This is a genomic window from Photobacterium aquae, from assembly GCF_001029445.1.
Taxonomy (GTDB): domain Bacteria; phylum Pseudomonadota; class Gammaproteobacteria; order Enterobacterales; family Vibrionaceae; genus Photobacterium; species Photobacterium aquae.
In genome coordinates, this window is record NZ_LDOT01000053.1 from 1 (window position 1) to 40,770 (window position 40,770).

The window sequence follows — 40,770 nt, forward strand, 5'->3', positions numbered from 1 at the left end:
ACCATACATTTTTGTATGCGTTGAATTTAAGTTCGCCCTGCGGTCGAATGAGTCCCGCTGGAGTGCCAGCCCAGCCGTTCCGCCAACGATTTAGCCCGATGCGAAAGCGTCGGGCTTTTTCACATCTAACGCTCCCGAAAGCCCTTCGGTCTTTTGGGCGCGGCTGGATGGCCAGCCCCGACTGGCCGTGCGCGTTGAGTCCCAGCCGTTCCGCCACTACAACGAAGCCTCGTCAGAAATGACGGGGCTTTTTTGTATGCGCTGAATTTAAGTTCGCCCTACGGTCGAATGAGTCCCAGCCGCTCCGCCATGGTTTTGTCGCAAAGTTATGTTGAAATACAAACGTACCGATTTCCAGATGTCATTAGGCTGCAAGTGCGTAGAATTCATCCCAAACAGATAAACCATCAGAGTTGTCCATTTTTAGTCATCGCCCACAGTTTTATACCGGCTATTGTGGTCTTTGCGCCTTCGTCAGATTTCTAGCCCAGTGCCTGGTTCATTTTTCCTTTCATTATGCGGTGGCTTTGCTCGACGATATTGTTCAGATACTTAACCTGAAGCACTTCAATCAGGTGGAGCATCCTCCCCGTCAACCAGAGCTGGACGTTGATATTATGCAGCGCTAACGCGTTGGCACCACTCTTATCGAGCACCATCTTTTCTGGTAATCCATGTTGTCCTGAGGCCTTTTGGAAAAAGGCTCTCGCTGCTTTTTCATCTCGCGTATGACGCAGTAGAAAATCAATATCGCCCAATCAGACTTATATACGACACTCCTCCTACTGCACCTTCATACCACAAGTTTGTGAATTGAGATAAAGGATAAGGGATCACGTAAATTACACGTCATCGGCAGTGCAATGACACAAGGAAGATTCAGCTATGTAGTAACGCTGTGTTTTCCCCGATTCTTGCTTGCTTTCTTTTGTTTCAGATCTGGAGATACTTATGAGCTACAACAATCTTGCTTTTGACGATGCGCTGATTTTGAACCCGGCTCCCCGTTGTGCATGTATGTTGGTACTGGATGCATCATCAAGCATGGGGGGACAGCCCATTTCCCAGCTTAACTGCGGAGTCCAACGTTTCATTGAAGAAGTCCAAAAGGACGAGGTGGCAAGCTGTTCGGTGGAATTGGGCATGATCACCTTTGGCCATCAGATCGAGTTTAAGCAGCCCATGGTCACGGTGGATGAAGTAACCGAAGTCGCTCCGGTAGAAGCCAATGGCATGACGCCGATGGGACAAGCGGTCGATCTGGCCATTAACGAGCTTGAATCACGAAAGCAGGAATATCAGAAAGCAGGGGTCAGCTATTATCAACCCTGGCTGATACTGATGACTGACGGTGAACCCAATGACGAATGGCAAGCCGCCGCCCGTCGACTGCGCGCACTGGCCGAAAACAAAAAGATGGTGGTGCTGTGTGTTGCCATTGGTGACGACGCCAACCTGGAAGTGCTGTCGCAATTCAGTGTGTTGCCACCTAAGAAGCTGGCAGGACTGAAATTTTCCGAGTTCTTCATCTGGTTATCGCAGAGTATGCAGCGGGTCAGCGCTTCTATCCCGGGGGACAGAGTATCACTACCGCCAACGGATTCGTGGGACAGCATCGACGTCTAGCATCAACCATGGGCAAGACTGCCCACGCATCTTTACGTTTGTTGCGCCGTTTCTTTTTGCAAGAGGTACTTTGAATGACAGGTTACTACCTACCCTTACTTCCGCCGGTGCTTAGCTCGAGGTTCAATCCGCCAGAGCTAAGTCCAGTTATCGATCTCAGCCAATGGAACGCTGCGGCTGAAGCCGTAGTAGGCTATCGCCATCGTATTGACCAGCAGCCATGCCAGGATGCTGCACTGGCCAAGTCCGCCACGCGTCCGCATCTGGTCGTCAGTGATGGCGCGGGCAGTGCACCGGTGTCTGAACTGGGATCGCAAGTCTTGGTATCGGGGCTGAGCCGGTTGATCACCACCGTTGAGCCTTTATTCAAAACCTGGTTGGACGAGCCGGTAAAAGATAAAGCCGTTACCGCTGAAGCAACAGAGTTACTGGCACAGTTGATAGCCCGCCACGCAAAAGGTGTACTGAAAGACATTGCGGCAGATCACAAGCGCTCAGAAAAGGATTACCGAGCCACTTTATTAGTGTGCGTGCTGGGACAGTACCGCAGTTTCTGGCTTCAAGTCGGTGATGGGTATCTGGTGATCCGAAACTCAGATACACAAGACAAAAAGACCAACCGCTGGAAGATAATCAGCCCCCCGGATAAAGGTGAATTTGCCAACCAGACGTGTTTTGTCGACGACAGGCTCTCACTTGGTCAGGTGCAAAGCGGCATGCTCGATTCAGCCGGCCTGACAGGCGTCGCTGCGATGAGTGACGGCGCAGCAGAAAGGCTGATCAACCTTAAAAACGGGGAAGTAGCCAATGGCCTGGATCATATCAGCCGATGGTTAGAGCAAGACGATCAGATAGAGAAGTCTTTATACAGTTTTCTCTGTGATCCCGGGATCTGGAACGCGACGACAGGTGACGACAAAAGCCTGGCGGTATTAGCAGCGTCATCGGCAGCACAAAGGGAAGAGGAGAGCAGATGATGAGCAACATGGTTTATGACATGCAAGGTACCGGTCAGCCATTGGCAGAAGAATTAGCTGCCGGAGGGGAAGGCAGCATATATCCACTTTTGAACCGGCCGGATGTCGTGGTGAAAAAGTACCACCAAAACCATATCGGTGATGCCGAGCGTATGGAGAAAGTTAACGCGTTAATTGCACTGTACCGTGAAAATCCATGCCTGCGCACCTTGCCTCTGGCCTGGCCGCAAATTGCAGTGTATGACTCACAGCAACGGTGGCAGGGATATGCCATGAAATGTGTTCAGGGTAAGAAAATGCGCTTGTTGTGTAACCCTAAGTTGACGAAAAAGCACTTCCCTCAGCTTACCCGTGTCCAGATTGTTAGTTACCTGCTCAACCTGCTGAATACAGCCGAGCAGCTTCACAAGCAAGGTATTTTCATGGGAGATATCAACCTTGATAACTTCATTGTCGATCCGGATAGTGAACAGGTTTACTTCATTGACTGTGACAGCTTTCAGATCAGCTACCAGGGCAGGCGATATCCGTGCCCGGTTGGGCAAGATAGCATGATCCCGCCCGAGCATCAGGGGTTAAAGTTGAAAGAGGTGGTGCGAGATGAAAACAGCGACTTGTTCTCCTTAACCGCAATTTGTTTTATGTTGCTCATGTCGGGCCGTCACCCTTATGAACATATTGGCGGTACCAGCATCACAAGCAATATTGGCACCGGTCATTTTCCGTATGGTCAGTCAATCCGCCCCGGCAGCCAGGGCGCAATACCACAAGGGCCGTGGTATGCCTGGTGGAGCCATTTAAGCTATAACCTCAAAGGAGCATTTATTACTACTTTTAAGGATGCGGCAGGGAGCCCGTCACAGCGGGTACGGATCAGCGAGCTGAAAAAGCTACTCAAACAGTATAAGTGGTCGATAGAGCAGGGCCGCCTGAGCAATGAAGTTTGGCCTGCTCAAGTCAAAGAGTCGGAATACCGCTCAGAGGATTAGATTGGTGGTGTTAGCAAAAAAGCGATGGCTTTCGTCATCGCTTTTTTTATCCCTTTAGTCAGGGCTCGTCCTTTCAGACTAAAGTAGTGTTGATGATCGGTAGGACTGGTACAGGTCTTAATCCCTTTAGTCAGGGCTCGTCCTTTCAGACTCGTACATCCCAGAAATCATGCAAGAGTTCTATGTCTTAATCCCTTTAGTCAGGGCTCGTCCTTTCAGACATGAATACACAGTCAGGTACCCGTGCCTTGCTTAGTCTTAATCCCTTTAGTCAGGGCTCGTCCTTTCAGACAAGAGGCAAGTATAACCGTCTGATTTTAAAGTTGCAAATTGCAAATAAACAGACGTTTTAAACAAAGATGATTTTAACGAATTAAGCATTTTTCATGCCATGTTAAAGTCACCTTGTTTTCCATCAAGCGGTTATAAATAATATATTTTCGATTAATAACATGGGTAACATCACCACTCACAAGTTTGTGAAACCAGATTATTCACCTCCTGCTGTTAAGTTAAATAGTGTATTACCAGCAAATCTAACAGGAGGAGAGATGACGCTTTTGGTATTGGACGAAAAGGGTTATGAACTGGCAGTATCAGATGGTCTCTTGCGCTGTCACCATCTAGCGAAAGGGCAGAAGGTGATTCCCTGGGCTTCAATCAGTCAGTTAATCATAGGTAAAGGTGTCAGCCTTACTTCTGATGTCATGCTAATTCTGGCAGAGAAAGGAATTCAGCTATTATTTAGCGGACAAAAGCTGAATCAACAGGCGAGTTTAGTGCCTTTGTCTGCCCCGGCCAGTGATATTAAACTGCGTCAGTACGCTGTTTTTTCAAACCCTGACATAAAAAATAAACTGGCGTGTCATTTAGTTGAAATTCGCGTAACCCGGCAAAGACGCGCCCTTAAAAAATTGCACTTACCTTGCCCAGATGACTGGCTAAGCTTTACCCAGCGAATTAAAAATGCAGAGTCACTGATGATAATTGAAGCACAACTGACAAATCTTTACTGGCAACAGTGGAGACATTTATTTGCCGACTTGGGTTTTGTCGGACGAGCCAGACGACCGCCTGTCGATCCGGTTAATGCCATACTCTCTTTGGCTGCAACGATGGAAGATAGTTTGTATTGTAAGGCATTGCTTGCTCAGGGATTGGATGTTGGTTTGGGAGTTCATCATGTTACCGGTTATCGCCGTCAGAGCTTGATTTATGATGTAAAAGAAATCACTCGGGCTGATGTGGAATATTGGGTTGCCATGCTATTTCTGCGCCGGATATTGTGTGTCGATCATTTTGTTACATTAGAAAAGCAGTGTCGTCTGAACCACCAAGGTCAACAAGTTTTCTATAAGCAATGGCATAGCTTTAAGTACGAACATCAAAAACGGGTCAATCGAATTGCCCGGCTGGTGAGAAAACGCATAGAGAAAGAGGCACGAAATGAACAAGCCACTTTGGTTAATTAGCTATGATATTGCTTGCCCAAAGCGACTGAAAAAGGTGTATAAGGTGTGCAGTACAGAAGGGTGGGCATTGCAAAAATCAGTATTTGTATTGAGTGTTTCTCGTGCAAAAAAAGAGGCACTGTGTACCCAAATCTCCGAAATGATCGATGAACAAGAAGATCGGCTGCTTTGTATTCCGTTTTCAATCCCTGAGGGTAGCTTTCATCTTGGGAACAAAGAGGACTGGTTGGTTATTCATAGTGATGAAAGGCTTGATGGGTTTGTTTTTTAACAAATAACAAACGCCAGTAAACTGAAAGCCCGCTACAAGAGTTGCGGGCTTTTCTTATCCCTTTAATCAGGGTGTTTAATCAGACAGAATAAAGGCGGCGTTCAACTACCTCGTGTCGAGTTTTAATCCCTTTAGTCAGGGCATACCTTGTCCGCTGGGGATTATTTTAGTCGGCTGCCCCTAAAAGTCACTACCTTTATGTCGTACAGGTGCGAAGCATGAACATAATATGAACGGTATTGCTAATGGATTAACGTACTTGTCCTATAACGTTAATTTCAGATGTTGAGTGGGATAACGGCTCAATTTTATAGCAATTTCTTCCGCTGTTTTTACATCTGTAAAGTCCCACGTCGGCACGTTCAATGAGTGAAAATAGGGTATCACCTGGTTCTGAGTAAGAGATCCCAATAGAGGCTGTAACATTAATATTTTCACCTAATGGGGAGATGGTGATATCTAATTCTGCCAAGCCGTTAAGCAATCGTTCTGCTATTAGGGAAATATATTCTGGTGAAGTATAAGGAATGCAGATCACGAACTCTTCGCCACCATAGCGCCCAAACAAATTTGTGGCTCTTAAATGATTCTGAATAAACTCTGAAAAGGCCTGTAAGACGTTATCGCCTGCAGAATGCCCCCATGTGTCATTGACCTGCTTAAATTTATCAATATCGATCAGCATGATAGCAAAAGGACTGTTATCTTTTTTACATCGCTCAAATACCCGTTGTGCCAGAGTTAGGAATTGGCCGCGATTATAGATGCTGGTCAGGGGATCCAGTGCGGCCTGGCGGTGCATGACCATCATTAGGTGCAACTTAGATAGCTGTATCATCATTATTGCCGTCGCAACCATGAGCAGAAACCAGTAACTGCTCTGGCTGTGCGGTATGAGAAAAATACCGCAGAACGGGGTTGCCGATGCAATCAGGGTGATCAGAACTAATGTGCCCGCCTCCTTAATTGTCAACGGAAAAATAGACAGGAGCGCAATATGCGCGACGGGTAATAGGTAATAGCCATAGGGTATACTGATATTCTGCCCAGGTAAGTTGAGCGCCCACATTACGCAGATAAAAAACAGGTTAATGGAGAGTATCAACAAATACAGAGTTTGCAGAGCACTTTTTAGTGTGGCCGAGCGGCGGCTTATATTGAAGATGATCAGTAATACCAGCCCAAACAGGACTCGGAAAACAACAACACGTTCACACACGTCAAGAGGCAATAAAATTAGGTCTGCTGGCAGCCATAAGATGACAATACTGCCCCATAGCGCGCTCAGTATATTTATCCGGGCGCTCAGGTAGAGGCTTCGAGCAATATGAAAAGAAGTCGCGTGATGAGCCGAGCTCCACGCCTGACGGAAATATTGCAGTGCATGCACTACGGCTTTTTTAGCCGATATTGTTTGCGTGATTATACCTGTTTACCTTTAATGGAGGTTGTTTTGCTTTAAAGGAAGGGGGAACCATATTTTTATGGCGAATTATTGCTGTTATTTTGCCTGGTGTTACTGTTAGAGGCTTTTTTGAAAAAATAGCCCTGTGAGGTTAAAGCAGCCGGGCTCTCTTGTTACTCAAGCTCCTGAATCTTTATGACCCGGTAGCGTTCAAGACTGATTCCGCATTGCTCCATCTCGCGACTGGTCAGTTCAACGCCGCGCAAGTGGCGTGGGATCTCCAGGCTCAGGTGCTGATATATCGCGCCTAGCTGACAGACACGGAAAGCCAAATTGATCGGTAAGGTGCCAATGACGGTGTCACCCGGTTTTACGCAATCAATATCAAGGTGATCTATCATTGTGCCGGTAATTCCCTGCTGTTGGAGCCATTCTTTGGCACCGGGATGGCGGGTGACCAGCCATGTTGTTTCAGCCATCACAGACTCCTGCTGTAAAAATACCATCTGAAGTTGATTATTTACCATAGCCGGACCAAACCTTGAAAGCCAGCAGCTTATATTCCCCGCCCCGGTTCGTTTTAAGAAAAAGGCAAAAACAGGCCGGAGCAGAGAGCCGGTATTATCGGCTACAGGGAGATAATAATAGGTTGCGGCACGGCATGCCTGAATGACAAGTTTGCGGAAAAAGCCCGGCGATTAAACCGGGTCAAACACGATGGAGCGAAAGCCTTTTCATCAGAAGAGGTGAATTTAACCTAAATACCAGTCAGAGGTGGTTGTGTAAAATATATGAAAAGCAACGTGCTTAATCAGTAAAACGGAATTTAGCCAAAGGTATGAATACCAAAAGCAATAAAAACAGCGGCAGAGATCAATTTTTGCAGAACAAGATGATTTATAACGAGTAATGTTATTTATAATGAAAGACTTAATTTTTCAGACAGATTGTTATGAGCCACGCATCCATCACCTTAGCGTCTCCTCTTCAGGGGGTTGAGTTTTCCGCAGTATCGTATCCTGACGAATACCACATTAGCATATTGCAGAGCCGGGGCGACATTCTCCCGGCCCTGGTGAAAATTGAACGCATTCTGGCAGAAGCAGGGGTAACGCGTATTGTGCTTGATTTATCAGCGCATTTACACGAGCAGCAGCCAAGGCTGGTCAAGCTGAATTACAGCCAATCAATCCCCCGTCTATACAGCAAGGAAATCACCTACCGCAAATCAGTTCGGTTTTCTATCACGGAAAAGTGTAACTACCACTGCTTCTTCTGCCACGAAGAAGGGATGGAGATGGAGGTGGGGCGAAGCTGCCGGGATCTGAGCGATATTTTTGAGGTGATCAGGCAGTTTGCAGAGCAGGGTTACGACGACTTCACATTTACCGGTGGCGAGCCATTGCTGCAATGGCGCTCATTAAGCGCCTGCCTGGACTACATGGAACAAATTGGTTACCAGCCAGAAATTACGATTGTCACGAATGGTGAGCGGATCACCCCAAAAGTCATTGAACGTTTAGTTGATTACCCTGGGAAGGTTCGTTTTAACTTATCGGTACATAGCCTGCGCGATGACGAATACCTGAGCATTGTTCACCGTAAGAAGAAACCGGACTTCGGATCCGACAACCTGCTTACAAAAATCAAACAAAAGATTGAGCTTATCCGTCAGGCCGGGATCCCGTTCAAACTGAATTTCGTGTTGCTAAAAGGAGTCAATACATCGTTAAAATCGCTGGAAGCAATATTAGAATATTCGGCTACCTGCGGGGCTTCAACCGTCAAATTCCTGGAGCTGTTGATCACGGAAGGATTAAAAGATTTCTATCCTTACTTTTACAGCCTACAGGCATTAGAAAAAGATCTGTCCGAGGTGCTGACCTTTAGCTGGCAGGATCATCGCCGCCGCGTATTTAAATATAAAAACACGGATCTGGATGTCGAGATCCAGCACTGTACCTGCGCGAGAGGATGCAACACCTGCAGCTTGAATCGCGATGCCAATTTTACCGCTGAGCTGAACTACTTCCCGTGCTTCCTGCACCCTGAACATAACTTTGCATTGGACGGCGGTAACCTGATCAGCTGCCTGGAGCAGGGGGAAAAGTTTGTCGATAACATGGCCAGCCATTATCAGGATTACAGTCCGATATTGATCAAAGAAGCCTATACAACACGCAGCGAACGTGCCTACTACTACCAAATTTTGCCGCAGGAGCAGGCCGCTATAGTCGCATTGAGCAAGGCCAGACTTCACCGGATCCGGGAGTTTAAGGAATTCTACTACTCAGACGGAAGTTCGGAATTTGAATGTTTTGATAAAGTGCAGAAACTGTCGTTGAACAGCTACGATAACAGCTACTTTGAAATTCAGCAGACTATTAGTGTGGCTGAGCAGGGCATGCATGAGACGCAGTTCCTGACTGATGGGATTAATATCACCGATGCACAGAGATATAACCATGCTTTGGAGCAAGAGAACAAGCTCAACCACCTGACTCTGGACTGGAAGATCGAATATTACCGGACTGATAAGGGGGAGCTGTCCATCAGCCAAAACGCACAAACCGGAATAGTGCTATTGCGGGCCGAGAAACCCTTTGAATTGCTGAATGTTAAGGTGAAACCGGTAACCGTACCAGTGCCTTTACTGATCCAGCAGGTGATAGACAAAGCCGGCGTGTTATAACCCAAAATGGTCGCCGCTAGAGATGAAACAGAACATCACAAGCGGCTTCTTTGTTTGTCGCAAATCAATCGCCATGGGTTACCAAACCAGGTGTGACACGGCTGGACGATTACGGCTGATCGCAATAATGTGTCAGGCCATTTTGTCTGCCTCTGCAGGCTTGAGACACAGCAAACGAAGCTCGTTGCGCCACTCTGAGAGTTCTTGCTGAAAAAGCTGCTCTTCACCTAGCTCTGCCTGATACGTTTCCTTCTTGGCAACGGCGCATTTTATCCGGGGGGAAAATGCATCATCAATAAACTGGTGCAGTTGCTGAGTCAGCGAGCGGCTGATTTGAGCACTCAGCTGAGTGAGCTGCCGGGCAATTACCGTTGCGGCCTGACGTGCCTGTTCATTTTCGCGCCCCTGGCTGGCGTATCCTTGATACAGGTTCCACACTGCAGATAACGCTTGAAGGGCTGGGCCGCCATATTTTGCTGCCTGGCCGATCTGCTTTGCTGATAATTGCCTGAAAAGTGGCAAATCGGCTTTTTTCAGTGTGCTTAGCAATGCCGAAATGTGTTTTTTATCGGCTCTTTTCAAGCAGTTGCCCATTTGCAGCTGCATCTGGTTTATTAACTCATTACTGGTGTTTTGCTTTGGCTCCGTAATGGAAGCAAACGTCGAGTCACCATAAAGCAAAACCTGCTCTACAAGGTCAAGTTGTTGCTGTAACCACTGAGCTGCCTGCTCAGAGATATCCGCCTGAATTTGGCTTAACAGTGCCAAAGATTCGGATTGCTCCAGAGCCGAATGCATATCTACGCGGCGAGCAGCCACAAGACTCCCTACTTTCGCAGCCCCACTGCGCTTGAGCAGCGCCTTCCGCTGTGACAGGTAATCAATATGCGCCGACATGGTAAATAAAGCGTCATTACCTGTTTGTTGTTGTGACAAAAGCGGTTCAAACAGTTGTTGCTCCATACGGGTGTATAAGCTGCCCAGCCAGTGATGTTGCTTGTGAACCTCGAGCCAATGGGCCAGTTCGGCCGCTAAAGAGAGATAACCACTGTATTTGAGCAACTCTGGCTGTTGCTGTTGCTGGGCGAGAATAGCGGTGCGGATATTGAGCGGGAGCACTGGCAATAACTCTATTTGTGAATCGCTTACCCCCATTTGAGGAAGTTCGGTAAACAGATGATCCATTAGTTGCCGATGAAACAGGCTGATGTCTTCCGGCTTAGAAGATTCGCAATTAAGCACTACAAACACCGATTTATTGTTGGCAATCAACCGGCTTAGTTGCCGGTATATATCGGCATCATCCACATCTGAGTTTCGTATCACAAACAGCACGAGATCCGTTTTTGCCAACTGCTGCTGGCTGATGTGTTCATGCGCCATGGGCGCATTAATACCCGGCGTATCTAACAATGGCATACCTTGCCAGTGGTAGGTATGCACCCGGGCCGTGGTCGGGATCTCGCCCTCTGTGGCGACAGTATCTCCCACAAGCAAGTTAATCAGGCTGCTTTTACCGGCATTGTAGTTGCCATAGAGCATCACAGTTGGCATTTGCCGGACAAGCTGATCTTGCCATTCGCTGATCAGGGGCAGGTACTGAGCGTGCACCTTGCTTTTAGCAAGCAAAGTTTGAATGTGGCCGAGCGCATCACAGGCAGGCTGATATGGATTCATAACGATCTCCGCAGAAAATCAGACTTAACGATGCACTTACTGTAACGCCGCTGTGCGAGAAAAGCGGGACTCACAAACTTGTGAAAAAAGAGGAAAAAAAGCCCGTCGCAGAGCGGCAGGCCAGCAGAATCCCTTTGGTCAGGGCTCGTCCTTTCAGACCATACATCTACAATCCAGTAAAACAATCACCCGAGGTCTTAATCCCTTTAGTCAGGGCTCGTCCTTTCAGACCTGCTGCTCGTGAAGAAATGAAAGAGAATCCTTGGTCTTAATCCCTTTAGTCAGGGCTCGTCCTTTCAGACTCTCCGATAAATAACCTAGGGTTGCGGGGATATCGTCTTAATCCCTTTAGTCAGGGCTCGTCCTTTCAGACTTGAAGTTGCCCAAGAATCTATCCGTAAGCGCTGGGTCTTAATCCCTTTAGTCAGGGCTCGTCCTTTCAGACGCATCTGTATTGCCATACACCCAGAACAACACTGCGTCTTAATCCCTTTAGTCAGGGCTCGTCCTTTCAGACCTAAGCACAAGTATAACTCTATGATTTTAATGTTGCAAATTGCAACCAAACAAGCGTTTTAAACAAGGCCAAAAATCACAAAGTAAGCATTTTTCATGCCATGTGAAATTAGTGTTCTTATGTATCAATATGTTAAAAATGGCTAAAAAGCAAAGGCCGCCATCTTCCTGTGGCGGACCTATGACTAATTCATCCTGAGTGAGGCACGGTGTCACTTAGCCTCGCGATATGCGCCAAGGCATCGGCCAGGTAGTCCTTCACCGGCTTAATATACTGTTGGATCACCCAATTGATGCTGCACTCTATTGCCTCGGTCACGGCCTGCTGGATCACCGTATCACCTTTGGCCAGCACCTCGCTGATATCAACGCCTATGGTGTAGTAGTGCTCTTCGTACTCATCATCAACCAGATGGTCGGTGATCAACTTACCGGCAATCCCACCTGCGAAAAGACCGGCCGGGCCGCCAAGCAGCCCCAGGGCGCTGCCTAATGCGGTGCCGGCTATTTCCCAGGCCGTTTTGGATACCCCGTTGGTTTTCGTTTGATAGCTGGCGGTAAGCTTTTGGAACTGCCCCAGGTGTTCACCGGAAACAGAACAATCCACGTCAGGATAATTCTGGCTGAATTTGTCCAGAACTGGCTTTAGTTCTTCGCTCACCTGCTGCTGGATCAACAGGCTGAGTTCGCGGCTCAGCGCCTGGGTATCACCACTGTCTTGATGTTTTAACACCAGCTCCGGCCATAGCTCGGCGACCTTGTTTGCAACTGATATTACCAGCCGGTCTTTTTCTGAGTGTAGCGCCTGCTCTTGTTGACTCAGTTCGGCAGCCAGTCTTTCACACTCGGGATACAGCTGTTGCTCCAGTGGCGTCAGCACCTTTTTTTGCCAGAAATGGTTCAGTTGTGCTTGCATTTTCCGGCATTTATACGCCTTGGCGTCGGCAAGCAAGCTCGCCAGGGTGCAATCGAGCTCAGTCAGTCCCGAGTCGTACCGGGTTTCGTTCCGAGCTGGGTATTGCTTATCGCATAATACAGAGATCGATACCGGACGGCGCAGCGATAGCGGATTCCTGGCCAATAATGCCTGGTGCTCAGCCAAATGTTGCGTTGCGCGCTGATATACGTCGGTTTGTTGCAGCTGCCGGTTCTCAGGCGATTTGGCGACGGTTTGTTGGACCAAGCCGCCACAGCTTGCATCTATGCTTTCGAGTACGGTGTCACTTTTGCTGATCACCGGTAGGACGGGTTTACCTAGGCGGATCTCTTCGCTGAGCTCATCGAGTTCATGGACAAGGCCGGGGTTGCTTGCCGGTGTCAGCCAAACCACAGCATCTGCTGTGTCGGTGAAACGGCGCGTCAAACCGGCATTTTCCGGTGTGACCGAGTGCAGCCCCGGCGTATCCAGGATCACAAAATGCGGCCCCAGTTCAATTCCTTGGATGGCATGGGTGGTTTCAGTCGCCCCCTCTTTTAACGGCCCGTCAATGTAGTTTACCTTACCACCTTCAAGCTGGAAGTAGCTGGCCGGCACTGCCAGAGTTTCAGAAAGGCGGTCAGCCAGATGGTTGATAAAGCTCGATTTGCCGGCATTGACTTTGCCGAAGACCAGCAAAACGAAACGATCGGCCATCTGTTGTGACAGCTCTCGCATAGGCTGGGCAGCCCGCCATTCATCACCCCAGCTCCGGAACATCGCCTGAACATGACTGACCAGCTTCTCGGCTTCGAGGGCCATTTCATTGTCTTTGCCAGCATGCTCAAGGGTAAACAGGGGGGTTAATGCCCGGCAGGCTTCATCTATACGTTGATGCAGCCCGACTTCGTCGGCAGCCGCTGTGGTAAAACCCTCGGCAAAGGCGTGAATTTGTGTCGCTAAGGCCTTCATAGATAGCTCCTTGGTTTGGAAAAACAGGGGACGGTTCGCCGCCGGGATAAATGCCGGGGTTATCCTGCCAGCTCCAGTCTGTGACAGGCTTGGCGGCGCAGCTCATCAAGCTCTTGTTTGATTTGCGCATGACAGCAGATCTGCTCAGCCCGAATTTTTTGTTTGCGGGCAGAGAGGCGGATTTTATAACGGCTCAGTATCTGCTCTATCTGCTGAACAACGACCCGCAAACGTTGCGTTCTGCGAATGGAGGCAGAAGCCAACTGATTGTTAATCTGCGCTTTGAGTTCCGGAATGCCGCTTAGTGTGATCAGCAAATCTTGTCCGCTTTCTTGGCCTGCCTGATAGCGCCGGCTTGAAACCAGCAACGGCGGCAAAGACGGAACTTGCTGCTCAATACAGGTCAATATCGCCGGCTGCTGGTCCTGCGCCAGTTCATCTATTCGGGTTAGGACCAGCAATACCTCTGGGCCGGCATCAGTCGCGGCCAGCTGTTGCAGGGCATTGAGCTGATCCTGCCCCAGCTCACCGTTGGTGATATTGTGCAGCATTAAGACCAAATCGGCCTGCATTGTTGCTGCCTGCCGGGCTAGGGTATCGTCTCTGGCAGAAATATCGGCAGAGAGCCCCGGCGTGTCAATCCAGCGCACGCCGTCGGCGATGACGTGCTGATTTGCGCTCGTTTCGCGTTTGTCGGCCACCTTGAAAGCATCCTTATCGCTAAGCGCATTAAGCAGGCTGCTCTTGCCCACATTGTATTGACCAAAGGCAACGACGCCGGGTTGCAGCTCCGGTTGTGCCAGAGCCTGGTATTGTTGGAGCAAAGGCTCAAGCTCGGGAAAAACATGACAAGCACTGCAGGTAAGCTGTTCTATCGACACATGTTCAATTGGCATAGCGCCTCCTTAATGGAGAAAAATATGAAATATCAAACGGTAACGTCATAAACAAGAAGGGTGACGGCCCCGGCCAGTTAATTACCACGGCTGACATCAAGCGCTTGCTGCAGCGCGCTAATCAGCGCTAACCGCTCTTCTAGCTCTGCCGCTTCCTGTAGCCGTTGCTGGTGGTGTGAAGTTTGCTCTAGCTGAGCGAGCGCTTCGGCCAAAATCGGGTCTGAGCTCTCATGAAGCCGATCGGCCGACAGGCCGTGTAAGCCATGACGACGTTGCCAGGCGTTGAATTCCGCCTCGTTAGCTTGCTGTGCCTGCTGATAGGCTGCTTGCCGACGCTTTTTTTCAACATCGTGTTCACTGTGCGATGATCCCGAATTTGAGCTGTCGGAACTATTATCAGAGCATAAGTAGGCAACTGTACCGATGACAGTGCCTCCAATAATCCATGCAAGGGGGAAAACCATAATCACCTCCAGAATTTGTCAATCGAACGAGTTATCGAAGAAGATGGGGAGAGTATAAGAGGACGGTTGGCGGAGTGCAGGTTTCGCAAGTTTGCGTAAAAAAGATTGCCGCTTATCACTGAAAAAACAGGATAAGCGGCTGAATAGGGGATTAGCTGATGCTGTTTTGCCAGGCTTTTAGCTGATCAACTAGACCAGATAAGTCGCTGCCTATCAGCGTGGTCAGATTATCGAACCCGCTTATCCGCTCCTGGGTATGTGCACCGATATCAAATACGCTGACGAGCATCCCATTAGCATGGCTGCCGCCGAGATTTCGCATCAGGCTTTCCAGCTTGAGTGTCGTTGCCTGACCTGTGCCGCTCTGGCTCCAGCCACTGGTTTTGCACTCTATGAGCATCATCTGGTTATTGTGAACCAGTATCACGTCCAGTTCGTTGCTGACACTGCTCTCCTGGTTATTGGCATCCAGCCAGTGGCCTTTTACATTCATTGCCACATGCTCAATGCCAGCGTCCAATGCAGCCAGGTAAGCATATTCTTCAAGCCAGCCGCCGCCAATGTATCTGGCTGCCTCTCTTGATGTAAAAGCCACGGCCTGTTCGGTATATGTTATTAGACCGTGCTCGGCAAATTCATCTAAGGCGTCTTGTAAAACGCCATGTGGTTGACTGTACAGCGGGACCTCTGGGTTATATGGCTTGGCCTGATTCCCAAAATGGCTCTGTGATGCGATGGCATTAATGGTTTTAAGCACCCCCGGGTTTTGTCGGCAAAGCTCAAGCATCTTCTTTGTTACAGCGCTGCGCGCCATCACATCATCGTGATCCCGACTTTCCGGCGAGATGTACTCAACTGGGCGCATTTTGTTCAAATATAGGTAGTCTTCGATATCAAGCGCGCTTTGGTAAGGAAGGCTGCCTCCTTTTTCGTTTAAAATGCTGATCTTTTTGCTGGAGGTGTCGGTGTAAATGGCCATTGAAAGCTCATCGAATTTATCAAAAGCCTGGGTGAATGCGATGGACATAGGCTTAGTGCCCCCGGAGGCGTTTAACGCAAGCATCACAGTAGGATATTGCTCTCTTATCTGTTGATAGAGCGAATCGGCATGGTGTCTAAGCTGGGCATAGTCGGTGCTGGTTTCACATTGAAATAGCTCAACCTGACGGATACCTTTACGCCGGTAAAAATCTTTCAACAATTGTGCATGTTCAGATAGCTTGTTATCCCCCACCACCAGGATGACTTTTTCGATGTTGGCAACATCCTCGCCGAGCGTAGAGATCACGTTGGGCAGCAGTTGGTGAGAGATAAGGTTGATATGAATGGTCATGACAGATTCCTAGTAAAAGATCAAAAAATTATAAAGATCAATAGTTTTGGGTAACATTTAATGGGGAAGCACTGTGATCAGAGCCCGGTATTGCACCAGCCGTGGCTGTTACTTACCCCATTGTTCAAGCAAAAAGCGTTACGTTATCAACTGATATTTACCTAGGCCAAAGGTGGTTTTTCCGCCCACATGCAGTTGCTGGCCAACAGCAAGCCAGGGAATAGCGGTTGCGATATCGCCAAAATAGCTGACCTGGCCTTGTAATCCGCCAAAAGGGAGGTTATCCCGTTCTTTGTGGGAGTAGCGTTGCCAGTCTTCAAAATAGAGGTGAGAGCTTATTTCATAATCGCCCAAGCACGGCTGTTCGACATAAAGTTGGCTGAACAACTCTTCGCTATCTACCACCCAAAAGGTGCTGAGTTGGCGCCAGCGGCGAATTATATGGTTGAGCCATTCATCTAAATTCGGCGCCTTGTTTTTAACGATTTTCCCGGCTGATTTCACCCTGATCGGAGTTTGATAATGAATAGCAATTTCTGTTTGAGGGCCCGCGGGAGCATTTTCCGTCAGCCACTCACTCAGGCAGGTAGGGTGAATTCCGGCTTTGAGCTGGGTTGGCAATACAGAGCAGACACAGGTCAAGGAGAACGGGGTTCTTTTAGGGCCTAGTCCCAGTTTTTGGCCGTATTGAAGTGCCTTGAGTACAGATTCAGCAAGTTGTGTCGCTTCGCCAAAAAGTACAATGTCAAAATGGTAGAGCTCATTTTTATGCCAATGCGTTTTTAAATCATCACTCGGACAGACCAGGTAAGGTTTAGGCTGCTGGTTGCCATGACTGCCATAAAGCACAAAAAAAGCATGTTCATCGACAGCCTTGATGGCATGACCAAACCAGCCATGCAGCATGGAGCCCTTAAATGAAGGCAACTCCGTACCCTGCTGAAACTGCACATAAACACGCAGTTTCAGCAGTGAGAAGCGTTTTGCCAGAAAGTGGAACGCCGGACCCATTACAGGCCCCCTTTCAGGTTATATTTGGTAACCAGATCAGCAAGTTTGGCTTTGCGGCTTTGAAGTTTCTTTTTGTTGGTAATGGCCAGGTAAGCACATAGGCTTTTATCTGTCACCGTCTCTAGAAGCAACCGGGCGGCAGGCGTACTGATATCCTGGCGAAGGGAAAGATCGATAATTTCTTCAACCCTAGTATTAATATTGCGTTTTTCCTCAAGATCATTGGCTTTTTCCAAGGCAAGTTTAAGCTCTGTGACCATTTTTTCATCTTCTGGAAGAGCGGCGAGCTTTTCTGCCTCGAGCGCGACGGCTTTTTCCTTTTCCTTTTCTTCCTTTAGCCAGTCAATGTGACGCTGCAGCTTTTGCTGTTTGGTTTTTTCCTCCTGATACCAGGTATCCGCTTTGTCCTCGCCGGAAAAAAGCACTGACAGTCTGCCGGCAGCAAAGCTCAGTGAACCATCGGAAGCGAATCTCAGCGACTCTTTGCGATTAAGCGGAGTATCATTGATGTTAACCGCAGGCAAAGCCTCTTTGCGATTCTTGATACCCTTATAGTCGCCGAATTCTAGGTAACTCAGATCTCGGCCTTGATTGGCTTTTATATTGGCAAGGGCCAGCAGATGGCGGATCTGCGGGCTGCCTTCCCAGTTTGCAACATTACCTTCGGGGTAGTTTGCGTTCATATGCGCAATAAAACATTCTATCAGCTGTTGCGGATCCGGTTGCTCGGCAGCAGTGTTGTTTAGCGAAAGTGTCGTTTTTTCGATAGCAAGCTGAACTGCCCCCGCTCCGAGAGATTTACCGTGTCCCAGACCATGATAATGATCCGCGGCTTGTTCATCCCGGCCTAGCCGGATCGCCCACAATAACGCCCCCAGCTCTTCCTGCTTGAGATTGTGGAAGATAATGCGGCCGGTAAATTCGCTATTAGGGTTGAGGAGTTCCAGTTGAGTCTGGACATTAGTATTGCCTGAGCTGCTTTTGTTGGCTTTGAATTCACTATTGGCCACATAACGTTTCCAACCCGAGAGCCTGGCGCTGCTGTTGTCGTAATCTTGGTATTGCCCCTGTATTGGCTGTTCAAGATAAGCGGCCTGAAATGTCGCTTTAGGGCTGTTTAGCGTGACATTATCAGAAACCGTCATGCCCGTTGATTTCTCCAGCTTGCCGTCACTGAAAAAGACTCGGCTTTTCAGGCTTAGACCTTTTTCACGCAAGGTACCGAACATCAGCTCTGCCATATCAAAGTAGTGCGGGCTTGTTCGAGCTTTGGTTTGCATCTTGTCAGCTAAACCCGCAACTGAGTGGTTATACAGCACCCGCGGCATTTTTGATAAGCCCAGTGAGTGTAATTTCTGGCCTTTTTTGTCAAATAGCGCAAAGATAGGAATACCAAAATCAGGGTGCTGGTTCTCAAGCAAGTACTTGACTTGATCCTCATCGTGGCTGACAAACATTTTATTTGCCAGGGCGTTCAACTGCTCCATATCAATCGCTGCGACATGCTGCTGTCCGTAGAAGCAGTAGCTGAACTCATAATCCTGCGGATGGCCCCGACCGATAATTCGCTTATTGCAAAAAACTAGGTTTCCGCTGCTATTACCTTTATCAAGATCGACCGCCCAGTTTACCGTACCCTGCTTACCCGTTTTACTGATCACTTTCATATTAACCGGCTTAGTTAGCGGCCAGGCATCGTATTTTGCCGTTGCAGCGTCGTTATTATCAATTTTGATAGCAAAAGCAGTTCTTATATCCGAGTGCTTTATTTTCGCCCACTCACAGGTAGTAAGCGTCCAGCCCTGTTTTGTGCTGTCGTATTTTAACCATGCCGCACGTACACTGTTTGGCTTTATGATACTTTCCAAATAGTGGCTTTTGCTGGACACATCCCTGAATGAGAAATGATTCTCATCAATGGCAACAAACTTACCAAAAGCTGCAATTTCTAGTACATTGCGGATCATCCCTTTAAGGCTTGAGCCGGGAATTACTGGGTTGCCATGCGGGTCGCGCGTCCATTTTACCAGAGTTGGCTGCCCATCTTTATTATCTTGCTCACCACCAACCAGTAGGGGAGTAGCGTTGGTAAGTCTGTATTCAATCACACCGCTGTAACCGTCTTTAAACGGCACATCATGGCTGACCATGTGCGCCCAATCCGGCATATATACCCACTTAGACAGTGGAACAAAATGGTAAGGCGCATGGACCTGATATGAGATTGCCATTACCGGGCCTCCTTAGTGTGGTCAAAACCAATAAACTGCTGCACAAGTGGTACCCAACGGCCCCGATGCTCGCTAGATTGCTCTTGTTGCCACCAAAAACGGTAACATGCTGTATTACAGTCAGTCTGCTCTTTCAATTCGTTGCGAAGGTAGATCTGTTGTTCTGAATAGGCCTGAGTCACCTGCGTTGCTTCACTCGGTGCAAACTCAGTGACTAGGTATTGGTCATGACCGATGAGTTTGATTTTTAAACTACGATCACCCCGGCACCACTCCCCTTCAATAAAATCACGACGCTCAGGAGCTGAGAGGCAAAGCTCGATGCCATCTCGCAACATCAGCCAGCCCTGCTCAGCGGCAAAATCAGCAATTTCGCTGATGGTTTGCTCCGCAGAGAGTGTTTGCGACTTAACGCTAAGGCTGGCTGTAATCAACTTGGGTAGTACAGCACCTAATAAATCGGCTTCATCGCAGCTATGTGCCTGTAATTTAAAATAGTTATCTAAACTCATAATGCTTTTTCCTTGGCCTTCTCGTTTGTAGCTTCTGTGATGGCATTCCAGTTGACGAGCCATTCCTGAGTTTGGTTTTGCATCACTAGGCTTGTGCCTCGTCCGCTGCCCGCACCAAACGGCAGTAATCCGGATTGCAGATCGCTGAGTGTATCTTCCAATGCACCTTTTAACTCAGGAGACAAACTTGTACCGGGGACAAGCCATAACTTGAGGGTAAAGCAAGGTTGATAGAGGAGCTCTTCACTATAGAGTGCGCCTTGTCGCACCCCGCCGGTAAAGCGGTCGATACTGTTATGGGTGCGAATAATTGTGTGCTCGAAATCAATTTGGCAATCATCGACAAACAGCTTTCCTGCTACACTTTGGTTATGATCGTCTTGATCGGCATGGCCAAGGAGTTGTTTCAGCTCAATCGGACGTTTTTCCCATGTTTCATGGTCGCAGTCGGCCATATCTTCTGCCCAGATACCAAGACGTTTACGCAGATGATAGGCAATACGGTGGGCCAGGATCCCTTTAATACTGCTGCCGCACAGCACTGGGCTATTCGGCGCAATAGCCGCAGTATTGTTGTGCCACTCGATACGCGGTTCGCTATAAGTAATGATATTAACGTTCGCTTCTTTTTTACTCGGATCGAGCAGGCTCGATCCGGTGCCGCAACGCCAGTTATCCAACGCTTGCAAGGGCAGTTCGGCAAAGGGAGTCGTTTGCGGTTGAGCGGTTAGATCCAGTTGGGTTGGGATGTCCGTGCGTTTAACAAACTCAGAAAGTCGTTCACCTGCGGTAGGGTTGCCCGCTAAATCTAATACTTGCTGTGAGCTGGCAACCACTCTAATTTTCCCCAAACCATTGCGGGTTGTCGCACCGAGAGCAAAGTGGCGCTTTTGCCAGCAGGCCAGAATATCTTGCCACTCTTTTTCTTGCTGGGCATCTTGGCCGTTGCTATTCCAGCGAATATCAACGGTAAAGCGTACACCGGCTGGCAGTAACAGCTGATCAAATTTTGCCTCGTCGGCGGCCACGCCACGGTCATTTATGCGTACATGTTCACGATGATGAGGGCGATCCTGACGGAGTAGGGCTAGTATCGGATCATTTTGGATCTCTTGCGAAGAAATCAGCCCGACAACAGGTTTATTCTGGCTGTTATGTACTATGCCATCAGCAAGGGTGAGGGTTGAACAGCGCTCGGTAGTGCCGAACCAAAACTCTGCAGCTTGCTCTCCGAGCTTGTTATCTTCTTTTGTAAGATGACGCCAAACTCCGGCAATACTGGTAGCAGGAATATAAGGTATACCATTGGCATCACGGGCCAACTGGCTGTCAAAACCGGTTTCTCGGCCACCGGTGTTAATGGCCATTGGGGTTTGGGTTTCAATGACTAAGCGGGTTAAATAAATACGGCTCATGTTATTGATCCCCTTGGTCTAATTTGTATTCTTTAGCCAGCTTGTTGAGGCCGCTGAAGGTGGATAAGTCGTAGCGACACAATTGCTCAAGCAACAGGCGCATGGTGGTAACAGACTGATTTTCTAATTCAGATTTCACCATGTCGGCAAACGCAATTAATTGCTTGCCGTTATGCCACTGAATTCCCCAGCCCAGCTCATCGTTATTGGTTTTACAAATGGCGCTTTCGCCCGTAAAAACTGCGTCATGCCAGGATGCATCATTAGCCGCATGACGCACTACATCGGCGATTCTTCGCCACTGGGTAGAAGACGGACCGGCTTCATTGCGATTAAGAATGTTGTTATATCGGCGTACGTTCTTGTAGCCCTGGTAAATCGCTTTCAATCGCTGATTCACTGCTTGCTGAGCATCATTAGCGGTTTTTACGTCGTCTACGCGCTCGCTTACCCATTGAATCAGGACAGAATTCGCTGCCGGTGCGGTATGAGTTGAGCGTGGCCGTGCAATACAAATTGGGCTGAACAGTTGTTCGCCGCTCAACTGTGGTTGACTTGCCCAGCTTGGATTGACACTGACCCAGCCTAAACCTTGTTGGCGGTTCAGGCCGATGCCTTGTCGGCTGATGGCTTGTAAAATTTCAGCTGTTGGTTTCTTATCTAGATCAAATACCAACACGCTGCCTTTGCTGATCAGCACTTGTTCACTGTCAAGACCGCGGCGTTTTTGATTAAACCGGCTAACGCGTACCGAGCGAATAAAGCTGTGTTCGCGGTTTAGTCTTCCTTCAAGACCCGGGTGCACAGAAGCGGCAGCGGGTTTTAAGGTCGGCATTCCCATTTTATCGAGCAGCTCACAATCACTGAGGCACCATAGCACCAGATACTTATCTGTAGCGACGGGTTCCGATGGTTCTTCCACGCAGACAAGGTTGAGCTGAACCCGGCCAAATTCGGTATTCCGCGAGCGGCCTACACGCAGCGTCTGGTTCAGAGAGGTACTGAAAAGTTCTGTCAGGGCCGCATTTTCACAATCTATCCAGCCGGCAAAAACCTGTCCGGCTTCAAGGTAGGTATAGGAAAATAGCTGGCCATCTTTGGCCTTGCCTGTGTGAGCATCAATCGCCGTTTTGGTTGATAGCCCATGTTTAATAGTTGCCGTGGTAGCGTCAGCGGTGACATAACCATCGCGGCATTGTTTGTACTGGGTATCTTGCTGGCGTTTAAAGTCGCCGGCGGCATGATTTGAAATCTCATTGGCATTGTACTTTCCGTATTCAATGACAGATTTGCCTTTGGAAAAATGCCAACTGGCCGGTGTTGGCAAGCTAATTTGATTATTGATGACAGGGTAGCAAGGGCTGAACCGGCACTCCCCGCTATGGAATGCTGACCAGCTTTGTGCTTGATTTAAGCCTGCATAGTGGTTCGCGGCCAGCGCACCTAATATGGCACTACCGGGGATATAATCTAAGCACTCGTGATTATTGGTTGTGGCATTGTTCTGGCTCACAATCACAGGATCGAGCGTTTTGAGTGTGTAATATAGTCGCATGATTACTCCCTGTTCATTGGCTGTGATGTTACGAGCACCTTGCCAAGGCCGCGATGACGCTTGGCGCCCAACTCAGTCACTAGAGTGACGGCCTGAGAAAGCCATGTGCCGAATTGCTCGCAAACCTGGTTTTCAGGGCGGGCGTACTCTGGGTGATAGGTATTAAGGGTAAGGATGGCGGTTAATGTCATAGGGACGGCCACTTCCATGCTTCTCAAGCTCGTCTCCTGGGCTACTCCAGTTTCTTCATTTATTGCCGTAGAATGCAGTACTTGATACAGGTGGCTTTTGGCCTCTGGCTGTTGGGTGAAAAATGCAACTTCCGGCGCCGTAAGGTGTGCGCTCGAAAGCTGAATTAAGCCCTGAGCTTGTTCACCTGAACGTTTTTCATCGCCAAACAATAATTGCATCAGCTCGCAGGAAGGTGTACCGAACCATTGATTGTCGTTGGCTGTCGTGAAGGCCTGCCGCAGTAACCCTTTGATGCTTTTACCCGGAATATAAGGCAAACCATGATTGTCTTTTAGTACCAGGGCATCGGCATAGGCACCTGCTTCACTGCCATTGCCAATATGCCAGTAACTAAGTAATTCAAAGGTTAGGTGATACTCAGGGTTCATTGGTTTCCCTCCGGAACAGTAACGTTTTTCTGACAAGGTACGGCAAGGAAATGGTCGTAAATCAACATATCCGAGATCACAGTTTGATAGTTGCCATTTTCTTTGCGCCAGTACCAATTGCACACTTGGTCACTGTCTGCAGCAAAAGTGTTAAATAGAGCCATCAACTGCTCAATGGCCTTGTGATCTTGGCAACGTTCAATCGCTCGGGCATAAATACGATCCGCTTCAACTTTGTTTCCAAGGGCAAGGTGAGTCACCATTTGACGCCATTTGGTCATGGAGACAGGGGCAGCTTTTCCGCGACACAGTTTTACCAGTTTATCCAGAGCATTGAAGTCTGAGGCGCCGTCATGTTCTGCATCGACAAAGAAAGCGCTTTGGCACAGTTCTAAAGAGAAAGAGTCATGACTGTCTTTAACATCAAATTGCTGAGACTGCTGCTTTAAGGCTGTTAAACTGGCGGAAATCGCATTAGAAAGCCGGAAAAATGCCAAAGCGGCCGGGCCGACTTCTTTATCGGATTTATTAAGGCTCTTGGTCAGAGCCTTTGCCTCCTGGCATAAGTCTTCGACCAGATGATGGCTATAAGTAAAAGGATGACCGGCTTTGTGATAAAGAATGCCGCCACTAGCAGTCAAGTATTTTTTGATACCTGAGTTTCGCAAATGCTGAGAATAGAGTCCTGCTAAGGCGAGTTGAGATTCTTTTTTAAATTCACGGCAGAAGCGTTTGCTGTATTCTACGGCGAGATCAGCACGGCAAAGTAAGGTGAGATCATCCCCTCCCAGCACTAATGGGCGCATGGGTAAGTAGTCTTTTTCATCATTATCGCCTTCTGCCGTGTGGCGATAGCAGGCTTGATCATAAATCCATTGTGTTGCCGTTTGTGCTGCTTTTTCTGTGGCTTGCGCTAAAGCATCAGAAAATTGCCTGAACCCATTTCGATATTCATCATTCGATTTACCCTTAAGTACATCACGCAACCCTATTAATAAGATGCCTAAACCGTTACCGTCGATGTGGATTAAGGCTATATCTTTAATCTCAGCTCTGTTTTTTGCTTGAACATCAGGGGATGAGTACTGAAAATCTTTTTCAAGATTTATCGGATAAAATACCTTGCCTTTTAACTTTTCTGGCGTAAACCGATCTTGCAGTGCGGCGCGATCTCGCATATTAAGTGATTGATATGATTGGCGATGTAGTTCGGTGTCCAGGTCGAGTGAATTGTGTCCGAGCTCGTCTTTCATCGAAGCGCGGTTGGCTAGGTCTGAAATCGGAACACTCACCGCACCTGTATGGGAATACCTTTGGGTGATAGCTGTTGCCAGAGGGAACTTGAACTCAGGGGTATTACGGTCGGCTGCCAGTTCTTTATGTGCTTTATCCAGGGCTTCCGGTAATGTGGAGGCTTCGGTTAATGCATCGGTAAACTCCAATGATGGAAAAAGCTGCTGTACCGTTAATGTCCAGAGTGAACGCAGTGCCAGCAATGGCTCTGGTTGCTGGCAATATGCATAAAAAGCACCGCCTTTGCAGCGAAGAAAGCGGATCAGATGAGGCTTATCTTCAGTTCCGGCATCGAGTAAATCAGATTGGAGGTTGGCATTTGTTAGAACATGAAACAACACACTGTTTTTTGAACTGTCAATCAGGGAATCTAATCGTTCACTGGCTGCTATGACGTCTCTAAGTTTGCCCGTTCTGAACAGGTAACTCTGAATGGATTTGGCTTCGAATAAATAGCTGTGGATCACTGGTTGCCTCCTTAATATGCATCTGAGACTTACTTAAGCGGTGCTAAATGTAACAGTTTGTGAAATACTGTCATAGGTGTTTGTTTTTACTAGTAGATCTTAGTCAATAATTGCGGTAAGAAGGCGATTTACAAGTTTGTGAATAAACCATTTCTTGCTTGTTGTTGTAACGTATTAGGCATCTAAGAAAAGACAGAATCCGAAGGTCAGCAGAGGATAGATATTTTGCTTCAGACGCCTTTGTCGCCGCCACGCGGTTCAGTTTTTTCCAACCGCCTTTTGTTTGAATTTTTTGAGGTAATCTATGACCGACTCGAAGAAGACCGTACTTCTTGCCGTTACCGGCCTGTCACCCCAGATCGTGACTGAAACGCTTTTTGGGATCCATCAAGCCAAGTTAGATTGGCCAGATGAGATCCAGATTATTACGACCAAAAAGGGAAAGGAACAGGCAGAGCTCGGGTTGATCACAACGCAAGAAGGCAAAAAGTCGCGTATTGAACAGTTATGTGAAGACTATGGGCGGCCGGTACCTACAATTACATCAGCTCATATTCAGGTCGTGCCTGGCGCCAACGGCAGCGAAGTCGACGACGCCCGCTCTTTTGAAGATCAAGAAGCGTTAGCTGATTTTATCGTTCAGCATGTTGCTAGCCTATGCAACGATAAGAATAAACGTATCCATGCCTCCCTTGCTGGCGGGCGTAAGACCATGACTTTTTTCCTCGGTTATGCCATGACCTTATTTGCACGGCCGGGAGACAGGCTAAGCCATGTGCTGGTTGAAGAAGCTTTCGAAGGCTTAAGAGGTTTCTATTATCCTACCCCTTACACCCAGGTTATTGAGGGTCGCGGTGATAATGAACACTTGGATGCAAAAAAAGCAAAGGTGACATTGGCTGAAATTCCGTTTATTCGTCAACGCGATCAGCTGAACAAAAATGTGCTAAAGAGCCTGGAAGAAGAAAGCTATCGTGAAATGGTTAAGTTCCAGAACGCCATTAATGAGCGGGATAAAATAGAGTTGAAATTTAATTTTTTCCGCCGCTCGGTAAGCATTTATGGCAAGGAGATCGACTTTTTCGATAATACAATGGAGTTGGCCTTTTTTGCGATGATAGCCAGACAAGTTTCTGAAAACGGCTACAGTGATATCAAAAAACCCCTGAAAGAGTCAGAAGAGAACGATGATAATGAGGTTTATGATAAGAAGCTAACCGACCTGTTTTTGCAAGAGCTGGAGAGGTTGTCAGGTAATAAAGTGCATGATTACCAGCTGCTACTGGGTGAAAACGACAGTAAGGACTACGTTTATAATTACAAAGCGCGAACCGAACTGCTGATGGATGCGGATCTGGTAAAGGGATCGAAAACGTTTGATGAACTGAAGGCTGGTATGACCAATGCCTTTTTTGCCGACAGGCTGACCAAGCTTAAGAGTAAGCTTAACAGCCATTTCCCCTCTGATTTTACCTTCTGCATTTTGCCGGCCCAGGTATATGACAAAGACGAGCCGACTCAATTAAGGGAGTTTGGCAAAAAAGGCCGTCAGGGTGGCGCTTATGGCCTATGGATTAAGCCTGAAAATATCCGGTTATAACCATCAGGCATTAGCACAATGATATATACCGATACGGATAGGTTGATTGTACGTATCGGTTTTGCTTTATTACCTTGGTTACTTACTGAAGGGTTTGTTGCAAAGTGATGTTGAAGTACAAACGTACCGATTTCCAGCCAGTGTCTGGTTTATTTTTCATTTCACTCTGCGGTGGCTTTGCTCGACGATATTGTTCAGATACTTAACCTGAAGCACTTAAATCAGGTGAAGCATCCTCCCCGTCAACCAGAACTGGACGTTAATATAAGTCTCGTCTATCCGCCATGAAGCAGCGACAGGCTTCTTATATGACGAGCCTGATGTTCAAACAAGGGATCGTATTTGATGACCCATCGATTTTCGTCCACTGGCCAATAACGTCGAAATTTGAGAAAAGGTAGAAGATTTACCTGTTGGGTGACACGAGTTAATGGTTGTGTGTTTTTCGACCGAAAAACAAGCGGGTCACTTGTGGTTGCGTCACAGTTTTAGCGTTTGAACATAATGACTAAAATCAAAAAGATACCGAGATTAAGAGGTATTTATAGCTGCGCAACCGTTCTCGTATCGCAAGATTATTCTTTTTCTCATCTTCACGATTGATGAATTGTATTGCAATTCCTTCCTTCCGGCGTTAAAACGTACCCTGAGAGCAGGAGCTGGCTTAGATGTCGGCTTTGCTTCGAGATCAGCTTCCTATCCGGTGGGAATATTGCTTTGCGTATTAACCGTGCTTTTTATCTGCTGTCATCATTGCTATGGCTTGGCCTCTCTGTAGGCAAGGCCAGCTATGCCCATGCCGATTTGCCGGTTTCCCCTGCGGCCTCATTCCCTTCTGCCGAACAGGCATGGAACCGTTTTGATAGCCATACTCTCAAAGTAAGGAAGCAGAAGCACGCAGCTCTGCCCGTTAGGCAGAACTCCCGTCTTGTTTTTCCCCGGACTGCAACTGGCAGCAGTGAACGCGAGGTCTGGGAGCCAGATCCGCTGCGGCATGTCTATTGGTATGATGTTGTCAACTTGCTTGCAGGGATTGTGGCAACCGTCTGTTACTGCTACCGCGAATGGTGCTACCGGCGTTTTCGGAGTTATCGTCTAGGCGGGTGGCAGGAATCAAACATCATCTATCGTTTTATCCACACACGTAATATGCACCTCGCATTGTAAGTCGTCGTTTGTTTTGATGTGAGGATATGTAAATGTTTGATTCAGTTATGTCGGTCTTGATGGCGCTTTGGCACCAAGACTTCAATGCCCTGATGGTTCCGGGCAGCGCCGCCATGGTGTATTTCGTGGTTGCCGCACTTATTTTTCTTGAGAGTGGATTTATTCCAGCCGCTCCGTTCCCGTGTGACAGTGTTGTTATCTTGTCTGGCACCTTGGCAGCTGTCGGTGTGTTGGACCCAGTGTTTATTCTTGTGCTTATTGCCTTCTGTTCGGCAATGGGAAGCTGGGCCGCTTACCAGCAAGGCCGTTGGCTGAACAAGCTGCCTAAGGTGCAGAAATGGGTAGATGCCGTTCCTCAGCGCCGCTTGCAGCAGGTTGACGTATTGCTCGGCAAGCATGGCCTTGTTGCCTTGTTCTGCGCTCGCTTCATCCCAGTAGTGCGTTCGCTGCTGCCGTTGATGATGGGCATGCGAGTGAGCAAGGTTGGTAAGTTCCATTACTTCTCATGGTTGAGCGCCATGTTGTGGACTGGCCTGCTGTGTGGTTTTGGTATGGTTTTGCCACTGCTGCCAGAGAACTTGAGCCGCTTGGTAACGATGGCGCTAATGGCCGCACCGGTTATTACCCTGTCGGTTGCGGTGTTGAGCTTCCTGACTATGCGCCTGCGTCAGTGGTGGATTAAAAATCATCAGGCTAAAACACAAGTCGCAGAAAAAATCTAAAAGACGAAAATGAAAACGGGCACCCAATGGGTGCCCGTTTTTTTATGCCCAAATATCGGCGGCGGGGGTTATTGCGCTTCGATAGCTTTTTGGATGGATGGGCCAATTTGGCGTTTGCGCGATGTTACGCCGTCTAGCGTTAGCCATTCACCGGTGTTCTTGCCCTTGAATGCGGCCTGAACCACTTTCTGGTCGGCACTGTCGATCCACAGCATGTTGGCGCGCTTATGCTTGGTATCGATGACTGAGAAGAATAGGTGATCAAGGCCAGCTTCTTTCTTGTAAGCCTTCATCGCAGCAACGAACTCGTCACGACGGTCTAGCAGTTGCTGGGCAGTGAGGGTTTCGGCAACACCGATACCGACTTTTTTGCCACCGTATGCAAAGTTCTTGTAATCCAGAGTCAGGATATCGGCCGCGCTTACATGGCTAAGATCTGATTTTGCTTCCAGCATTTTTTCGCCGAATGCCTTGATATCTTTGATCCTGGCTGTTTTTGCCAATTTCTCAGCATATTGCTTGTCATATTCAGTGGTGGTTGGCGAGGTGAATACCACAGTGTCAGAGAGGATGCCGCCCAGTGTTGTACAGGCGATTTCTGCCGGTAGGGAAACGCCTAGCGTTTCAGCGCGGTTGGCTAGAATAGTTGCTGCCGAGCCCCAAGGGCGGATATCCAGGGTAGCCACTTGTGGCATGTTCACTGGGTTGCCGCCAATGGCGTGGTGGTCGATGATCGCAACGATTTTATCTTCGGCAATGCTGCTGTGAAGCTGGGTCTTCTGGTTGAAGTCAACCAAGCCTACTTTGTCGGCTTTTACCGCGCTGAGCATGGTTGGTGTTTTGACTTTGCAGTAATCGAGGACGAACTGGCTCTCTGGGTTTACCGCCTCAGGGATCGCTGCCGTACCGCCGAAAATGTGGGCGGCGGCAATGGCAGAGGTGACGGTATCAGTATCCGGGCTAAGGTGGCCGCTCCATACTAGATTGTCGGTGTTATTGGCTGCAGGGTTGGTAAGTTCGAATGCCATGCTGGATGTGCTGCATGCCGCTAACAGTATTGCAAGGTAATGTTTTTTCATCATTAAATCCGTTTACAGGTTTGAGTCGTGCGCATGATGGCTATCCGTTGAGAATGTCACTAGGGGGGAAGCGGGATTTTGCGAGGCACAACATATTTTGCTGTGTAATTTGCTGATTTATCGGTGAATAACTTGCTATTTCAGGCTGTATGGGGCTCCCCCATTGTTTGGGGGAGGCAATAGTAGTCGATTAGCCATTGGCGCTGTTGGCGATCTCTTCGCTGACCCAGTTCAACAACTGTTTGATTGCACGCGACAGGACTTGGTTCTGGCGCACGATATAGCCCAAGCTGGTGGTTGGGAAGTCGGGCAGCGGTGTAATGGTACTTTGTAGGTTGAGTTTCGGGTGGAGCGAGAACGCCGGTACGATAGCGATGCCGAAACCTGCCTCGGCCCAGTCGATTTGGGCATCGACACTGCCGACTTCCATAATTCGGTAGCGGGGCAGTCGCAGGCTCGGCAGGGCAGAGTCGATCAAATCCCGGGTACGGGTATCGTGACCAAGCAAGATCAGGGTTGGCTCGTCGCCCGAGGGGGTGGCGATATTTTCCTGTGCGGATTTTTGCCAGTCGCTCAGGCCGTTGCCCAGTGCGCACCACCGGATCTGGCGCAGCTCGGTGAAGTGCAATGGTTGGCTCTCTTTTTGGGCAATGACAAAACCGAGATCGGCCTTTGCACTGCGAACTAGCTCGGCTGCTTGTGAGGACGTGGTATTAAAGAGCGAGAGGTCGATACCTGGGAATTCTTTCTTAAAAGACTGAAAAGGCTTGATCAGCAGCAGGCGGGAAATGATATCGCTGGCCGCGATGGACAAGGTGCCTTGGCACAGGTCATTGATTGCATTGAGATCGGCTTGGCAGACCTGAAGTTCCTGCAAGGTGAGCTGCGCGCTATGTAGTAAGCGCTCACCTGCTTGGGTAAGCCGGAACGGGTTGCGTTCAATAAGCTTGACCCGGGTTGCCTGTTCCAGCTGCTTGATATGCAAACTGACATTGGGTTGGGTCATATGCAGCTCTGTCGCCGTTTTGCCGAAATGCTCCAGCCTCGCAAGAGTGGTAAAGGTATTGAGCCAGTTGAGATCAAGCATGGTGCCTCGCAGTATCAGAACACGCTGCCTGCAGCAGCAAAAATGTTCCCCTCATTCTACGCCGTTTGTCACAAAATCCCATATGGAATCCTTATCGGGCTTATAACGATTATTAATTTTTCTTATTGGCCGGCGAGGCATAGCATAGTTCCCATCGCTTTTAAGGAGAGTTAATTATGTCGTCAACTGTTGTAGTAGGTGCAAACTGGGGTGATGAAGGCAAAGGCCGCATCGTCGATTTTCTGGCTGAACAAGCTGCAGCCAGCATCCGTTTCCAGGGCGGTAACAATGCCGGCCACACCGTGGTGAATGATCTGGGTACGTTCAAATTGCACCAGCTGCCAAGCGGCGTATTTAACCCTGGTTGTCTTGCGGTGCTAGGCCCTGGCATGGTGATCAGCCCTGAGCCACTGTCAAAAGAGCTAGAAGAAGTTGAAGCTGCTGGCGTTAAGGTAAACCTATGTATTTCTGACCGCGCAACACTGTGCCTTCCACTCCACGCGCTAGAAGATACGCTGGAAGAAGTACGTTTGGGTGACAGCGCTTACGGTTCAACACGCCAGGGCATAGCACCCGCTTACGGCGACCGCGTAATGAAAAAAGGTATCTTGGTCGGCTGGCTGAAGCAGCCTGAAGTACTGCTTGAGCGTATCCAGTTCTGGATGGATTGGAAACTACCACAGCTTAAAGCCCTGTACCCAACGTTTGAATTCAGCCAGACAGCAGAAGAGATGACTGCATGGTTGCTTGAGATTTCTGCGCCTTGGCGTGACGCGATCTGCAACGTTAGCCTGCCGTTGAAGGCAATTCAGGCCGAAGACAAAAACCTACTGTTCGAAGCACAGCTTGGTGCTGGTCGTGATTTGGTATACGGCGAATACCCGTGGACAACGTCGTCTAACGTTGTGTCTATGTACGCTGGTATCGGTAGTGGCCTTCCTGCTCTTCGCCCAGAGCGCGTGATTGCCGTTGCCAAGGCATTTAGCTCATCGGTAGGTACGGGTACGCTGATCACCGCGATGGAAGAGCAAGATGCCTTCCGTGAACTTGCGGGTGAGTTCGGCGCAACCACTGGCCGCCCACGTGACATGGGTTACTTTGATGCCGTTGCAACCAAGAACGGTGTTGAGCTTCAGGCTGCAACCGAAGTGGCCCTGACCAAGCTTGACTGCCTGAGCGGTCTGGAAGGTCTGAAGATCTGTGTTGCCTACGATGGCGAGCACAGCGAAAACCCAATCTGGCCTCAAACAGCGGCACTAGGCCCTGTTTACGAGAATATGGAAGGCTGGAGCGAAGATATTACCGGTTGCCGTAAGTTCGAAGAGTTGCCGAAAGCGGCTCAGGATTACGTACTGCGCATCGAATCTCTGATGGGCGTACCGGTGAAGATGGTTTCTGTCGGCCCAGGCCGTGAGCAGATGATCATGCGTTAATAACGTAGCCGGATGCAGGTTCAGTCGCATCCGCTAGGCACAGCCAGTACCGGCTTTGGTACTGGCTTTTTTTATGCCTGAATGATAGCCGTATTCCATTTGGCGGATCTAAGATTGTACGAATGGGGGATTTTACGTGGTACTAATTGAAGAATAGTTTGTATGATGATTGAAGTTTTCATCTGATGTCATCATCCCTATGAACAAATACCAACACTTTGCGCTAAAAAATTACCGTTTTCTTTATGTTTTCCGTGTATTTATCGCCTTCAGCCTAATCCAGTTGATCATCCGTCTATTCGACATCCCCTATGGCACATGGGCGCTGATCACGGCGGTCACCGTAATGGGGACGATTCCTTTTATCGGCGGGGTTCTCTCCAAGGCCAAGCAGCGAATATGGGGGACAGTGATTGGCGCGCTGATGGGTTTGTCGCTGTATTTGATCCCTGCTCAGTATAACTGGCTCCACCATTTGATGTTTTTGGCCGTAACCTTGGCGGCGATGTACTGCACCCAGAAGAAATACGCCTATGCATCGTTGGTGGTGGCAATAACAATAGTGGTTGTTGCAGGTGGCGGCCCGGAAGATTTTGATGCTGCGATGTGGCGTACCGTTAACGTACTGTGGGCCGGTATCGTGTCTATTCTTTGCAGTATTTATGTTTTCCCTTCCCGCGCGACGGATCATTTCTTTGATTTGGTGAGTCAGTTCTTGGAAAAAAGCGGCGAGTACTACCATCAGCATAATCAGGAACTCTCGATGAGTACCTTCAATCCGCTCCATACTCAGGAGCTGGCAAAGCTGCTCGACAAGCAGCAGGATTTGCTGCCACATGCTCTCAAGGAGGCTGGCCCCAACAAGCAAGTGATCGCCAACGTCCTGCTGATCGAAAAACGCATCTATACCATGATCGACACCTTGGTCAGTACCCCGTGGGATACCCAGAAAGGTCAGCAGAAGATCAGCGATATGCCATGCCTGACTCAGGCCAAGGAGCAGCTTGCCCGGCGTTTTGAACGGTTGAGCCGCCAGATTGAGCGCAAGACCATCACCCCGATCCACAAAGATGAAATCATTATTTTGCACTTATTGCCGCAGCGTGGCCCGCATGATCAGGATGATACCAGTGACATCAGTTACTTCGGTTACCTGTGGCTAAACCGCGAGTTGGCACGGCAGTTTTCCAAACTCAGCCAGAGCCTGTGCAAGGTGTTCCAATATCAGGCCAGTTAGCCGTGATGGACAGCCATTGATAGCAACAATCAGCCAGCGTGCATCTCAGACGCTGGCTTTTTTGTTGTTACGGTTTTGTCGAGGCTGACGTGCAAGTTGGGCTGGTTGGTCTAAGTTAAAAGCATTAATCAAAAAGGAGTGGTTTATAATGCGGCGATTACATGTTCTGTCATTTGTCATGTTATCCAGTTTTTCATACACCAGTTTTGCTCAAGGGTGTAATTCATCGCTGCTTCCTTCATGGAAGGACGGGAAGAGCAAGACCGCGATAGTGGATTTTGTAAAACAGGCCACCAATAAAGAGTCAGATAAATTTGTGGCGGTTGAAGATCGGATCGCGGTTTTCGACAATGATGGCACCTTGTGGTCGGAAAAGCCCTATTACTTCCAATTGGTGTTTGCGTTCGACCAGATAAAGGCAATGGCCACCGATCATCCCGAATGGAAAACCCAAGAACCGTTCAAGTTTGTGCTGGAGGATGATCTCAAGAGTGTTTTCGCGGGCGGGGAAAAATCGCTGCTGGAGATCGTAAAGGCGACCCATTCCGGCATGACGGTTGAAGAGTACCAGAAAGCCGTAGGGCAATGGCTACAGGCCGCCAAGGACAAACGCTTCAACAAGGCATATACGGCGTTAACCTACAAGCCGATGAAAGAGATGCTGGCCTACCTGCAAGATAACGATTTTAAAACCTATATCGTATCGGGGGGCGGGGTGGATTTTATGCGGGTGTGGGCTCCGCAGGCCTATAACATCCCGCAAGAGCAAATTATTGGTAGCGCCCTGAAGTACAAATACAGTTACAACGACGGCAAGCCGACGGTGGTGAAGTTGGGGGAAATCCTGACAATCGATGACAAGGCGGGCAAAGTCGAGAATATTCAACATATCATCGGTAAGAAACCCATTCTGGCAGTGGGTAATTCAGATGGCGACCAAGCGATGATGCAATGGGCGACAAGTCAGCCCCATTCTATGGCGATGATTGTTCACCATACCGACGAGGCGCGGGAATGGAAATATGATCGGAAGTCAGACGTTGGCCATTTGGATTCAGCCCTTGATGAAGCCAACAAGCGCGACAATTGGCACCTGATAGATATGAAAAACGAATGGTGTGAGATTTATTAGCCGAGATTTGTGCCAGCGGCATCCGCTGACCGTCAAAGAACCATCAACAACCGGAATAGGCAGAACCTATTCCGGTTTTTTTGATCGACAGGATCAAATCTGATCCACCACCGCCCATATTGCGGCGAGTACATCCTGGCCGAATGCCACGCTGCGCTCGGGTGACCAGCCGTAGAATTCATCTGGATGGGTGATATGATCCTTAAACGGCATTTCGATGGTGTATGACAGGCACTTGAACTGTTCGGCCACCCAATTGGAGCCGATAGTCAGGTTGGCACTGCCGGGGGCATCTTTGTCGTAGCCGTGTTGGTCCTGAAATTCGGGGGTAATGGTCAGGAGTGCCTGCTTGAACGCCTGTTCCAGTGCGGCGTGATGTTCGTTATATGAAGGGATGCCTTCGCTGCCCGCCACGAAATTGTAGGGGATCGCCTCGTCGCCGTGGATATCGAGGAACATATCCACCCCGCAGGCCAGCATCTGCTCGCGCACCAAGAATACTTCCGGGCTTTTTTCCATCGACGGCGCCTGCCATTCACGGTTGAGGTTGACCCCGATGGCATTGGTACGCAGATGGCCGCGGATGCTGCCGTCCGGGTTCATGTTCGGCACAACTCGGAATACTGCCTTGTCGAGCAGGGCTTTGGCAACGGTGTCGGTATCGTCAAGCAGGCGCTGAAGCAGCCCTTCGATAAACCATTCAGCCATCGTCTCGCCCGGATGCTGGCGGCCGATAATCCAAATATTCTTTTTGTCTTCATCAGGCTCGCCGATGGTGAGCAGGCTTACGTCGTTGCCGTCAAGGGTCTGGCCCAAGGTGTCGAGAGTGCAGCTAAAGTGCATTTGGGCTTGATGGAGGAGATCCTGATGGCGTTCGTAGCTATAAGGGGCAAAGTAGGCAAAATACATCGAGCCGTATTCAGGGATCACATTGAAACTCAGGGTGTCGCCGTCAAATTGGGACGGGATTCTAAACCACTCCTCGCGGTCATATGAGGCAACCACATCATAGTCCTGCCAGCCCTCTGGATAGGCGGATTTGGCCAGATTCAAAATCTTGAATTGGTGCTGGCGCTGAGGCTCGCTCTCAAGGCGAAAATGAAACCACTGGGCAATATCCGATTGGTTGTCTGCCGGAATGGCGAGCTGGATATTGTCCGGGGTATCAGATTTCACAACCGTGATGTTGCCGCTTTCGAAATTGCTGAATATTTTCATCGTGATCCGCAAGGTAGCCCAATAGATTGGATATAACTATAGCTGCTTTGTGCGATAACAAGATGACAGCACGCTATCTTGGGCATCGCGATTGTGATCTGCCGGGGAAACTCAGCTATTTGTTGTTTATATTTCAAGCATTGGCATGGGAAAATGTAACTCCCGAGTATTTAAATTGCAGCGGGTTGGTAAAACCTAGCGATTATTGATCGTAATTTATCCACTTGAGTTTGTGGGGTCTTTACGCATTGCCTTTGGGCGAGTAATATTCACCGCACTTACGGAGGGATGGCTGAGTGGTTGAAAGCACCGGTCTTGAAAACCGGCATACGTTTATAGCGTATCTAGGGTTCAAATCCCTATCCCTCCGCCACTTTCAAAAAAGCCGACTTAATTGTCGGCTTTTTTACATCTGAGTTTTGTGACAATGGGGTAGGGTGCAGAACCTTACTGGGTTCAACCTATGCCATTTCATTTGGGCGAAGCGAAAGCACATTGCCTGTGCCGAAGGCACGAAGAGGCAATAGCCCGAAGGGCGCGAGCTTGCGAGCAGTAAATCCCTAGTCGTGTGCGACCCCAGCCCTGCCACTTTCAAAAAAGCCGACTTAACAGTCGGCTTTTTTACGTCTGAAATTTGTGACAATGAGGTAGAGTGCAGAGCCCAGATTGGGTTCAACTTATGTCATTTCATTTGAACGAAGCGAAGCACATTGTCTTCAGTACCCCCCTCCCACACAGAGTGGGCAGAGAACAGTTTGTAACTCGTTTTTGCCCCATTGTGTTTTAGTGCTAAAGCTCATTTACAGCCTGTTAATACTTATTAAGTAGCCAAGGAGAAGTTACTGCAAGCTAAGACATTGATATAACGATAACTTAGAAACTCCCGATAACTTGTTGACTGGTACTTAGCGATACATTTTCTAATCTCTGCTACCTTAGCGAGATAACAAAAGATCAGCCAATGGCTAACCTTTTGTTGTAGTGTATAGAACGGGTTTTATGGTAAATAATATTTGATTTACGATCCCAAATAAGAGCAAATCGTTCTAGTCACATAGAGACTATCCCAATATTCCAATATAACAATCTCCAAGCTCAAATTTAACTGGATGCTCTTGATTGCGATACCTTTCTCTGATTAATTTCGCTTTTGTTTGGAATACTTTATCACTTCGAATCGGATTTGCTTTTCTTCTTTTTAAGCATTCATCTAACGGCGTATTAAAATAGTAAAATTCCTTTTGAATGCTAGAGAAATTTGGGCATTCTCTTCGAAATAATTCAAAAACATCTGACCTGATTTTTCTCGTTTCCATCGTGGAATCAATGATGATTGTTTTATCACCTATATTGTTGATCTTACTAATCACACCCAAAAGCCATAAATGATTTTTATACGCGCCATAATATCGAATAAATTCTCTTTGATTACCCTGTGTATCCTTCCATTCTTTTTCTATTTTTTTTACAAATATTTCTTTGTTGTGGATACCTGATTTTCTATGTTCTTTTTCAAAATCCGTCTTGAACTTTGGAAGCCAAGAGTCTAATCCTGAAAAGATTAAGGAAAAGTCCTTAGCGATTTCAGAGATCCCTCTGTCAACTTCTAAAACTTCAAATTCAGAATCAACTTCAATTTGATCCTGTATACCTTGAAGAACAACTTTTTTATCCAGCAGGCATTGAATAAACGTTGACTTACCACTGTATGGAATTCCTGCCACGAAAATTATTTTCATTAAGAAGTAAACCCTAAATATTTTTTATAAACACTATGTTCAGCACTCAACAATTAACTATCTGCCATCACAAATTCTATTGATGGTAGTCATTAAGTGCCTATTACGTTAAATCTGTCTCGAACGAGCGTGAGCATGTAATGCCCATATACGAGGAAGGCCGCCTGAGACGATCTTTCTGTAGTTTATTACGAACCGTTAAATTAAATAATCGCTACACAGAAACTCGGTTCCAACAAAAATCACGAGCAATAATGACAGCATTATTGCCGTACACAATATGTATATCTTCTTTTTTTAGGTTATTAGTAAGCTTTTCAAGAAAAGAACTATGGAGGCGTTCTCGATTAGCTACACCATAAAGCTGATCCCAAGTAAGCGTAATAGCCTCGTTTCCATTTTTCCTAAGTAACTCAACAATTTCAGACACTACAGACATACTAAAAAAACCTTGCGAAAACCTTAGAGAACCCTAAGAGTAGGCTTAAATACACATCAATGTCAATGAAGTGATACACCAAACACATTAAGTGACCAAAACGTAATATTTCTATTTGGCTCTTACATTCCTTGTTTTTGTTTTTTAGTACGCTAAATGCCTAATATGTTAAATACGCCAGGTCAGGTTCCTTTTTGGCGCTTTTAGCTCCTCAGAAGGTCATAGCGACCTTTTTGGTCACTTGAACAAAGCAATATACTGCCGATAGCGATTGAAAGTTTGTGACGCTTTTTGAGCGATTTATGAGTCATTAAATGGGGACTTAACTCTTGTTTAAAACTGTGAACAAACCATGATTTATTGTAGTTTCAGTGAATTTGAAAGTGTAGTGGAAAGATGAATTTGGTCAGCAAACTAGAGGATTACCATACTTGAGCTAATTCATGTTCTTCTAAATTAGCAAAGCCACTGACAAGGTTATGTCCAAACCTGAGTTTGCTCATTGAAAAAGATAGCCTGTAGACCTTAAACAGGCTTCCCTTGAGCAAAGAGACAGTTCTTGCTGGTTACCATCTTTCGTTGCATACGTTCCAGCCTCGCACATTTAAAAAGCCGACTTAGCTGTTGGTTTTTTATATCCAAATTATGTCTAATTGGGTATATACGTTTACCTTATGACTGTGCGAACAGCGAGTTAAGTTTCTATCTCAGAAGTACATGTTTGTGATGGCTTGTTGTGGGGCTGAGGACTGCGCGTTGGTTGTATACTAACAATTTGTGTGTAAGCGATGAGTATCTTGCCAGACTTCCAGATTCTTGGCTCTGTAGGAGTAAACAATGAACATAAATACCGTGAGGCTCGGACTTGCTGCTGCGGCGGCAATGAATATAGGTGGGGTGTTAGTCTTTTCGCGGGCCTTGAGCAATAGTGTGATCAACGAGTTTGACCCTGTTGTGATGTCTAATTTTGGCTTGTTGATGATTATGGTATGGGGGCTTGCCTATCTGGGGGCGGCGACGATAAAAGCCAATATCACATGGCTGGCGGGGGCATTTACCTTAGAGAAGCTGGTGTATGTTGTCGTTTGGGTAAAATGGATAGCGTCCAATAGCCTTTCTGCTGTCTATGATGCCGATTTGTTTGCGGGCATTTTCTATACCATCTACGGGCTCAATGATTTTGTGTTCATGCTGTTTTTCTTTTTTGTGTTCAAATCACAATGGGCAAAGAAAGATTGATCGTTTTAATGAAAATTGCCAGCTAATGCGCTTATACGAAATTAGCTGGCATAAAATATTATTGACTTTCTGTCTTCATAGATAAGCTATATTTCAAGCTCAATAGTGAAACTAACACCAAGCCATAGTAGCCCCAGTAGATACAGTAACCATTAACGTGGTAATAAACATCAAGCGCAGTGATGGCGATGATGGCGGAGAAGGCGAGTGATGAGATAATGGCAAATGCTTTTGTTCTCACTAATGCCGAGAGGATAAACAGCACGACAGAGATAACAAAAAAGGGTGTTATCTCCTCTAATGATTCGGCTGGGTATGTGTAGTAGTTGTAGTAATGTTGCGATGGGGAAAATATGCCCTCATACCACATAACCTTCCAAAAACTGCATGTGGAGTCGAAGCTCTGGGGGATCTCGTAGGCAATGGGCATGTACCACAGAAACAATGCGAGCAATCCGAGAACGACACCCTTTATCATAGATATTTTTTTCAATCGTTCTTTTTCTTTGAATTTTATAATGGCTTCATTTTCAGTGCTGGCGTTTACTTTGTAACAATAATCATATCCATTTTTAAGTAAATCATCAGATTGTTTTTCAGCATTGATATCTGCGGAGTCAATACATACAATCACATCATTATTTTTGAAAATTTTATATATTATCATTCGTGTTTTTAATGTCATAAAAAGATAATGGATAGTATGGCTAAAATATCTATATATCAATAAGTAAATGAAGTCGGAGACTAAATAATGCTAGCAATGTCATTATAATTTGCTGTCTATTGTTATTTTACTGACTTGATTAATCCATAATCAAAATAGGCGCATAAAATGGCTTCTATTCTTCGTTCGATTATTTCTTCTTGGTATGAGTAATATATGGCTTTGCTTTGTGGTGTCGAATTTTGTTTTTGTGTTTACAATAAATCACCATTATATAAACACCTTTAAAAACAACTGCTTGTAATATATCTATGAGTGTTTGGTAACGATTATTATTACCATTGATTGTGTTATTAATATCCCATTAATAATAAATGCCAAAATGGAATGTAAGATTCCACCTAGTGTCATTTTATAAATTGATTGTGGTCAACACAGTGGGTTGTAACACATATAGAGTTGTCAGTAGTGGTTGTCTGTTGAGCCTTGTTATTTGGCTTGGCGAGCTTGCTTAATTGATAGCTTTTGTAAGTGATACATAACAATAAGTTATGGCTTGCTTATTTTATCCGTGTTCTTTCCTGTCTAAAGCTATTAATTAAGCGCCACTATCTAATTCAAACCGGAAATTAGGAAAAACCATGAGCCAAAATGGTAAGTTAAATATTACGCGGCGCGATGCATTAAAGGGCGGCTCTGCA

33 protein-coding genes, 1 tRNA gene, 1 pseudogene and 1 CRISPR repeat array are annotated in these 40,770 nt (G+C 47.6%); of the genes and pseudogenes, 14 read left to right on the forward strand and 21 right to left on the reverse strand.

What is annotated here, in order from left to right; all coding sequences use genetic code 11:
• Positions 1 to 364: 364 nt before the first annotated feature.
• Positions 365 to 749: pseudogene (locus ABT56_RS22015) on the reverse strand (DDE-type integrase/transposase/recombinase); the annotation flags it as partial.
• 202 nt (positions 750 to 951) lie between these two features.
• Between ABT56_RS22015 and ABT56_RS22020 the strand changes: the two are divergent.
• The 5 genes from ABT56_RS22020 to cas2 all read left to right on the forward strand — a co-directional run bounded on the left by ABT56_RS22020 (position 952) and on the right by cas2 (position 5,335).
• On the forward strand, positions 952 to 1,626 hold the full coding sequence (locus ABT56_RS22020) for a vWA domain-containing protein (RefSeq protein WP_047881075.1): 675 nt from the start codon (positions 952 to 954) through the stop codon (positions 1,624 to 1,626).
• A 74-nt stretch (positions 1,627 to 1,700) separates the two neighbouring features.
• The gene (locus ABT56_RS22025; protein ID WP_047881076.1) at positions 1,701 to 2,603 is read left to right on the forward strand and encodes a PP2C family serine/threonine-protein phosphatase; all 903 of its coding nucleotides are present in this window, start codon (positions 1,701 to 1,703) and stop codon (positions 2,601 to 2,603) included.
• Entirely contained in the window at positions 2,600 to 3,592 is a 993-nt protein-coding gene (locus ABT56_RS22030) for a hypothetical protein (protein WP_053062602.1), read from the forward strand. The genes ABT56_RS22025 and ABT56_RS22030 overlap by 4 nt, the downstream gene beginning before the upstream one ends.
• A gap of 452 nt (positions 3,593 to 4,044) precedes the next feature.
• On the forward strand, positions 4,045 to 5,064 hold the full coding sequence (gene cas1, locus ABT56_RS22035; RefSeq protein ID WP_084722468.1) for a CRISPR-associated endonuclease Cas1: 1,020 nt from the start codon (positions 4,045 to 4,047) through the stop codon (positions 5,062 to 5,064).
• Positions 5,039 to 5,335, forward strand: coding sequence for a CRISPR-associated endonuclease Cas2 (gene cas2 / locus ABT56_RS22040; RefSeq protein ID WP_053062603.1), 297 nt, complete (start codon positions 5,039 to 5,041; stop codon positions 5,333 to 5,335). Before cas1 ends, cas2 begins: the two co-directional genes overlap by 26 nt.
• A 250-nt stretch (positions 5,336 to 5,585) precedes the next feature.
• Here cas2 and ABT56_RS22045 read toward each other — a convergent pair whose 3' ends face one another.
• Entirely contained in the window at positions 5,586 to 6,725 is a 1,140-nt protein-coding gene (locus tag ABT56_RS22045; protein WP_047881078.1) for a GGDEF domain-containing protein, read from the reverse strand.
• Between the two features lie 188 nt (positions 6,726 to 6,913).
• A complete protein-coding gene (gene csx16 / locus ABT56_RS22050) occupies positions 6,914 to 7,219 on the reverse strand; it encodes a CRISPR-associated protein Csx16 (protein WP_047881079.1) in 306 nt (101 codons plus the stop codon).
• Positions 7,220 to 7,692: 473 nt separating this feature from the next.
• On the opposite strand from csx16, the gene ABT56_RS22055 reads away from it, so the two are divergent.
• Positions 7,693 to 9,432, forward strand: a complete 1,740-nt coding sequence (locus tag ABT56_RS22055; RefSeq protein ID WP_053062604.1) for a radical SAM protein — start codon at positions 7,693 to 7,695, stop codon at positions 9,430 to 9,432.
• A gap of 132 nt (positions 9,433 to 9,564) precedes the next feature.
• Here ABT56_RS22055 and ABT56_RS22060 read toward each other — a convergent pair whose 3' ends face one another.
• From ABT56_RS22060 to ABT56_RS22115, 12 genes are all read right to left on the reverse strand, one after another.
• Positions 9,565 to 11,109 carry a GTPase gene (locus tag ABT56_RS22060; RefSeq protein ID WP_047881080.1) on the reverse strand — a complete coding sequence of 515 codons (1,545 nt, stop codon included), beginning with the start codon at positions 11,107 to 11,109 and terminating at the stop codon, positions 9,565 to 9,567.
• 122 nt (positions 11,110 to 11,231) lie between these two features.
• Positions 11,232 to 11,626: direct repeats of the CRISPR family, unit length 37 nt; unit sequence GTCTTAATCCCTTTAGTCAGGGCTCGTCCTTTCAGAC.
• Between the two features lie 189 nt (positions 11,627 to 11,815).
• Complete coding sequence (locus ABT56_RS23435; RefSeq protein WP_053062605.1) at positions 11,816 to 13,513, reverse strand: GTPase; 1,698 nt, start codon at positions 13,511 to 13,513, stop codon at positions 11,816 to 11,818.
• Between the two features lie 59 nt (positions 13,514 to 13,572).
• Positions 13,573 to 14,409, reverse strand: coding sequence for a GTPase (locus ABT56_RS22070; protein WP_053062606.1), 837 nt, complete (start codon positions 14,407 to 14,409; stop codon positions 13,573 to 13,575).
• Positions 14,410 to 14,486: 77 nt separating this feature from the next.
• Complete coding sequence (locus ABT56_RS22075) at positions 14,487 to 14,873, reverse strand: hypothetical protein (protein WP_047881081.1); 387 nt, start codon at positions 14,871 to 14,873, stop codon at positions 14,487 to 14,489.
• 151 nt (positions 14,874 to 15,024) lie between these two features.
• Complete coding sequence (locus tag ABT56_RS22080; protein ID WP_047881082.1) at positions 15,025 to 16,206, reverse strand: Card1-like endonuclease domain-containing protein; 1,182 nt, start codon at positions 16,204 to 16,206, stop codon at positions 15,025 to 15,027.
• A gap of 138 nt (positions 16,207 to 16,344) precedes the next feature.
• On the reverse strand, positions 16,345 to 17,217 hold the full coding sequence (gene cas6 / locus ABT56_RS22085) for a CRISPR system precrRNA processing endoribonuclease RAMP protein Cas6 (RefSeq protein ID WP_047881083.1): 873 nt from the start codon (positions 17,215 to 17,217) through the stop codon (positions 16,345 to 16,347).
• Positions 17,217 to 19,448 carry a TIGR03986 family type III CRISPR-associated RAMP protein gene (locus tag ABT56_RS22090; protein WP_047881084.1) on the reverse strand — a complete coding sequence of 744 codons (2,232 nt, stop codon included), beginning with the start codon at positions 19,446 to 19,448 and terminating at the stop codon, positions 17,217 to 17,219. The genes cas6 and ABT56_RS22090 overlap by 1 nt, the downstream gene beginning before the upstream one ends.
• Entirely contained in the window at positions 19,448 to 19,960 is a 513-nt protein-coding gene (locus tag ABT56_RS22095) for a hypothetical protein (RefSeq protein WP_047881085.1), read from the reverse strand. Before ABT56_RS22095 ends, ABT56_RS22090 begins: the two co-directional genes overlap by 1 nt.
• Positions 19,957 to 21,375, reverse strand: a complete 1,419-nt coding sequence (locus ABT56_RS22100; RefSeq protein WP_047881086.1) for an RAMP superfamily CRISPR-associated protein — start codon at positions 21,373 to 21,375, stop codon at positions 19,957 to 19,959. Before ABT56_RS22100 ends, ABT56_RS22095 begins: the two co-directional genes overlap by 4 nt.
• A 1-nt stretch (position 21,376) precedes the next feature.
• Positions 21,377 to 22,930, reverse strand: a complete 1,554-nt coding sequence (locus tag ABT56_RS22105) for a hypothetical protein (protein ID WP_047881087.1) — start codon at positions 22,928 to 22,930, stop codon at positions 21,377 to 21,379.
• 2 nt (positions 22,931 to 22,932) lie between these two features.
• Positions 22,933 to 23,550, reverse strand: coding sequence for an RAMP superfamily CRISPR-associated protein (locus tag ABT56_RS22110; protein ID WP_047881088.1), 618 nt, complete (start codon positions 23,548 to 23,550; stop codon positions 22,933 to 22,935).
• Entirely contained in the window at positions 23,547 to 25,310 is a 1,764-nt protein-coding gene (locus ABT56_RS22115; RefSeq protein ID WP_047881089.1) for a hypothetical protein, read from the reverse strand. Before ABT56_RS22115 ends, ABT56_RS22110 begins: the two co-directional genes overlap by 4 nt.
• A 304-nt stretch (positions 25,311 to 25,614) precedes the next feature.
• On the opposite strand from ABT56_RS22115, the gene csm6 reads away from it, so the two are divergent.
• The 3 genes from csm6 (at position 25,615) to ABT56_RS22130 (ending at position 28,799) form a co-directional block, all read left to right on the forward strand.
• On the forward strand, positions 25,615 to 26,910 hold the full coding sequence (gene csm6 / locus ABT56_RS23440; RefSeq protein WP_053062607.1) for a CRISPR-associated ring nuclease Csm6: 1,296 nt from the start codon (positions 25,615 to 25,617) through the stop codon (positions 26,908 to 26,910).
• Positions 26,911 to 27,627: 717 nt separating this feature from the next.
• Entirely contained in the window at positions 27,628 to 28,077 is a 450-nt protein-coding gene (locus ABT56_RS22125) for a hypothetical protein (RefSeq protein WP_047881090.1), read from the forward strand.
• Between the two features lie 32 nt (positions 28,078 to 28,109).
• The gene (locus tag ABT56_RS22130; protein ID WP_047881091.1) at positions 28,110 to 28,799 is read left to right on the forward strand and encodes a DedA family protein; all 690 of its coding nucleotides are present in this window, start codon (positions 28,110 to 28,112) and stop codon (positions 28,797 to 28,799) included.
• Positions 28,800 to 28,867: 68 nt separating this feature from the next.
• Here the strand turns inward: ABT56_RS22130 and ABT56_RS22135 are convergent, their stop codons facing one another.
• Both ABT56_RS22135 and ABT56_RS22140 read right to left on the reverse strand, forming a co-directional pair.
• Complete coding sequence (locus tag ABT56_RS22135) at positions 28,868 to 29,878, reverse strand: manganese-dependent inorganic pyrophosphatase (RefSeq protein WP_157037948.1); 1,011 nt, start codon at positions 29,876 to 29,878, stop codon at positions 28,868 to 28,870.
• A gap of 190 nt (positions 29,879 to 30,068) precedes the next feature.
• Positions 30,069 to 30,965 carry a LysR family transcriptional regulator gene (locus ABT56_RS22140; protein WP_047881093.1) on the reverse strand — a complete coding sequence of 299 codons (897 nt, stop codon included), beginning with the start codon at positions 30,963 to 30,965 and terminating at the stop codon, positions 30,069 to 30,071.
• A 176-nt stretch (positions 30,966 to 31,141) separates the two neighbouring features.
• On the opposite strand from ABT56_RS22140, the gene ABT56_RS22145 reads away from it, so the two are divergent.
• The 3 genes from ABT56_RS22145 to ABT56_RS22155 all read left to right on the forward strand — a co-directional run bounded on the left by ABT56_RS22145 (position 31,142) and on the right by ABT56_RS22155 (position 34,767).
• Positions 31,142 to 32,398, forward strand: coding sequence for an adenylosuccinate synthetase (locus ABT56_RS22145; RefSeq protein ID WP_047881094.1), 1,257 nt, complete (start codon positions 31,142 to 31,144; stop codon positions 32,396 to 32,398).
• 199 nt (positions 32,399 to 32,597) lie between these two features.
• Positions 32,598 to 33,635 (forward strand): FUSC family protein, encoded by a 1,038-nt coding sequence (locus ABT56_RS22150; RefSeq protein ID WP_047881095.1) that lies wholly within the window; start codon positions 32,598 to 32,600, stop codon positions 33,633 to 33,635.
• A gap of 178 nt (positions 33,636 to 33,813) precedes the next feature.
• Positions 33,814 to 34,767, forward strand: a complete 954-nt coding sequence (locus ABT56_RS22155; RefSeq protein WP_420835137.1) for an HAD family hydrolase — start codon at positions 33,814 to 33,816, stop codon at positions 34,765 to 34,767.
• A 93-nt stretch (positions 34,768 to 34,860) separates the two neighbouring features.
• Here the strand turns inward: ABT56_RS22155 and ABT56_RS22160 are convergent, their stop codons facing one another.
• Positions 34,861 to 35,985: a M14 family metallopeptidase gene (locus ABT56_RS22160; RefSeq protein WP_047881097.1), complete on the reverse strand. Its 1,125-nt coding sequence runs from the start codon at positions 35,983 to 35,985 to the stop codon at positions 34,861 to 34,863.
• 282 nt (positions 35,986 to 36,267) lie between these two features.
• Between ABT56_RS22160 and ABT56_RS22165 the strand changes: the two genes are divergently transcribed.
• Positions 36,268 to 36,358: transfer RNA gene (locus tag ABT56_RS22165), tRNA-Ser, on the forward strand.
• A gap of 688 nt (positions 36,359 to 37,046) precedes the next feature.
• Here ABT56_RS22165 and ABT56_RS22170 read toward each other — a convergent pair.
• Both ABT56_RS22170 and ABT56_RS22175 read right to left on the reverse strand, forming a co-directional pair.
• Positions 37,047 to 37,724 (reverse strand): hypothetical protein, encoded by a 678-nt coding sequence (locus ABT56_RS22170; RefSeq protein ID WP_047881098.1) that lies wholly within the window; start codon positions 37,722 to 37,724, stop codon positions 37,047 to 37,049.
• A 214-nt stretch (positions 37,725 to 37,938) separates the two neighbouring features.
• Complete coding sequence (locus ABT56_RS22175; RefSeq protein ID WP_047881099.1) at positions 37,939 to 38,163, reverse strand: hypothetical protein; 225 nt, start codon at positions 38,161 to 38,163, stop codon at positions 37,939 to 37,941.
• An 837-nt stretch (positions 38,164 to 39,000) separates the two neighbouring features.
• Between ABT56_RS22175 and ABT56_RS22180 the strand changes: the two genes are divergently transcribed.
• Positions 39,001 to 39,402 carry a hypothetical protein gene (locus ABT56_RS22180; RefSeq protein ID WP_047880846.1) on the forward strand — a complete coding sequence of 134 codons (402 nt, stop codon included), beginning with the start codon at positions 39,001 to 39,003 and terminating at the stop codon, positions 39,400 to 39,402.
• 58 nt (positions 39,403 to 39,460) lie between these two features.
• Here ABT56_RS22180 and ABT56_RS22185 read toward each other — a convergent pair whose 3' ends face one another.
• Entirely contained in the window at positions 39,461 to 40,087 is a 627-nt protein-coding gene (locus ABT56_RS22185; RefSeq protein WP_047880845.1) for a hypothetical protein, read from the reverse strand.
• Positions 40,088 to 40,770 lie beyond the last annotated feature (683 nt).

Bases quoted from the DNA above. Each gene is read 5' to 3' on its own strand.
- ABT56_RS22135 (WP_157037948.1), bottom strand. From the start codon at position 29,878: ATGAAAAAACATTACCTTGCAATACTGTTAGCGGCATGCAGCACATCC.
- ABT56_RS22055 (WP_053062604.1), top strand. From the start codon at position 7,693: ATGAGCCACGCATCCATCACCTTAGCGTCTCCTCTTCAGGGGGTTGAG.
- ABT56_RS22110 (WP_047881088.1), bottom strand. From the start codon at position 23,550: ATGAACCCTGAGTATCACCTAACCTTTGAATTACTTAGTTACTGGCAT.
- ABT56_RS22025 (WP_047881076.1), top strand. From the start codon at position 1,701: ATGACAGGTTACTACCTACCCTTACTTCCGCCGGTGCTTAGCTCGAGG.
- ABT56_RS22155 (WP_420835137.1), top strand. From the start codon at position 33,814: ATGTTATCCAGTTTTTCATACACCAGTTTTGCTCAAGGGTGTAATTCA.
- cas1 (WP_084722468.1), top strand. From the start codon at position 4,045: ATGGGTAACATCACCACTCACAAGTTTGTGAAACCAGATTATTCACCT.
- ABT56_RS22150 (WP_047881095.1), top strand. From the start codon at position 32,598: ATGAACAAATACCAACACTTTGCGCTAAAAAATTACCGTTTTCTTTAT.
- ABT56_RS22185 (WP_047880845.1), bottom strand. From the start codon at position 40,087: ATGACATTAAAAACACGAATGATAATATATAAAATTTTCAAAAATAAT.
- ABT56_RS22130 (WP_047881091.1), top strand. From the start codon at position 28,110: ATGTTTGATTCAGTTATGTCGGTCTTGATGGCGCTTTGGCACCAAGAC.
- ABT56_RS22075 (WP_047881081.1), bottom strand. From the start codon at position 14,873: ATGGTTTTCCCCCTTGCATGGATTATTGGAGGCACTGTCATCGGTACA.
- ABT56_RS22180 (WP_047880846.1), top strand. From the start codon at position 39,001: ATGAACATAAATACCGTGAGGCTCGGACTTGCTGCTGCGGCGGCAATG.
- cas2 (WP_053062603.1), top strand. From the start codon at position 5,039: ATGAACAAGCCACTTTGGTTAATTAGCTATGATATTGCTTGCCCAAAG.
- ABT56_RS22105 (WP_047881087.1), bottom strand. From the start codon at position 22,930: ATGCGACTATATTACACACTCAAAACGCTCGATCCTGTGATTGTGAGC.
- ABT56_RS23435 (WP_053062605.1), bottom strand. From the start codon at position 13,513: ATGAAGGCCTTAGCGACACAAATTCACGCCTTTGCCGAGGGTTTTACC.
- ABT56_RS22020 (WP_047881075.1), top strand. From the start codon at position 952: ATGAGCTACAACAATCTTGCTTTTGACGATGCGCTGATTTTGAACCCG.
- cas6 (WP_047881083.1), bottom strand. From the start codon at position 17,217: ATGGGTCCGGCGTTCCACTTTCTGGCAAAACGCTTCTCACTGCTGAAA.
- ABT56_RS22140 (WP_047881093.1), bottom strand. From the start codon at position 30,965: ATGCTTGATCTCAACTGGCTCAATACCTTTACCACTCTTGCGAGGCTG.
- ABT56_RS22100 (WP_047881086.1), bottom strand. From the start codon at position 21,375: ATGAGCCGTATTTATTTAACCCGCTTAGTCATTGAAACCCAAACCCCA.
- csm6 (WP_053062607.1), top strand. From the start codon at position 25,615: ATGACCGACTCGAAGAAGACCGTACTTCTTGCCGTTACCGGCCTGTCA.
- ABT56_RS22095 (WP_047881085.1), bottom strand. From the start codon at position 19,960: ATGAGTTTAGATAACTATTTTAAATTACAGGCACATAGCTGCGATGAA.
- ABT56_RS22175 (WP_047881099.1), bottom strand. From the start codon at position 38,163: ATGTCTGTAGTGTCTGAAATTGTTGAGTTACTTAGGAAAAATGGAAAC.
- ABT56_RS22145 (WP_047881094.1), top strand. From the start codon at position 31,142: ATGTCGTCAACTGTTGTAGTAGGTGCAAACTGGGGTGATGAAGGCAAA.
- ABT56_RS22160 (WP_047881097.1), bottom strand. From the start codon at position 35,985: ATGAAAATATTCAGCAATTTCGAAAGCGGCAACATCACGGTTGTGAAA.
- ABT56_RS22030 (WP_053062602.1), top strand. From the start codon at position 2,600: ATGATGAGCAACATGGTTTATGACATGCAAGGTACCGGTCAGCCATTG.
- ABT56_RS22080 (WP_047881082.1), bottom strand. From the start codon at position 16,206: ATGACCATTCATATCAACCTTATCTCTCACCAACTGCTGCCCAACGTG.
- csx16 (WP_047881079.1), bottom strand. From the start codon at position 7,219: ATGGCTGAAACAACATGGCTGGTCACCCGCCATCCCGGTGCCAAAGAA.
- ABT56_RS22060 (WP_047881080.1), bottom strand. From the start codon at position 11,109: ATGAATCCATATCAGCCTGCCTGTGATGCGCTCGGCCACATTCAAACT.
- ABT56_RS22090 (WP_047881084.1), bottom strand. From the start codon at position 19,448: ATGGCAATCTCATATCAGGTCCATGCGCCTTACCATTTTGTTCCACTG.
- ABT56_RS22070 (WP_053062606.1), bottom strand. From the start codon at position 14,409: ATGCCAATTGAACATGTGTCGATAGAACAGCTTACCTGCAGTGCTTGT.
- ABT56_RS22170 (WP_047881098.1), bottom strand. From the start codon at position 37,724: ATGAAAATAATTTTCGTGGCAGGAATTCCATACAGTGGTAAGTCAACG.